61 protein-coding genes and 1 tRNA gene (2 of these 62 running past the window's edge) are annotated in these 53787 nt (G+C 66.3%); 21 read left to right on the top strand and 41 right to left on the bottom strand.

The window, feature by feature from the left end; genetic code table 11:
- Positions 1 to 65 carry the final stretch of a hypothetical protein gene (locus AC1KAT_RS00830; RefSeq protein WP_480321800.1) on the top strand. It extends 157 nt beyond the left edge of the window, so the window shows 65 of its 222 coding nt (coding positions 158–222); its start codon lies off the left edge, out of view; its stop codon occupies positions 63 to 65.
- Between the two features lie 11 nt (positions 66 to 76).
- Here AC1KAT_RS00830 and AC1KAT_RS00825 read toward each other — a convergent pair whose 3' ends face one another.
- From AC1KAT_RS00825 to AC1KAT_RS00715, 23 genes are all read right to left on the bottom strand, one after another.
- Entirely contained in the window at positions 77 to 1987 is a 1911-nt protein-coding gene (locus AC1KAT_RS00825; protein ID WP_480321798.1) for a PAS domain-containing hybrid sensor histidine kinase/response regulator, read from the bottom strand.
- A gap of 414 nt (positions 1988 to 2401) precedes the next feature.
- Positions 2402 to 2788, bottom strand: a complete 387-nt coding sequence (locus tag AC1KAT_RS00820; RefSeq protein ID WP_480321797.1) for an HK97 gp10 family phage protein — start codon at positions 2786 to 2788, stop codon at positions 2402 to 2404.
- Between the two features lie 23 nt (positions 2789 to 2811).
- Complete coding sequence (locus AC1KAT_RS00815; RefSeq protein ID WP_480321795.1) at positions 2812 to 3105, bottom strand: hypothetical protein; 294 nt, start codon at positions 3103 to 3105, stop codon at positions 2812 to 2814.
- A gap of 5 nt (positions 3106 to 3110) precedes the next feature.
- Positions 3111 to 3305 (bottom strand): hypothetical protein, encoded by a 195-nt coding sequence (locus tag AC1KAT_RS00810; RefSeq protein ID WP_480321793.1) that lies wholly within the window; start codon positions 3303 to 3305, stop codon positions 3111 to 3113.
- On the bottom strand, positions 3299 to 3541 hold the full coding sequence (locus AC1KAT_RS00805; protein ID WP_480321791.1) for a hypothetical protein: 243 nt from the start codon (positions 3539 to 3541) through the stop codon (positions 3299 to 3301). The genes AC1KAT_RS00810 and AC1KAT_RS00805 overlap by 7 nt, the downstream gene beginning before the upstream one ends.
- Positions 3523 to 3720 (bottom strand): hypothetical protein, encoded by a 198-nt coding sequence (locus tag AC1KAT_RS00800; protein WP_480321789.1) that lies wholly within the window; start codon positions 3718 to 3720, stop codon positions 3523 to 3525. Before AC1KAT_RS00800 ends, AC1KAT_RS00805 begins: the two co-directional genes overlap by 19 nt.
- 108 nt (positions 3721 to 3828) lie before the next feature.
- On the bottom strand, positions 3829 to 6201 hold the full coding sequence (locus tag AC1KAT_RS00795; protein ID WP_480321787.1) for a phage tail length tape measure family protein: 2373 nt from the start codon (positions 6199 to 6201) through the stop codon (positions 3829 to 3831).
- A gap of 13 nt (positions 6202 to 6214) precedes the next feature.
- Positions 6215 to 6535, bottom strand: a complete 321-nt coding sequence (locus tag AC1KAT_RS00790; RefSeq protein ID WP_480321785.1) for a phage tail assembly chaperone — start codon at positions 6533 to 6535, stop codon at positions 6215 to 6217.
- A 15-nt stretch (positions 6536 to 6550) separates the two neighbouring features.
- Positions 6551 to 7333, bottom strand: coding sequence for a hypothetical protein (locus AC1KAT_RS00785; protein WP_480321784.1), 783 nt, complete (start codon positions 7331 to 7333; stop codon positions 6551 to 6553).
- 11 nt (positions 7334 to 7344) lie between these two features.
- A complete protein-coding gene (locus AC1KAT_RS00780; RefSeq protein ID WP_480321782.1) occupies positions 7345 to 8016 on the bottom strand; it encodes a hypothetical protein in 672 nt (223 codons plus the stop codon).
- Positions 8013 to 9077: an AAA family ATPase gene (locus tag AC1KAT_RS00775; protein WP_480321780.1), complete on the bottom strand. Its 1065-nt coding sequence runs from the start codon at positions 9075 to 9077 to the stop codon at positions 8013 to 8015. The genes AC1KAT_RS00780 and AC1KAT_RS00775 overlap by 4 nt, the downstream gene beginning before the upstream one ends.
- 9 nt (positions 9078 to 9086) lie before the next feature.
- A complete protein-coding gene (locus AC1KAT_RS00770; RefSeq protein ID WP_480321778.1) occupies positions 9087 to 9296 on the bottom strand; it encodes a hypothetical protein in 210 nt (69 codons plus the stop codon).
- A complete protein-coding gene (locus AC1KAT_RS00765; protein WP_480321776.1) occupies positions 9293 to 9577 on the bottom strand; it encodes a hypothetical protein in 285 nt (94 codons plus the stop codon). Before AC1KAT_RS00765 ends, AC1KAT_RS00770 begins: the two co-directional genes overlap by 4 nt.
- The gene (locus AC1KAT_RS00760; protein WP_480321774.1) at positions 9577 to 9795 is read right to left on the bottom strand and encodes a helix-turn-helix transcriptional regulator; all 219 of its coding nucleotides are present in this window, start codon (positions 9793 to 9795) and stop codon (positions 9577 to 9579) included. Before AC1KAT_RS00760 ends, AC1KAT_RS00765 begins: the two co-directional genes overlap by 1 nt.
- Positions 9796 to 9911: 116 nt before the next feature.
- Positions 9912 to 10754, bottom strand: a complete 843-nt coding sequence (locus AC1KAT_RS00755) for a hypothetical protein (RefSeq protein WP_480321772.1) — start codon at positions 10752 to 10754, stop codon at positions 9912 to 9914.
- Complete coding sequence (locus AC1KAT_RS00750) at positions 10751 to 11392, bottom strand: hypothetical protein (protein ID WP_480321770.1); 642 nt, start codon at positions 11390 to 11392, stop codon at positions 10751 to 10753. The genes AC1KAT_RS00755 and AC1KAT_RS00750 overlap by 4 nt, the downstream gene beginning before the upstream one ends.
- A 166-nt stretch (positions 11393 to 11558) precedes the next feature.
- Positions 11559 to 11750, bottom strand: a complete 192-nt coding sequence (locus tag AC1KAT_RS00745; protein ID WP_480321768.1) for a hypothetical protein — start codon at positions 11748 to 11750, stop codon at positions 11559 to 11561.
- A 347-nt stretch (positions 11751 to 12097) separates the two neighbouring features.
- A complete protein-coding gene (locus AC1KAT_RS00740; RefSeq protein WP_480321766.1) occupies positions 12098 to 12361 on the bottom strand; it encodes a hypothetical protein in 264 nt (87 codons plus the stop codon).
- Positions 12361 to 13587 carry a tyrosine-type recombinase/integrase gene (locus AC1KAT_RS00735; protein WP_480321764.1) on the bottom strand — a complete coding sequence of 409 codons (1227 nt, stop codon included), beginning with the start codon at positions 13585 to 13587 and terminating at the stop codon, positions 12361 to 12363. The genes AC1KAT_RS00740 and AC1KAT_RS00735 overlap by 1 nt, the downstream gene beginning before the upstream one ends.
- A 176-nt stretch (positions 13588 to 13763) precedes the next feature.
- Positions 13764 to 13854: transfer RNA gene (locus AC1KAT_RS00730), tRNA-Ser, on the bottom strand.
- A gap of 14 nt (positions 13855 to 13868) precedes the next feature.
- Positions 13869 to 14237: a DUF2237 domain-containing protein gene (locus AC1KAT_RS00725; protein ID WP_480321762.1), complete on the bottom strand. Its 369-nt coding sequence runs from the start codon at positions 14235 to 14237 to the stop codon at positions 13869 to 13871.
- A 2-nt stretch (positions 14238 to 14239) separates the two neighbouring features.
- Positions 14240 to 15151 (bottom strand): SPFH domain-containing protein, encoded by a 912-nt coding sequence (locus AC1KAT_RS00720; RefSeq protein WP_480321760.1) that lies wholly within the window; start codon positions 15149 to 15151, stop codon positions 14240 to 14242.
- Positions 15152 to 15204: 53 nt separating this feature from the next.
- A complete protein-coding gene (locus AC1KAT_RS00715) occupies positions 15205 to 15648 on the bottom strand; it encodes an NfeD family protein (protein ID WP_480321758.1) in 444 nt (147 codons plus the stop codon).
- 94 nt (positions 15649 to 15742) lie between these two features.
- On the opposite strand from AC1KAT_RS00715, the gene AC1KAT_RS00710 reads away from it, so the two are divergent.
- On the top strand, positions 15743 to 18007 hold the full coding sequence (locus AC1KAT_RS00710) for an Orn/Lys/Arg family decarboxylase (RefSeq protein ID WP_480321756.1): 2265 nt from the start codon (positions 15743 to 15745) through the stop codon (positions 18005 to 18007).
- Positions 18008 to 18021: 14 nt separating this feature from the next.
- Positions 18022 to 18996: a glucokinase gene (gene glk / locus AC1KAT_RS00705; protein ID WP_480321754.1), complete on the top strand. Its 975-nt coding sequence runs from the start codon at positions 18022 to 18024 to the stop codon at positions 18994 to 18996.
- Positions 18997 to 19065: 69 nt separating this feature from the next.
- On the opposite strand, the gene fabI is transcribed toward glk, so the two are convergent.
- Positions 19066 to 19860 carry an enoyl-ACP reductase FabI gene (gene fabI, locus AC1KAT_RS00700; RefSeq protein ID WP_480321752.1) on the bottom strand — a complete coding sequence of 265 codons (795 nt, stop codon included), beginning with the start codon at positions 19858 to 19860 and terminating at the stop codon, positions 19066 to 19068.
- Positions 19861 to 20136: 276 nt separating this feature from the next.
- Between fabI and rimP the strand changes: the two genes are divergently transcribed.
- From rimP to AC1KAT_RS00665, 7 genes are all read left to right on the top strand, one after another.
- Positions 20137 to 20679 carry a ribosome maturation factor RimP gene (gene rimP / locus AC1KAT_RS00695; RefSeq protein WP_480321750.1) on the top strand — a complete coding sequence of 181 codons (543 nt, stop codon included), beginning with the start codon at positions 20137 to 20139 and terminating at the stop codon, positions 20677 to 20679.
- Positions 20676 to 22154 (top strand): transcription termination factor NusA, encoded by a 1479-nt coding sequence (gene nusA / locus AC1KAT_RS00690; protein WP_480321748.1) that lies wholly within the window; start codon positions 20676 to 20678, stop codon positions 22152 to 22154. The genes rimP and nusA overlap by 4 nt, the downstream gene beginning before the upstream one ends.
- A gap of 70 nt (positions 22155 to 22224) precedes the next feature.
- On the top strand, positions 22225 to 25077 hold the full coding sequence (gene infB / locus AC1KAT_RS00685) for a translation initiation factor IF-2 (protein ID WP_480321747.1): 2853 nt from the start codon (positions 22225 to 22227) through the stop codon (positions 25075 to 25077).
- An 88-nt stretch (positions 25078 to 25165) separates the two neighbouring features.
- Positions 25166 to 25531 carry a 30S ribosome-binding factor RbfA gene (rbfA, locus tag AC1KAT_RS00680; RefSeq protein WP_480321745.1) on the top strand — a complete coding sequence of 122 codons (366 nt, stop codon included), beginning with the start codon at positions 25166 to 25168 and terminating at the stop codon, positions 25529 to 25531.
- A 118-nt stretch (positions 25532 to 25649) separates the two neighbouring features.
- Positions 25650 to 26627: a tRNA pseudouridine(55) synthase TruB gene (truB, locus tag AC1KAT_RS00675; RefSeq protein WP_480321743.1), complete on the top strand. Its 978-nt coding sequence runs from the start codon at positions 25650 to 25652 to the stop codon at positions 26625 to 26627.
- Positions 26624 to 28453, top strand: a complete 1830-nt coding sequence (gene typA, locus AC1KAT_RS00670; RefSeq protein ID WP_480321741.1) for a translational GTPase TypA — start codon at positions 26624 to 26626, stop codon at positions 28451 to 28453. Before truB ends, typA begins: the two co-directional genes overlap by 4 nt.
- Before the next feature lie 329 nt (positions 28454 to 28782).
- Entirely contained in the window at positions 28783 to 31161 is a 2379-nt protein-coding gene (locus AC1KAT_RS00665; RefSeq protein WP_480321739.1) for an ATP-binding protein, read from the top strand.
- A gap of 104 nt (positions 31162 to 31265) precedes the next feature.
- Here the strand turns inward: AC1KAT_RS00665 and AC1KAT_RS00660 are convergent, their stop codons facing one another.
- From AC1KAT_RS00660 to AC1KAT_RS00650, 3 genes are all read right to left on the bottom strand, one after another.
- Positions 31266 to 33359 carry a carboxylesterase/lipase family protein gene (locus AC1KAT_RS00660; protein WP_480321737.1) on the bottom strand — a complete coding sequence of 698 codons (2094 nt, stop codon included), beginning with the start codon at positions 33357 to 33359 and terminating at the stop codon, positions 31266 to 31268.
- A 35-nt stretch (positions 33360 to 33394) separates the two neighbouring features.
- Positions 33395 to 35362: a carboxylesterase/lipase family protein gene (locus AC1KAT_RS00655; RefSeq protein ID WP_480321735.1), complete on the bottom strand. Its 1968-nt coding sequence runs from the start codon at positions 35360 to 35362 to the stop codon at positions 33395 to 33397.
- Between the two features lie 246 nt (positions 35363 to 35608).
- Positions 35609 to 37045, bottom strand: coding sequence for an alpha/beta hydrolase domain-containing protein (locus AC1KAT_RS00650; protein ID WP_480321733.1), 1437 nt, complete (start codon positions 37043 to 37045; stop codon positions 35609 to 35611).
- Between the two features lie 365 nt (positions 37046 to 37410).
- Here AC1KAT_RS00650 and AC1KAT_RS00645 point away from each other — a divergent pair, with 365 nt between their 5' ends.
- The 3 genes from AC1KAT_RS00645 to AC1KAT_RS00635 all read left to right on the top strand — a co-directional run bounded on the left by AC1KAT_RS00645 (position 37411) and on the right by AC1KAT_RS00635 (position 39866).
- Positions 37411 to 38325, top strand: a complete 915-nt coding sequence (locus AC1KAT_RS00645) for a DMT family transporter (protein ID WP_480321731.1) — start codon at positions 37411 to 37413, stop codon at positions 38323 to 38325.
- Between the two features lie 95 nt (positions 38326 to 38420).
- Positions 38421 to 38660, top strand: a complete 240-nt coding sequence (locus AC1KAT_RS00640) for a hypothetical protein (RefSeq protein WP_480321729.1) — start codon at positions 38421 to 38423, stop codon at positions 38658 to 38660.
- A gap of 369 nt (positions 38661 to 39029) precedes the next feature.
- Positions 39030 to 39866: an esterase/lipase family protein gene (locus AC1KAT_RS00635; protein ID WP_480321727.1), complete on the top strand. Its 837-nt coding sequence runs from the start codon at positions 39030 to 39032 to the stop codon at positions 39864 to 39866.
- Between the two features lie 230 nt (positions 39867 to 40096).
- On the opposite strand, the gene AC1KAT_RS00630 is transcribed toward AC1KAT_RS00635, so the two are convergent.
- The 13 genes from AC1KAT_RS00630 to AC1KAT_RS00570 form a co-directional block, all read right to left on the bottom strand.
- Positions 40097 to 40369 carry a hypothetical protein gene (locus AC1KAT_RS00630; RefSeq protein WP_480321725.1) on the bottom strand — a complete coding sequence of 91 codons (273 nt, stop codon included), beginning with the start codon at positions 40367 to 40369 and terminating at the stop codon, positions 40097 to 40099.
- Complete coding sequence (locus tag AC1KAT_RS00625; RefSeq protein WP_480321723.1) at positions 40359 to 40820, bottom strand: hypothetical protein; 462 nt, start codon at positions 40818 to 40820, stop codon at positions 40359 to 40361. The genes AC1KAT_RS00630 and AC1KAT_RS00625 overlap by 11 nt, the downstream gene beginning before the upstream one ends.
- A complete protein-coding gene (locus AC1KAT_RS00620; RefSeq protein ID WP_480321721.1) occupies positions 40817 to 41131 on the bottom strand; it encodes a hypothetical protein in 315 nt (104 codons plus the stop codon). Before AC1KAT_RS00620 ends, AC1KAT_RS00625 begins: the two co-directional genes overlap by 4 nt.
- Entirely contained in the window at positions 41128 to 43011 is a 1884-nt protein-coding gene (locus AC1KAT_RS00615) for a ParB/RepB/Spo0J family partition protein (protein ID WP_480321719.1), read from the bottom strand. Before AC1KAT_RS00615 ends, AC1KAT_RS00620 begins: the two co-directional genes overlap by 4 nt.
- A gap of 23 nt (positions 43012 to 43034) precedes the next feature.
- Positions 43035 to 43304: a hypothetical protein gene (locus AC1KAT_RS00610; protein WP_480321717.1), complete on the bottom strand. Its 270-nt coding sequence runs from the start codon at positions 43302 to 43304 to the stop codon at positions 43035 to 43037.
- On the bottom strand, positions 43301 to 43903 hold the full coding sequence (locus AC1KAT_RS00605; RefSeq protein WP_480321715.1) for a YfbR-like 5'-deoxynucleotidase: 603 nt from the start codon (positions 43901 to 43903) through the stop codon (positions 43301 to 43303). The genes AC1KAT_RS00610 and AC1KAT_RS00605 overlap by 4 nt, the downstream gene beginning before the upstream one ends.
- Positions 43900 to 44238 (bottom strand): hypothetical protein, encoded by a 339-nt coding sequence (locus tag AC1KAT_RS00600; RefSeq protein ID WP_480321713.1) that lies wholly within the window; start codon positions 44236 to 44238, stop codon positions 43900 to 43902. The genes AC1KAT_RS00605 and AC1KAT_RS00600 overlap by 4 nt, the downstream gene beginning before the upstream one ends.
- Positions 44235 to 44612: a hypothetical protein gene (locus AC1KAT_RS00595; RefSeq protein ID WP_480321711.1), complete on the bottom strand. Its 378-nt coding sequence runs from the start codon at positions 44610 to 44612 to the stop codon at positions 44235 to 44237. The genes AC1KAT_RS00600 and AC1KAT_RS00595 overlap by 4 nt, the downstream gene beginning before the upstream one ends.
- A complete protein-coding gene (locus tag AC1KAT_RS00590) occupies positions 44609 to 44902 on the bottom strand; it encodes a hypothetical protein (RefSeq protein ID WP_480321709.1) in 294 nt (97 codons plus the stop codon). The genes AC1KAT_RS00595 and AC1KAT_RS00590 overlap by 4 nt, the downstream gene beginning before the upstream one ends.
- A complete protein-coding gene (locus tag AC1KAT_RS00585) occupies positions 44892 to 45119 on the bottom strand; it encodes a hypothetical protein (RefSeq protein ID WP_480321707.1) in 228 nt (75 codons plus the stop codon). Before AC1KAT_RS00585 ends, AC1KAT_RS00590 begins: the two co-directional genes overlap by 11 nt.
- Position 45120: 1 nt before the next feature.
- A complete protein-coding gene (locus AC1KAT_RS00580; RefSeq protein WP_480321705.1) occupies positions 45121 to 45663 on the bottom strand; it encodes a hypothetical protein in 543 nt (180 codons plus the stop codon).
- A complete protein-coding gene (locus tag AC1KAT_RS00575; protein WP_480321703.1) occupies positions 45660 to 45965 on the bottom strand; it encodes a hypothetical protein in 306 nt (101 codons plus the stop codon). The genes AC1KAT_RS00580 and AC1KAT_RS00575 overlap by 4 nt, the downstream gene beginning before the upstream one ends.
- A gap of 465 nt (positions 45966 to 46430) precedes the next feature.
- Positions 46431 to 46979, bottom strand: a complete 549-nt coding sequence (locus tag AC1KAT_RS00570; protein ID WP_480321701.1) for a hypothetical protein — start codon at positions 46977 to 46979, stop codon at positions 46431 to 46433.
- A 75-nt stretch (positions 46980 to 47054) separates the two neighbouring features.
- Here AC1KAT_RS00570 and AC1KAT_RS00565 point away from each other — a divergent pair, with 75 nt between their 5' ends.
- Positions 47055 to 47291, top strand: coding sequence for a hypothetical protein (locus AC1KAT_RS00565; protein WP_480321699.1), 237 nt, complete (start codon positions 47055 to 47057; stop codon positions 47289 to 47291).
- A gap of 93 nt (positions 47292 to 47384) precedes the next feature.
- Positions 47385 to 47861 carry a phage regulatory CII family protein gene (locus tag AC1KAT_RS00560; protein WP_480321697.1) on the top strand — a complete coding sequence of 159 codons (477 nt, stop codon included), beginning with the start codon at positions 47385 to 47387 and terminating at the stop codon, positions 47859 to 47861.
- 10 nt (positions 47862 to 47871) lie between these two features.
- Here the strand turns inward: AC1KAT_RS00560 and AC1KAT_RS00555 are convergent, their stop codons facing one another.
- Complete coding sequence (locus AC1KAT_RS00555) at positions 47872 to 48102, bottom strand: hypothetical protein (RefSeq protein WP_480321695.1); 231 nt, start codon at positions 48100 to 48102, stop codon at positions 47872 to 47874.
- 266 nt (positions 48103 to 48368) lie between these two features.
- On the opposite strand from AC1KAT_RS00555, the gene AC1KAT_RS00550 reads away from it, so the two are divergent.
- The 6 genes from AC1KAT_RS00550 to AC1KAT_RS00525 form a co-directional block, all read left to right on the top strand.
- Positions 48369 to 48659, top strand: a complete 291-nt coding sequence (locus AC1KAT_RS00550) for a hypothetical protein (protein WP_480321693.1) — start codon at positions 48369 to 48371, stop codon at positions 48657 to 48659.
- A gap of 73 nt (positions 48660 to 48732) precedes the next feature.
- Positions 48733 to 51342: a VapE domain-containing protein gene (locus AC1KAT_RS00545; RefSeq protein ID WP_480321691.1), complete on the top strand. Its 2610-nt coding sequence runs from the start codon at positions 48733 to 48735 to the stop codon at positions 51340 to 51342.
- Positions 51343 to 51741: 399 nt separating this feature from the next.
- Positions 51742 to 52047, top strand: coding sequence for a hypothetical protein (locus AC1KAT_RS00540; RefSeq protein WP_480321689.1), 306 nt, complete (start codon positions 51742 to 51744; stop codon positions 52045 to 52047).
- Positions 52034 to 52423, top strand: a complete 390-nt coding sequence (locus AC1KAT_RS00535) for a hypothetical protein (protein WP_480321687.1) — start codon at positions 52034 to 52036, stop codon at positions 52421 to 52423. Before AC1KAT_RS00540 ends, AC1KAT_RS00535 begins: the two co-directional genes overlap by 14 nt.
- A gap of 140 nt (positions 52424 to 52563) precedes the next feature.
- Positions 52564 to 53226, top strand: a complete 663-nt coding sequence (locus tag AC1KAT_RS00530; protein WP_480321685.1) for a hypothetical protein — start codon at positions 52564 to 52566, stop codon at positions 53224 to 53226.
- Between the two features lie 134 nt (positions 53227 to 53360).
- Positions 53361 to 53787, top strand: the 5' portion of a protein-coding gene (locus tag AC1KAT_RS00525; protein ID WP_480321683.1) for a hypothetical protein. Its footprint extends 155 nt past the window's final position; the window shows 427 of its 582 coding nt (coding positions 1–427); it begins with the start codon at positions 53361 to 53363; its stop codon lies off the right edge, out of view.

Genomic DNA, 53787 nt, shown 5'->3' with positions numbered 1-53787 from the left:
CCGCACCCGAAGCCGTGCAGCACGCCCGCAAGGTGGGCGAGCGCTGGGTGGACGAGAACGGCTGAAGCCGGGTGCGTCAGTCGGGCGATGACTGCGACAGGGTCGCTTGCAATTGCGCCACGCCCACGGGCTTGGTCAAGTGGGCGTCGAAGCCCGATTCAAGCGTGCTGCGCTGGTCGCCCTGGCGGGCGTAACCGGTCATCGCCACCACCCGAAGCGCCGTACCAAAGCGCGCTCGCAGCTGCTTCATCACCGAGAAGCCGTCCAGCCCGGGCATGTTGAGGTCCAGCAGCACCACGTCGGGTTGGAAGACCTGGGCTGCTGCCAAGCCGTCCTCTCCATTGAATGCCGAGTGCGCCACGTGGCCCAGCAGGCTCAGCATCGTCACGGTGGACTGCGCTGCGTCCTCGTTGTCGTCGATCACCAGCACCCGCCGGCCGCTGACCATCGTCACGCCCTTGTCGGCGTTCGGCTGGGGCGGCATGGCGTCGCGCATCAAGGGCAACAGCATCGAGAAGGTGCTGCCCTGGTCGGGCCCGGGGCTCTCGGCCGTGAGCGTGCCGCCGTGCAACTCGGCCACCCTGCGCGCGAGGCTCAGGCCGATGCCCAGGCCGCTGTCGTTGGGGTGGCGCTCGACCTTTTCTTGCGCGAAGAGGCCGAAGATGCGTTCGAGCGCGTCGGGCGCGATGCCGATGCCCGAGTCTTTCACCGTGAGCAGCGCGGCCGCGCCCTGCACGCCGAGGCTCACGCAGATGTCGCCGCCTGCCGGCGTGTAGCGGGAGGCATTGCTCAGCAGGTTGTGGATGGCCTGCGCGAGCCGGGTCGCATCGCCGCTGGTCGTGACCGGGTTGTCGGGCAGGTCGAGTTGCAGCGCCTGGCCCTTGGCCACGAAAGGCGCGCGGGCGCTGTCCACGCTGGCGCGCACCACCTCTCGCAGGTCGAGCGGCTCGTGCAGCAGCGAGATCTTGCCGGTGGTGATGCGCGCCACGTCGAGCAGGTCGTCCACCAGGCGGGTGAGGTGCCCGACCTGCCGGTCCATCATCGGGCGAATGGCGTCCATGTAAGGCGGCAGGTCGCCTTTCATGGACATGATCTCGACCGCGTTGCGCAGCGGGGCGAGGGGGTTGCGCAGCTCGTGCGCAAGCATCGCGAGGAACTCTTCCATGCGGCGGCTCGATCTCTCGAGCTCCAGCATGCGGCGCTGCTCGGACAGGTCGCGCGTGACCTTGGCGAAGCCTCGCAAATGGCCGGCGCCGTCGAGCACCGGGGTGATGACCGCGCTCGACCAGAACACCTCGCCGCCCTTGCGCACACGCCAGCCCTCGGCTTCGGCGCGGCCACGCGTTCGTGCGACCTGCAACTCGCGCGCCGGTGCGCCGGCGGCCACATCCTCGGCGCAGAAAAACATCGAGAAATGCCGCCCTTGAACCTCTGCGGTGGTGTAGCCGGTGATGCGCTCGGAGCCGGCGTTCCACGTCAGCACGTGGCCGTCGGGGTCGAGCATGAAAAGCGCGTGGTCCTTCACCGCGCCCACGAGCAGGCGCAATTGCTCTTCGCTCTGGCGCAGCGCTTCTTCGTGGGCCCGCCGCTCGGTCAGGTCGCGCGTGACCTTGGCGAAACCGTCGAGCCGCCCGCTCGAATCGCGCAGCGCGGTGATCACCACGCTGGCCCAGAAGCGAGTGCCGTCCTTGCGCAGCCGCCAGCCTTCGTCTTCGACGCGCCCGGTGGCCGTGGCCCGGCGCAGCTCTTCGCGCGGCCAGCCGCTGGCAATGGCCTCGTCTGAGTAGAAAGTCTCGAACGAGCGGCCGATGATCTCGTGCGCCGCGTAGCCCTTCAGCCGCTGCGCGCCAGCGTTCCAGCTCTGCACGATGCCGTTCGCATCGAGCATGAAGATGGCGTAGTCCTGCACGCTTTCGACCAGCAGGCGGAAGCGTTCTTCAGACGCATGCGGATGGGCGGGCTCGGGGCTGTGTGAGGGGCGTGTCATCGCAGGGGCGCGGCCGCGCAAGGCATCGAGGGGGCGCGGCAGTCAGGCATGCGGCAAGTCTACGGGGGGGCGCGTGCCGGTGTCGGCCAGGGGCCTCCGACACGGCCGATGGTCACCGGCGTCCACCCGAAGGCCCGGCACCAACGAAAAACGGGCCGCAAGGGCCCGTCGTTCTTTGGTCTTCGATGATCTGGCGGAGAGGGCGTCGGCGAGATGATCGGCTGCAACCCGCATGAATGCTTGCTGTTGAGGCAGTTTCTCGGTAGCGAGTCCCCCTTCGATTCCCCCAGGCCCTTTCCGCTGCCTCGTTGAGCGCGTCGGGGCGCCAGTTGCCCCGCGCGAGGCGTTGCTGGCTGTCCACAGCGCAGGCGCAAAAAAGCCGCCCGGAGGCGGCTGCGCAGTGTGCGGCGTGCCCTACTTGTCGAGCGTCGCGGTCGCTGCCTGGATGAACGTCTGAAAGCGTTGAACGGTCAGGCGCACCATGCCCTGCGGGGCTTGCTTCGACCATCCGTATTCGAGGCGCTGGCCGTAGACCATGCCGTTCATGATCACGACGCGCTCGCCGGCCTTGACCCGCTCCACGGCGGTGACGGCTGCTGCGATGGCCCTGGCCCCGGTCTTGTCGAGCGCGGCGATCGGTGCGCGGTGAATGATCGGCCCGCTGGTGATCACTTCCCAGTTGCTGCGGAAGCGGCCGGTGTCGACGGGAGAGCGAAGCACCACGCTGCGGAAAACGTCGATCGCCACCTTGCGCAGCACCGTGTCGGCGTTGGCTTCGGCCTTCTTGATGAAGTCGCCCACGGCGAGCGAGAAACGGGCTTGGCTCATGGTCGTGCGTACTCCGCCATGAACACGCGGTAATCGGGGTGCAGCATGCGAACGCGTGCTTCGAGGGCGTCGCACGTTTCAGACGCCTCGCGTGCAACACGTACCGCGGGGCCGGCAGCGCACGAGCCGCTGTTGAACGCGACGAGTTCGCGCGGCGTGCCGTCTTCGGCCGGTTGATCGGGGTCACAGTGCCCGGCATCCATGACGACGATGAAGAGCGTTGGAACAACCTCTTGAACGAGGGTGGCTTCGAGCCCATGCAGGCGGGTGATCAGTGCTTTGGTCGGCATGCTGCTCACTCCCTGCCAGGAACGCACGCGTCGGCGAAGGCCTCGAACGTCAGCACCTCATGCCCAAGCGAGCGCAGGTGCTCGGCTTCCGGCCCGTGCTCTTCGCCTTCCGCCACGATGTGGGGCAGTTCACCAGCTTGTGCCGTCCGCTCCGTAGCGCCAATTTCCGCAAGGCGGCGCTTCCATGCTTCCTTCACCATCTGGCGATCTCCTTCGAGTTGTGGTCGTACAGGACGCCGCTGCCGTCGGGCCTGAGGATGCCCAGCAAGCCGAAGTCCACGCTCTGCGGCAAAACAAGGTACAGGCCGGGCGCTGATGCTGCGGCCACCACCTCGGCGGGCGTCTGGCCGTCTTCGAGATCGAGCACGCCGTGGAATCGGCCGGTGCCGGCTGTCTCCAGTTCTGCAATGCGGCGCTTCAATGCTGCGTTGACCATGGTCGTTTCTCCTTGGGGTTCGACTGCGCGGCTTCGATCGCCGCCAGCCGCTTCTCGAACTCGGCGCCCTCAATGAGCCGCCCGAGAATGGACAGCACGTTGGCGAGCTTCGAGACGTCGTTCACGTCACGACGGCCGGCCTTTCCCTCGCGGTAGAGCTTGGCCATCTCGTTGCGCACGTCGTCGACTGTGTTCAACGGGCAGCGCAGCCGGGGGGGAGGGGTCGCATCTTCCTCAGGCGGGGCGCGCCCTCGCGCGGGTTTTGTGGTGCCTTTTCCTGCCACTTATCACCCCCTGAAGCTGCGCAGCGCCTGCTGCACGTAGGCCTTGTTCGATAGGTCCATTTGTTGAAGGACCGACATGAGTTCGCTGCGCGTGACACCAGCCGCCACGTTGTTGACGATCGACACGCCGCCGCCGAGGCGGTTGTTCGGGGTGACGCTGCCCCCCTGCGCGCCGGTCATCAGGTAGTCTTTGCCGCCGCTGGTCAGCATCTCGGGCCCGCGTTCGTTCACCCGGTAGAGCCGGCCAGCACCGACGGGGCCGCCCATCTCGCGCTTGCCGCCGAAGAGGCCCGCAAGGGCGCCGATCCACCCGCTGGCGGGCGTGCCCGAGCTGGGGCCCGGCGAGCCGACGCCGGTGATCACCTTGAGGATGTCGACGGCCTGCGCCTGGATCTGCATGCGGATGAGGTCTTCGATCACCGAGCGGGCGAAGTCTCCAAACTTCGTCTTCCCGTTGATCGCGAAGTCGGCTAGCCCACCACCGATGCGCGAGAACGTCGCGTCCCAGGTTTGATTCACGCGCTGCGCGTCCTCTTCTGCGGCCTCGGCCTGGTCGCGTCTACCCAGTAGGCCCTGGCGCTCCCGCAGCAGTTCAATCTGGCGTTCCAGCGCGCGTGCCTGCACTGCGGCGGCTTCGCTGCTGCCGAGCGCCGCGAGTTCCTCTTCCTTGAGGGCGATCGCGCCCGAGATGCGGGCTTGAATGATCGCCGTGCGGGCAGACCCTTCTTTGCCGATCAAGTCGATCTCGTCGCGCAGGTAGCCGTTCAAATCTTCCAGGCGAAGCGTTTCCTCGGTGCTCGCTCGGGCCAGGTCAAGCCGGGTGCGGGCCATGAGTTGGCCGGCGCGCTCCTGCTCGCGTAGGGCTTCGGCGTTCGCCTTCGACACGTCGACTTCTTCGGCGGCTGCCAGGATGGCCGTGCGCAGTTGCGGGGTCAGGGTGCCGAGCCGGCCCTTCTGGATGTCGCGCAGGGCCTGCTCGGACGCACTCAGCTGGTCGATGCGCTCGCGCTGCTGCTCCAGGCTTTCGAGGTAGCGGCGGCCCTCGGCCACCGGGTCGGTTTTGGCTCCTGGCTTCTCGGCGAACTTGTCGCGGATCGAAGCGAGCACCGGCGCGCGCTCGTCCGAGGACAGGCCGGCGCGGTCGGCGAGGGCGTTTGCGGCGGCCAATTCCTTGGCCAGCTTCTGCTGGCGCGTGAGGCTGGCTTCGCGCAGCTTGTCGAACTGGATGCGGGCCTGCTGCCCGGCGAGTTGCTTGCTTTGCGCGGCGGCCGACTCTTCCTCGACCTTGCGCTGCGCCTGCAGGGTCTGCAGTTGCTGGCGGAGAAGCGCGGCCTGCGCGGTCGCCTGCGCGCCCATGCCGCGGCCGACACCGGGGTTCGCGGCGGCCATCCTCTCGGCCGCAACGATCTGCGCCTCCAGGGCCTTGATCTGGTCGTTGATGGTGCTGGGCCGGCCGATGCCCATTGCCGCGTCCCAGGCGTCGCTGGCGGCCCGGGTGACCCTTCGCCAGGCGGCTTCGAGAAGCCCGACCTCGTTGGCCGCAGTGCCCACGCGTTCCGAGAGCGCGCGCATGGTGACCACGATGGCCTCTTGCTCGCGGCCCTGTTCTTCGAGGGTGCGGATGTAGGCGAGCTGAGCAGCGGTCAGAAAGTTGTACTGGCGGTTTGTCTGCTCGGCCCACTTGGTGACGCCGTCGGACATGGCCAGGAAGCGCTGCGCCACTTCTTCCGACGCGGTGCCCGTGGCCTTCTGGAAGAGCTGCGCGGCACGTGCGGTTTCCTTGAGCGCGTCGCCGCCGAGCCGGCCGCTTTCGACGAGGGTCAGCAGCGTGGCGCGCGCCGAGGCGACCCCTGCGCCGGTCTCTTCCCCCAGCGTGCGCGCGAGGCCTTCCACCTGCCCGCGCGTCACGCCCGCGGCATTGCCGGTGAGCAGGATCGCCCGCGTCAGGCGAGCCGACTCCTGGTCGCCACGGATGGCAGCCAGCGCCAGCGCGCCGATGCCACCGGCCAGGCCACCGACGATCACGCGGGCGCCGCTGATGAGCGTGCCGAGCGCGCGCACCGAGTTTCCGACGCCGCCGAAAGTGCCCGACAACTGCGACCCCTGCTGCACCAGCGCAACGAACGGGTTCCCGCCGCTCAGCACCTGCACGCCGAAGTCGTTCAACTGGTAGGCGAGCTGCTGCGTTTGGTGTGCGGTCAGCTTTGTGGCCTGCGCCGCCGCCGTGGCGGCCACGCTGTTCCTGCGGAATGCTGCCTCGACGCGGCCGGCGGCCAGCTCGGTCTGCTTGGAACTGGTTGCCAGCTCCTTCAGCTCTTTGGAGGCAGCTCCGGCGTTCGACTCGATGTCGATGCGAAGTCTGGCGATGTCGGTCATGACGGTTGCCTCCTCATGCGCGCGCCGAGGCAGGGCGGCCCAGGTGCTCGTCGACGTAGGCATTCAGCAGCGCCTGCGTGGCTTGGTGGTACCCGTCGAGCAACTTCGCGAGGGCGTCCCGGCTGAAGGGCAGGTCAACGCCCGACCAGTCGGACACGACTTCCGCGAGGGCATCGAGGTCGCTGCGGTCCTTCATCGCCTTGGGATCGAAGAAGGCCTGCATCTCGGTCTTGGTCTTGCGAACGAAGGTAACGCTGATCGGCACGCTCGGGCCACCTGGGACAGGAATGGACACTTGCGCGGTGAAGGTCTTGGGAGGGGTCAGGGTGAGCATGTGCGGCACCTTCGGTTAGGCGCGCAGCTTTGTGCGCTTGAGGTCTTCGATCGTCTTGCGGGCAACTCCAAACAGCGCGTGTTTGCCGTGAGCGGCCTCCGTTGTCGAGGCGAGCAGGGATTCCGCCAGGCCGCGCTCGTCCATCTTCACGACGCGCTTGGTGAGCGCCGCCACGGTCGCGATGCCACGTCGCGCCCAAGCCACCTGTGCGCGGCCCGTCTCAATGGCGAAGGCCTTGCCCGGGTCGCTCAGCCTGGCCAACTGGTTCCACAGTTCGCGCATGAACCTGACCTCATGGTCGAGCTGGGGGATCGGCGAGCGCAGCAGGGCGACCATCAGGCGTTCGTTGCCCGGCTCGGCCTTCATGCGAGTAATGATCTTGCCGCGCTCTTCGACCGACTGCTGGCGCCACCAATCGCGAATCTCGCGGTCTTCGACTGCCGCGACAGTGTTGTTGGGCGCGATGCTCGGAACTTGCAGCAGCTCGACTTCCGCCTTGTCCCAGTGCCGCTCCTCAACATCGACGCTGGAGTCGGCGACCGCGATCCGCTCGACCAGTTGGCGACGCAGCGGCGCCAGCTTTTGCTCTTTGCCGAGCGCGCTGAGCGTCGCGTCCGACTCGATCGCGGCGATTGCGTCGGCAGTGCTTGCCAGGTTTTCCGTTGCGCCCGTAAACATGGTGACGGGAAGCGTTGCCATGTCGAAGCCGGCAGGCTGTGGGAGCTCGAAGATGCCGACGTGGTCGATTTGGTATCGCGTGACGCCAGTGGATGGGTCGACTTCAGTTCTCAGTGCCATGGTGTTCTTTCTCAGCGCAGGATTGACGAAGGGGTTGGTGTGCGGGTGCCCCATTGATCCATTGGCAGGGCCAAGGCGGGGAGTTCAAGCTCGTTCGCGACGCGTGCAAGCTGGCCGTGCAGTTGGTAAAGCTCGGCGTCGGTCATCCCGCTCGCATGCGGTTGAACGCCTGGGATGGGGGTGGTGATCTGGTGGCGGAGGGATGCGCCGTCCGCATTCACCGTGACGGTGACGCAGAAGCGATCGAGGACGATGGTGCGGCTGTCGCCGGGTGTTGCCATGGTGAAACCTTTTGGGAAATGCGCGGCTTTGCCGCTGGTCAGAGAAGCCCCGTTGGGGGCACCGAGTGGGGAACGGGCTGCGGAACTGCTGCCCGAGGTGATGCAGCGACGCGGGTTTGCGCGCCACATAGGAAAGGTGTGGGGGCGGATGACCGTCAGTGCGGTGCGTTGCCGGCCTGGCTTTGCCTTGAAAGCGGGGGCGTTTCGTTTCGCCCGTTTCACCGTTCCATCCATAGAGGATGGGTGGAACGTTTCAGGTGGGAATGCGGGTTGCGTTTCAATACGCGTTTCACTGAAACGCAAGGATTGGCGCGGGGTTGCGGCCATTTCCATGACAAGCGTTTCAGCGAGCGTTTCACTTTTCGCGTGCACCCGCGTTTCAGCCATCGTTTCAGCGTTCATAGCGCCTCGGCCTCCTTGCGGCCCTTGGGCGTGAGGCACCAGACATTCGCGCGCGTCTTCTCCGCGAGGCCCTGTGCTTTGAGCTTGTCCATCGTGCGAGACACGCGCGCCTTGTTGGGCGTGCCGGCGCCGTTGGCCCATCCGCATGCGAGCGATAGCTGCGCGAACGACTCCTTGGGCTTGCGCAGCATGGCGAGCAGAAGGCGGTTCTCGTCGTCGAGTGCCTTGGCCTCGATCTGCTCTGCTCGTTCGTCGGGCACGTGGCGTGCGGCCACGCTGCTGATGGGCCTGCCTCGGCAGTCGTCGTGGCCCAGCTCGTGGGATGCAAGCTCGAAGCGAATCGGATCGAAGCTCTGGCCGCGGATCTTCCCGGCCCAGTGCAGCGTGACGATTCCGCTCTCGTCGCGCCACACGGTGAGGTTGGCATCGACTTCGGCCAGGAAGGCACCGCCGCCGCGTGGCAGCAAGTTGTCTTTGGTCGCGCTCTTGGTCGGGTGGCACAGCACGAACACGGTGGGCTTACCGGGCAGCGTGGTGAGTTCGCGCAGGGCAGAGGCATGCCGGCGCATCGCGACGTTGTCGTTCTCGTCCTCGGCGGCGTAGAAGGCAGCGGAGGTGTCCACGAACACCGCGACCAGGTTTTCGCAAGCGTGGGCGGTTGCCGACTCCATCCAATCGATCTGGTCGAGAAGGTTGAAGGTGCCCGGCACCACCATCAGGTGCGTGTTGCTGCCCAGGCACGAAAGCTCCTGCACCGACGTGTTCGCCTCTTCGAGGTTCGCCATCAAGCGCATGGCGTAGTCGTCAGGGTTCTCGCCGGCCAGCACCAGCACCGAGCCCTTGGTGACCTCGCGGCCGGCGAAGGCTCGGCCCGTGCGCAATGCGATCTGCAGGGCCGCGCAGAGGGTGGTCTTCCCGCTGCCCGTCGCACCCGTGATCGACACCAGCCCACCACGTGGCACTGGCAGGCCATCGATGATCGATTCCAGCGGCTTGAAGTCGGCCAGGAACTTGCGAGCGGTCGCGAGTTGCGGCCTGGGGCGCTCGGGCAAAGCCAGCACCGCGGCCACTCAGGCAACCCCCACCTGTTCCAACACGCGCTCGACCTCCGCCGTGTCGGCCAGTGCGCGGACCATGCCCCAGCGGCCGAGGAAGTAGCGCACAGGGCCGTCGGCCGCGTCGGAGCGCCAGAGCTGCCAGCCACGGAGCGCGGCCTTGGCAACGAGCGTCGTCCAGGCCTTCGAATCGTGCTCGGTGGCCTCGGTGAGTTGGCACCTCATTGCGCACCCCCTGCGCGTTCCAGGCCTTCCTGCAGCGCGGTGCAAAAGCCGTGAATCAGCGCCTCGTCGCGCATCTGCATCACACCCAGCACAGCGATCGTCACGAGGTAGGGCGAGGCGCGGCCCGAGCGGGCGTCGGCGGCCACGGTGCAGCCGTACTCGCGGCCGAGGGTGTAGGTCTTCAGGGGCTGGCCGTCGTCGCCGCGCTCGAAGCGGTCGAGCGACTGGAACCCGTGCATGACCCGCGCCTGGTTGCGCGCGTTGTCGATGAAGTCGCTCATCAGGCGGCCACCTTCACGGCGCCGCGGCCCTTCGCCTCGATCCAGTCGCGCACGTCTTCGGCGCGCCACGCGACCATTCGCGTCCCGAGCTTCACGGGCTGGGGGAAGTTGCCCAACTTGACTTCGGTGTACAGCTTCGTGTTGCCGTAGCCGACGAGGGCGAGGACAGTGGGTTTCCGGATGAAACCCGTTGCCGGTAGGACGGGGACTTGATTCATACCTGACGCTCCTTTGCGTTCGTCGTGCATCGCGTGAATCGCGCTGCACATGGACGAATGCTCAAGGGGTCAGGTCATCTCATGTGGAAGTGAAAAGGCGTTTTCAGTTCCAGCGGCTAGAAGCCGAACTGCTTGCGCGTCCGAGCGGGGAGTTCAGAGGGGAAGAACAAGCGCAGCATCGCGCGCTTCTCTTCATGCGTCCAAGATTTGGCGGCAGTGGCTGTCGCGTCGCGCTCGATGGTGAACTCGTCTTCCCAGCCTGATACAGCCTCCAACAGCCCCTTGCGCCCAATCACAAGGCGTGTGAGCTGATGGGACGATCCGGGGACGAAGAGGTGACCGCCGTCGGGCAACCTGGTCAGCAGCTCTGAGAGAGCTTTGCACGCTTCGCCACGCGTGAGCCCAGCCCCTTCAAGCTTGAACACCATCAGGCAGATGGCGTGGTTGCGGCTCTGCATCGCGATCTCGTCTTGTGGCTGACGACGATTCCCTTTGCCTTGGCCCTGGGATGTCAAGCCGAAGGCTCCCCCCAGTTTCCAATCGTGCGCCTGTGCCCGAATTAGCCCGTCTTGGATCACCTCCAAGACCCACAAGGGCGGGTAGAGCTTTGCGTGCGTGGCATGCATAAACGCCTGCAACGCATAGATGCGGTTGCCGGTGTCGTTGTGGAGTACGGCCAGCACCTCAATCGCCCGCACGGCATCTGCATATTGAGGCTCGACACCCCAGGTAATGGGGGCCCATTCAGCCGTCGTTCCGTCCATCGATTCCTGCGTTCCGGCGGAAACCACAGGCGCGATGATGTGGTCGCCAAATGGCGGGTACGTCACGAAGAACATTGACTGGTGGCCCAGCCCTTCTTCGGTCGTGGAGGGGGAATCAGCGGGGGCATGCCCCGCTGTTGAGGGCGTCGACGGCGAAACCGGCTGAGGCTTCGCGTTGTTCTTCTGCTCGCTCACCCAGCATTCCTATCGCTGGTTCGCCTACGCTGACGACGGGCCCGCGGGATCGGCTGGTCAACGGCGCGCGCGAGGAATGACCGAAACGCTCGATCGGTGCGCAAGTCGTCGGCGTGCTGACACAGCTTCTCGTCGGCCTCATCGAGCAGCTGCAAATGCGCCCGGACTCGCTCGAGGCGAGGCGCTTCCTCGTCAATGTCTCGCAGGCCCATCAACTCGCGGCGCAGGCACACACGCAGGAAGTCGCGCTGCTGCGGGTTGAGCGAGAAGCATGCACGAGTGAACGCTTCGGCGTCGTCAGGCGTCGGAGTGGCTGATCCATGATCAGCCTGACGACTCCCTTTCGCCGCTCGCGAACGCGATTGGATGCGGGCGATGGCCTCGTGCGCATCCAGCTCGGAGATCGCTTCCAGGATAAGCCCGCGTGCGAGAGCTTCTTCCTTGTCGTCTTTGGTGACCATGGGCGAAGCGTTGTTCGAAGCCATGAGGTTCACCCGGAACTCTCGGCGGGCATCTGCTGCGAGGGTGCGTAGCTCATCGCCGGCTTTGCCCAGTTGGCCGACCCTCCCGTGCACGAGCAGTGAGCCGGCGAACAGGCGATCACGCCCGAGGAATGCGGAGCGCTCGAATTCAGCCATGGGACACCTCCCGTGCAACGAAGTCGCTGTAGTCGGGCGGGGCGTTGGGTACAGTGTTGGTAGCCATGGTGCACGTCATTTCAGGGTGGGTGCGTTGTGGTGAGGCCGTTCCTCGGGTTGCCGCCCTTGGTTCGGCCGCTTTGCCTCAGTGCGCTGAGGCGCCGTGTCACTCGTTCGGGTCAGGCTCCTTCGCCTTGTCGATGCGGTCACGCACCCATGCCGCGCCGCCGAGCCGCTGCATCTTGTCGCGCTGCTTGGGCTTCATCTTCAGCGTCACCGGGACCATCGCTTCGCCCTCGGGAAGGGGCTTGCGGCCTTGCCCGCGACCGGGCCCGCCTTGACCTGTTAGCTTCGTCATGGGTGATTATGGTATTCCTAAATTCAAGGATGTCAACACCTGCCACGTTGCCCCGCGGACTGCTGCTCTAAATCAAACACGCTGACGCGTTTTCGGCGGTGGCAGCGTGTGACCGCCGAGAAGAATCGTCCCGTGCGACTTTCCCAATTCGTGCGGTCACGACATCGGATCGCAGCATGCAATGCGACCGAATACAGGCCTCGGATTCGATCAAGATCGAGCGATCGAGGTTGATCGTGTGGCTGGTCTGCGCGTCCGACCAGCTAACCCCCAACTCATGGTGTGAGCAGGTAGCTGGTTCGATGGGCGAACTATCCCAGCGTGGCATTTCTCGCATGGAGCGCGAGCTACTTGCCGCCTTGAGAACCGGAACCAAGGAAGGTGTCCCGCAGGATCTGAAGTCCGTGAAGGCCGGCTTCCGCATGCCTACTGTCTTCCGCCAACAGGCTTGCGCTGACGCTCTCAAGTTCAAGGTGCAGCAGTTCACCCGCCTTGGCGCGGTCTGCCTCTGGCATCGCCTTGAACATGGCCCGAACGATGCCGAAAAGCCCTGCGAGTTGGGCCTCGTTGCGCCAAAGGCGATCCTCCAGCTCCCGCTCTTTGTCCGTCATCAAGCAGCCCTCAGTGGAACCACCTTCGCGCCTTGGCGCAGGGCGTCCAGGTGATCGGCATACCACTGCATCATCTTGCGGCGCTGGGGGACGTAGGTCGCGAAGTTGTAGGCCGCGCTTACGGCGTTGCGCTCCTGGTGCGCAAGCTGCAGTTCGATGTGCATGTGCTCGAAGCCCTGTTCGTGCAGGATGGTCGATGCGATGCCCCGAAAGCCGTGCCCCGTCATGCGGTGCTTGTAGCCCATGCGCTCGATGGCCTTCAGCATCGTGTTGTTCGACATCGGGCGTTCGTGGTCGCGCTCACCGGGGAACAACAAGCCGCTGAGACCGCGCAGTTCATGCAGGTTGCGCAGCACGTCGACGGCCTGGGTCGAGAGCGGCACGATGTGCGGCGTCCGCATCTTCATGCGCTCGGGCGGGATGCGCCATTCGGCAGCGTCGAGGTCGACTTCATCCCAGCGGGCGCCGATCAGCTCGCCGGTGCGAACGAAGGTGAGGGCGATCAGCTTCAGGGCAAACCGGGTGTAAGGCGAGCCGGCGTAACCCTCCATCTTGCGCAGCAGGTCGGGCAGTTCCTTCGCGTCGAGCCGCGCATAGTTCTCCTTGCGCCGCGGCTTGAGTGCATCGCTCGGGCGCACGTCCGCGGCCGGGTTGCGCTCGATGACCCCGTGGGCCACGGCGAAGCGGAAGATCTGGCCGCAGGTCTGCAGCGAGCGCTTGGCAATGTCGAGCGCGCCGCGCGCCTCCACCTTCTTCGCCATGGCCAGCAGTTGCGGCGCCGTGATCTCGGCGATCGGCCGGCGGCCTAGGTCGGGGAACACGTCGGCCTCAAGCCGGCGCATCACGTATTCGGCGTGCCGGTCGGTCTTCGTGCCCTTCCACTGCTCGAACCACTGCCGGGCGACGGCCTCGAACGTGTTGCCCAGCGCGATGCGCTTCGCGGCCTTGGCGTCGTGCTTGACCTGCATGGGGTCGGTGCCCTGCTGCAGCAGCAGACGCGCAGCATCACGGTCGCGCCTGGCCTGAGCGAGAGACACAGCCGGGTAGCTGCCTATCGCGAGTCGCCTTTCCTTCCCAGCGTAGCGGTACTTCCAGCGCCAGTGCTTCGAGCCGTTCGGTTGCACCTCAAGGTAGAGGCCGCCGCTGTCCGGATATCGGGAGCGGGGAAACTTCTGCGCGCTTGGGATGAACTTGGCGTTCCTGCACGCGGTGTCGGTGAGGGGCATGGCGGGGGACTTTCCGGCTTAAGTGGGGGCATCTTTCGCCCCGGTCCCCCAAATGTGCCCCCGGAAAAGTGCGGGTGTCAACGAACGCTAGCGAACGACACCAAACAAAAAGCCCCGGAAACACTGGGTTTGCGGGGCTTGCTGCGACCCTTGGCGGGCCTCTGCGAATGCATCACTGGCGGAGAGGGCGGGATTCGAACCCGCGGGGGGTTATTAGCCCCCACACGCTTTCCAGGCGTGCGACTTAAACCGCTCATCCACCTCTCCGGAAGCCGGCGAGTTTAGCGTACCCGCTGCAGGGCATGCGCACGCAGCACATCGAGCGTCACGAACTCGAGCGCGTTCACGTGGGTGGACTCGAGCACCACCGGTGGCGCGACACCGGCATCGAGCGCTTCTTTCCAGCGCAGTGCGCACAGGCACCAGCGCTCGCCGGGCTGCAGGCCGCGAAAGCGGTATTCGGGGCGTGGGGTGGACAGGTTGTTGCCGCGTGTGAGCGAGAACGCGAGAAAGTCGGCCGTGAGCTTCGCGCAGATCACATGCGTGCCCGGGTCGTCGTCGCCTGTGTGGCAACAGCCGTCGCGGTAGTAGCCGGTCAGCGGGTCGTAAGAGCAGGGCACAAGCTCGGTGCCGAGAACGTTGCGGGCCATGGTCAGGGCGTGGTGCGTGACTTGAGCAGGGTCATGGCGGTGCCGATGAGTGCCGACACCTCGGTCATGTTGCCCGGCACGATCATTGTGTTGTTGGTCTTGGCCAGTTGGGCGTAGGCATCGACGGCCTTCTCGGCCACCTTGAGGTTGACGGCTTCCATGCCGCCCGGCTGTCGAATCGCTTCGGCGATCTTGCGGATGGCGTCAGCCGTGGCGTCGGCCACCGCGACGATGGCTGAGGCCTCGCCCTGGGCCTGGTTGATCTCGGCCTGGCGCTGGCCTTCGGAGCGCGCGATGAAAGCCTCGCGCTCACCGGTGGCGATGTTGATCTGCTCTTGCTTGCGGCCTTCGCTGGCGGCGATGAGGGCACGCTTCTCGCGTTCGGCGGTGATCTGTGCCTGCATCGACCGCAAGATTTCGGCCGGTGGCGTCAGGTCCTTGATCTCGTAGCGCAGCACCTTCACGCCCCAGTTGCTGGCGGCTTCGTCGAGCGCGTTCACCACCGAGGCGTTGATCGCGTCGCGCTCTTCGAAGGTCTTGTCGAGTTCCATCTTGCCGATCACCGAGCGCAGCAGCGTTTGCGCGAGTTGCGTGATGGCGAACACGTAGTTGCTCGAACCATAGCTCGCGCGCATCGGGTCGGTGATCTGGAAGTAGATGATCCCGTCCACCTGCAGCTGCGTGTTGTCGCGGGTGATGCAGACCTGGCTCGGCACGTCGAGCGGCACCTCTTTCAGCGAGTGCTTGTAGGCCACGCGCTCGAAGAAAGGCACGATGAACTTGAGCCCCGGCGTGAGCGTGCGGTCGTACTTGCCCAGCCGCTCGACGACCCAGGCGTTTTGTTGCGGCACGATGTTGACGGCACGCGCGACGAAGATCGCGGCGATGACGAAAAGAATGAGGGCGATTTCCATGGCGGGTCGGCTCCTTCAGGGGGTGAGGGGTGGCGTTGAGAACGGCCGGTGATTCAGTCCAGCGGCGCGACGGGGGACAGCACCAGCCAGTTGCCTTCGACGGCTTGCACGCGGTGCTCGCCGGGCTGGGCGGGCGCCCCGGGCGACAGGCGTGCCGACCAAGTCGAGCCGCGGTACCTGACGCGCGCCGTGCGGGTGTCGTCCCAGGCGGTGACGACGATGCGCTCGCCGATGTCGAGGTTGGCGTCGCGGTTCTCGCGCACGGGGGCGGACCGCGGCTGGCGCATGCGGCGCCAGTGCCACAGGCCGGTGGCGCCGCCGCCCACGAGGGCGGCCACGGCGACCTGCACGGTGGGGCTCGCGCCCAGGTGCGCGGCGAGTGCGGCAGCGGCCATGCCCAGGGCAATCATCAAGAGATAGAAGGTGCCGGAGGCCAACTCGGCCGCGACGGCAACCCCGGCGGCCACCCACCAGAACGTCGCCAGAGATGGATCCATGGGCACTCCTTGCGAGACGGTGCGGGGCAGTGTACAGAGGGTCATTCGCTGGCCCTACACTCGCGCTTCCTTCGTTCAGCCCCTGCCGACGCCCATGCTGCGCTTTAGCTTTCCCATCGTCATCATCGACGAGGACTTCCGCTCCGAGAACACCTCTGGTCTGGGCATTCGCGCGCTTGCCGCGGCGATCGAAAAAGAGGGCTTCGAGGTGCTCGGTGCCACGAGCTACGGTGACCTGTCGCAGTTCGCTCAGCAGCAAAGCCGTGCGTCGGCGTTCATCTTGTCGATCGACGACGAAGAGTTCATCCAGGGGCCGGGGCTGTCGCCCGCCGTCGTGAACCTGCGCAAGTTCATCGACGAGATCCGCCGCAAGAACGCCGAGATCCCGATCTATCTTTACGGCGAGACGCGCACCTCGCAGCACTTGCCCAACGACATCCTGCGCGAGCTGCACGGCTTCATCCACATGTTCGAAGACACGCCCGAGTTCGTGGCGCGTCACATCATCCGCGAGGCCAAGTCGTACATGGACGGGCTGGCGCCGCCGTTCTTTCGCGCGCTGGTCGATTACGCGCACGACGGCTCGTACTCGTGGCACTGCCCGGGGCACTCGGGCGGCGTGGCCTTCTTGAAGAGCCCGGTGGGGCGCATGTTCCACCAGTTCTTCGGCGAAAACATGCTGCGTGCCGACGTGTGCAACAGCGTCGATGAACTCGGCCAGTTGCTCGACCACACCGGCCCCATCTACGAGAGCGAGCGCAACGCGGCGCGCATCTTCAACGCCGACCATTGCTTCTTTGTCACCAACGGCACCAGCACCAGCAACAAGATGGTGTGGCACCACGCCGTGGCGCCGGGCGATGTGGTCGTGGTCGACCGCAACTGCCACAAGTCGATCCTGCACGCGATCATCATGACCGGCGCGGTGCCGGTGTTCATGCGGCCGACGCGGAACCACTACGGGATCATCGGCCCGATCCCCGAGTCCGAGTTCTCGCCCGCGGCCATCCGCAAGAAGATCGCGGCCAACCCGCTGCTGTCGGGCGTCGATGCCAAGAAGGTCAAACCGCGCATCTTGACGCTCACGCAGAGCACCTACGACGGCGTGCTCTACAACACCGAGACCATCAAGCACTCGCTGGATGGCTACATCGACACGCTGCACTTCGACGAAGCCTGGCTGCCGCACGCGGCCTTCCACGACTTCTATGGCTACTACCACGCCATGGGGCGCAGCCGGCCGCGCCCGAAAGACCAGATCGTCTTCGCCACGCAATCGACGCACAAGCTGCTGGCCGGCCTGAGCCAGGCATCTCAAGTGCTGGTGCAGGACTCGCAGACCCGCAAGCTCGACCGCCACCTCTTCAACGAGGCCTACCTGATGCACTCGTCCACCAGCCCGCAGTACGCGATCATCGCCTCGTGCGACATCGCCGCGGCCATGATGGAAGCGCCCGGCGGCACGGCCCTGGTCGAAGAGAGCATCCTCGAATCGCTCGACTTCCGCCGCGCGATGCGCAAGGTCGCCAAAGAGTACGGCAAGGACTGGTGGTTCAAGGTCTGGGGGCCGGACAAGCTCTCGACCGACGGCATCGGCACGCGCGACGACTGGATGCTCAACGCCAACGAGAAGTGGCACGGCTTCGGCAATTTGGCCGAGGGCTTCAACCTGCTCGACCCGATCAAGAGCACCGTCATCACGCCGGGGCTCGACGTGGCGGGCAAGTTCGCCAAGACCGGCATTCCGGCGAGCATCGTCACCAAGTACCTGGCCGAGCACGGCGTGGTGGTCGAGAAGACGGGGCTGTACTCGTTCTTCATCATGTTCACCATCGGCATCACCAAGGGCCGCTGGAACACCCTCCTCACGGCCTTGCAGCAGTTCAAGGACGACTACGACAAGAACGCGCCGCTGTGGCGCATCCTCCCCGAGTTCGTGGCCTCGCACCCGCGCTACGAGCGCATGGGCCTGCGCGACCTGAGTCAGGCCATCCACGAGGCCTATGCCAAGGGCGACATCGCGCGGCTCACCACCGAGATGTACCTGTCGGACCTGCAGCCTGCCATGAAGCCGAGCGACGCCTTTGCCTGCATCGCCCACCGCGAGACCGAACGTGTCGCCATCGACGACCTCGAAGGCCGCATCACGACCTCGTTGCTGACGCCTTACCCGCCGGGCATCCCGCTGCTCATTCCGGGTGAGCGCTTCAACAAGAAGATCGTCGACTACCTGAAGTTCACGCGCGAATTCAACGCCAAGTTCCCGGGCTTCGACACCGACGTGCACGGTCTGGTCGAAGACGACGGCGACCGCGAGACCCACAGCTACTTCGTGGACTGCGTGCCGCTGGACCGCTGAGCCTGTTGCCGCCGATGAGCGAGGCATCCGCCCCCTGGCCCCGCTGGGTCGCCGACATCGGCGGCACCAACGCCCGCTTTGCCTGGGCCGCCGGCCCGGGCGAGCCGCTCAGCGACGACGCGACCTACCCCTGCGCCGACCACGCCTCGATCGAGGACGCGATGCGGCACTACCTGGCCGAGCACGGCAAGGCGGTGCCGCGCTGGTGCGCCATCGGCATCGCCACGCCGGTGATGGGTGACGCGGTGCGCATGACCAACCACCACTGGGCGTTTTCAGTCGAAGACGTGCGCCAGCGGCTGGGCCTGGAGCGCCTGGTGGTCATCAACGACTTCACGGCTTTGGCGCTTTCGCTGCCGACGCTCTCCGCGAACGAGCTGCGGCAGGTCGGCGGCAAGAGCCCCGCCGATGGCGCCGCGGTCGCTTTGCTGGGGCCGGGTACCGGCCTCGGTGTTTCCGGCCTGTTGCCCATGCCAGGTGGCAAGCGCTGGCTGCCCATCGCCGGCGAGGGCGGCCACGTCACGCTCGGCGGGGCCGATGCCTTCGAAGACCAGGTGATCGAGCGCCTGCGGGCGCGCTTCGGCCACGCCTCGGCCGAGCGCGCGCTGTCGGGCCCCGGCCTGCAGAACCTGCACCGAGCCATCTGCGAGCTGGAAGGCATCGACCCCGGTGAGCCCAGCGCCGCCGACATCGCCGGTCGCGGCGTGGCCGAGGCCGACAGCCCCTGCGGCCGCACGCTGGCGGTGTTCTTCAGCCTGCTCGGCACGGTGGCGGGCAACCTGGCGCTGTCGCTGGGCGCGCGCGGAGGCGTCTACCTGGGCGGTGGCATCGTGCCGCGCCTGGGGGCGGCGATCGACGCATCCCGCTTTCGTGAGCGCTTCGCCGACAAGGGGCGCTACCGCGAGTACCTCGGGCCGATCCCGGTGTGGGTCATCGAAGCGACAACTTCGCCGGCCCTGCGCGGCGCGCTGCGGGCGCTCGACCCGTAGCCCGCGCCAAAAAGCAAAACGGCCCGCCGAAGCGAGCCGTTTGCACAGGGGGCGAAGGTGCCGAGGCTGTCAGCCCGCAGCCGCCTCGGCGCCACCGGCCATGGCGTGGCTGAAGCCGCCGTCCACGTAGGTGATCTCCGACGTGACGCCGGCGGCGAGGTCCGACAGCAGGAAGGCCGCCACGTTGCCCACGTCGTCGATGGTGACGTTGCGGCGCAGCGGCGCGTTCTGCTCGACCACGTCGAGGATCTTGCCGAAGCCCTTGATGCCCGAGGCCGCCAGCGTCTTGATCGGCCCGGCCGAGATGCCGTTCACGCGGATGCCCTTGGCACCCAGGCTGCCGGCGAGGTAACGCACGCTGGCTTCGAGCGAGGCCTTGGCCAGGCCCATGGTGTTGTAGCTGGGCACGATGCGCATGGCGCCGAGGTAGGTCAGCGTCAACAGCGCGGCGTTGGGGCGCAGGTAGGGCAGGGCGGTCTTGGCCAGCGCCGGGAAGCTGTAGCTCGAGATGTCGTGTGCAATGCGGAACGACTCGCGCGACAGGCCATCGAGAAAATCACCGGCGATGGCTTCACGCGGAGCGAACCCGATCGAATGCACGAAGCCGTCGAACTGCGGCCAGACTTCGGCGAGTTGCGTGAACAGCGCGTTGATCTGCGCGTCGTCTCCCACGTCGCAATCGAACACCAGCTTCGAGCCGAACTCGGCGGCGAATTCGGAGACGCGGTCGCGGAAGCGCTCACCCACGTAGCTGAACGCCAGTTCGGCGCCTTCGCGGTGGCAGGCCCGGGCGATGCCGTAGGCGATGGATCGGTTGGACAGCACGCCCGTGATCAGCAGGCGTTTGCCGGCGAGGAAACCCATGTTCTTCTCTCCGAAATAGGAAACGGGGCGGGATTCTCGCACGCAGCTTCGGCCTTCTTTTTCTCTGCGGTAGCGGGGGGCGCACGGGGATGGGGCGAGTGGGGTCTTGGTGAGTCCCCGCGCACTTGACAGTTTTGGGACTTGTGACTAGCCCAACGCCCGGATACAATCCCGTCTTTCGCAAGAAAACTGCAATGGGCGGATTCTTCCAGCCCATTTTTTTTGCTTGATCGGCTTTCGGGCCGACTGAAACGAACAGGGCTGAATAACTTGGCGATGAGTTGGCAAAGTGCCGTTGAACGCACCGTGACCGGTCTGGGTTACGACTTGGTGGACTGCGAACGCAGCGCCAACGGCCTGCTGCGCGTCTACATCGACCGCCTGCCCAACGACCCCGCGGGCGAGTACATCGTGGTCGAAGACTGCGAGAAGGTCACCCGCCAGCTGCAGCACGTGCTTGAGGTCGAGGGTTGCGCCTATGAGCGGCTCGAAGTGTCGTCCCCCGGCCTCGACCGCCCGCTCAAGAAGGCGGCTGACTATGCGCGCTTTTCAGGCCAAGAGATCGAGTTGACCTTGAAGATGCCCTTCCAGGGCCGCAAGAAATACCGCGGCGTGCTCGAAGCCGTCGGTGAAGGCTGGCGCGTCGTGTTCAACGACGGCAAGGTCGATCAGGCCCTGGATTTTTCGCTCGAAGAAGTAAGAGAGGCCCGCTTGGTGCCCGTTTTGGATTTCAAAGGTCGGCGTTTCCAGCCTGCCGACGAGTCCACGGCAGGCACCGACACGACGGCCGAGGAAACTGACGGAGATCGTAAGCAATGAACCGCGAACTGTTGATGCTGGTGGACGCCATCTCGCGCGAGAAGAGCGTGGACCGTGAGGTCGTGTTCGCCGCCGTCGAATCGGCGCTGGCTTCGGCCAGCAAGAAGCTGCATGGCGGCGAGGTGGACATCCGCGTGACCATCGACCGCGAAAGCGGCGACTACGAAACCTTCCGTCGCTGGCACGTCGTGCCCAATGAAGCCGGTCTGCAACTGCCCGACTCGGAAATCCTGCTGTTCGAAGCGCAAGAGCAGATCTCCGACATCGAGGTCGATGATTACATCGAAGAGCCGGTCGAGTCCGTCACCATCGGGCGCATCGGTGCGCAGGCGGCCAAGCAGGTCATCCTGCAGAAGATCCGCGACGCCGAGCGCGAGCAGCTGCTGACCGACTTCTTGTCGCGCGGCGACAAGATCTTCGTCGGCACCGTCAAGCGCCTCGACAAGGGCGACGTCATCGTCGAGTCGGGCCGCGTTGAAGGCCGGCTGCGCCGCAACGAAATGATCCCGAAGGAAAACCTGCGCACCGGCGACCGCGTGCGTGCGTTCATCCTCGAAGTAGATACCACCCTGCGTGGCCCGCAGATCGTGCTGTCGCGCAGCGCACCGGGTTTCATGATCGAGCTCTTCGCGCAAGAAGTGCCCGAGATCGAACAAGGCCTGCTCGAAATCAAGAGCTGCGCCCGCGATGCGGGTTCGCGCGCCAAGATCGCCGTCGTCTCGCACGACAAGCGTGTCGATCCCATCGGCACCTGCGTCGGCGTTCGCGGTTCGCGTGTGAATGCGGTCACCAACGAGTTGGCCGGCGAGCGCGTGGACATCGTGCTGTGGTCCGAAGACCCGGCCCAGTTCGTGATCGGCGCGCTGGCCCCGGCCAACGTGCAATCGATCGTCGTCGATGAAGAGCGCCATGCGATGGACGTGGTGGTGGACGAGGAAAACCTCGCCATCGCCATCGGCCGCGGCGGCCAGAACGTGCGTCTCGCCTCCGAGATGACCGGCTGGCGCATCAACATCATGACGGCCGAAGAATCGCAGGCCAAGCAGACCGAAGAAACCGACGGGCTGCGCAAGCTGTTCGTCGAGAAGCTCGACGTCGATGTGGAAGTCGCCGACATCCTGATCGCCGAAGGCTTCGGCAGCCTGGAAGAAGTGGCTTACGTGCCGATGCAGGAAATGCTCGACATCGAAGGCTTCGACGAAGACACCGTCAACGAGCTGCGCACCCGTGCCAAGGACGCGCTGCTGACGATGGAAATCGCCCAGGAAGAAAAGGTCGAAGACGTGTCGCAGAACCTGCGCGACCTCGACGGCCTGAACACCGACCTGATTGCGAAGCTGGCCGACGCTGGCATCCACACCCGTGACGACCTTGCCGACCTCGCCGTCGATGAGCTGACCGAAATCGCGGGCGTGGACGACGAAAAGGCCAAGGCCTTGATCATGAAGGCACGTGAACATTGGTTCACGACCTGACCTCCCGCACCGCCTCGTTCACACACGCCGCACCGCACGTAGTACGTAGTAGCAAGCAAGGATATTCACAATGGCTGTGACCACCGTCGCCCAGTTGGCCGCCGAGCTGAACCGCTCTGCCGCGGCGCTGCTTGAGCAGCTCAAGTCGGCTGGCGTCGCCAAGGCATCGACCGACGACGCCCTGACCGATTCCGACAAGGAGCGGCTGCTCGACTACCTGCGCACGTCGCATGGCACGGCGGGGGGTGAACGCAAGAAGATCACGCTGACCCGCAAATCGACCAGCGAGATCAAGCAGGCCGATGCCAGCGGCAAGGCCCGCACCATCCAGGTCGAAGTGCGCAAGAAGCGCACCTTCATCAAGCGTGACGACGCGCCGGCGACGCCTGACGCACCGGCCGCTCCGGTGATCGACGAGGCCGAACTGCAGCGCCGCCAAGCCGAGGCCGATGCCCAGGCCGAACTTCTGCGCCGCCAGGAAGAAGAACTGGCCGAGAAGCGCCGCCAGCGCGAGGAGGCCGAACGCCTCGAACGCGAAGCCGCCGAAGCGCGCCAGCGCCAGGCCGCCGAAGAGGCCGCCCGTGCCGCCGCTGAAGCTGCAGCCGCCGCGGCCGAGGCCGCGAAGCAAAGCAAGCCGGCCGAAGCCACGGCAACTGCAGCCGCCGCACCCGCTGTCGCTGCGCCGGTTGCACCGGCCGAGCCGCCCAAGCCCGCCCTGCGCGTCATCAAGGCCGCCGATGTGGTCGATGAAGAGAAGCAGCGCGCCGCCGACCTGGCCAAGCGCCGCAAGGCCGCCGAGGACGAAGCCGCCGCCATCCGCGCGATGATGAACGCGCCGAAGAAGGTGCTGACGGCCAAGAAGCCCGAAGAAGCCCCGAAGCCCGACGCGGCCAAGGAAGGCATCAAAGGCACGATTCACAAGCCCGCCGGTGCGCCGGGTGCTGCCCCGGCTGCCGCTGGCGCGGCCAAGCCGGGTGACAAGAAGGCGCTCAAGTCCGAGAAGCTGTCTTCGAGCTGGGCCGACGATGCCGCCAAGAAGCGCGGCCTCAAGACCATCAATTCCGGGGGCGCGGCGCGACCCGGCTGGCGTGCCCCGCGCAGCGGTCGCCGCGGTGACCGCAACGACGGCCAGTCGTCGAACTTCGTCGCGCCGGTCGAACAGCAGGTGCAGGAAGTGCACGTGCCCGAAACCATCAGTGTGGCCGATCTCGCCCACAAGATGTCGGTGAAGGCCTCCGAGGTCATCAAGCAGTTGATGAAGCTGGGCCAGATGGTCACCATCAACCAGCAGCTCGACCAAGAGACGGCCATGATCCTCGTCGAGGAAATGGGCCACAAGGCGTTCGCGGCCAAGCTGGACGACCCGGAAGCCTTCCTCGAGGAAGCGCCGGACGCGGAAGGCTCGCACGAGCTGCTGCCGCGCGCACCGGTCGTCACAGTCATGGGTCACGTGGACCATGGCAAGACCTCGTTGCTCGACTACATCCGCCGGGCCCGTGTGGCGGCCGGTGAAGCGGGTGGCATCACGCAGCACATCGGCGCGTACCACGTCGACACGCCGCGCGGCATGATCACCTTCCTCGACACCCCGGGTCACGCGGCCTTCACGGCGATGCGCGCACGTGGTGCCAAGGCGACCGACATCGTCATCCTCGTGGTGGCGGCCGACGACGGCGTGATGCCGCAGACGAAGGAAGCCATCCACCATGCGAAGGCAGCGGGCGTGCCCATCGTCGTCGCGATGAACAAGGTGGACAAGCCCGAAGCCAACCTCGAGCGCCTGAAGAGCGAACTGGTGGCCGAGCAGGTCGTGCCGGAAGAATTCGGTGGCGATTCGCCGTTCGTGCCGGTGTCGGCCAAGACCGGCCTTGGGATCGATGACCTGCTTGAACAGGTGCTGTTGCAGGCCGAAGTGCTCGAACTGAAGGCCTCGGTCGATTCGATGGCCAAGGGCCTCGTGATCGAAGCGCAGCTCGACAAGGGCCGCGGCCCGGTGGCGACCGTGCTGGTGCAGTCGGGCACGCTCAAGCGTGGCGACGTGGTGCTGGCCGGTTCGAGCTATGGCCGTGTACGCGCCATGCTCGACGAAAACGGCAAGCCGACGACCGAAGCCGGCCCGTCGCTGCCGGTCGAGATCCAGGGCCTGACCGAAGTGCCCCAAGCCGGTGACGAGTTCATCGTGCTGTCGGACGAGCGCCGTGCCCGTGAAATCGCGACCTTCCGCCAAGGCAAGTACCGCGACGTGAAGCTGGCCAAGCAGCAGGCCGCCAAGCTCGAGAACATGTTCGAGAACATGGGCGAAGGCCAGGCGCAGACGCTGGGGCTCATCATCAAGGCCGACGTGCAGGGTTCGCAGGAAGCGCTGACGCAGTCGCTGCTGAAGCTCTCGACCAGCGAAGTCAAGGTGCAGGTCGTGCACGGCGCGGTCGGTGGCATCAGCGAGTCGGACGTCAACCTGGCGATCGCCTCGAAGGCCGTCATCATCGGCTTCAACACGCGGGCCGATGCCGGCGCGCGCAAGCTGGCCGAGAACAACGGCGTGGACATCCGCTACTACAACATCATCTACGACGCCGTCGATGACGTGAAGGCTGCGATGACCGGCATGCTGGCCCCCGAGCAGCGCGAAGAGGCGCTCGGCACGGCCGAGATCCGCACGGTGTTCGTCGCTTCGAAGATCGGCACGGTCGCCGGTTCGATGGTCACCTCGGGCCTGGTGCGCCGCGGTGCACGCTTCCGCCTGCTGCGAGAGAACGTGGTCATCTACACGGGCGAAGTCGAATCGGTGCGCCGCCTGAAAGACGACGTGCGCGAAGTCGCGGCCGGCTTCGAGTGCGGTATCAAACTGAAGAACTACAACGACATCGCCGAGGGCGATCAGTTGGAATTCTTCGAGGTGAAGGAAGTGGCTCGAACGCTGTAAGGCGGTACTTGATCCCTTCCGACCAAGCCCCGCCATCCAAAAGATGGCGGGGCTTGTCACTTGGAGGCCCACCCAGGAGTCCATCACCATGCGACACAAACGATCCATCCCCAACCGCAGCTACCGCGTGGCCGACCAGATCCAGCGCGATCTGGCCGACCTGATCCGTGAGCTGAAGGACCCGCGCATCGGCATGGTGACCATCAATGCCGTCGAGGTGACGCCCGACTACGCGCACGCGAAGGTGTTCTTCTCGCTGCTGGTGGGCGAGGTCGAGCCGACCACGGCCGCGCTGAACGAAGCGGCGGGTTTCATCCGCAACGGCCTCTTCAAGCGCTTGCAGATCCACACCGTGCCCACGCTGCACTTCGTGTTCGACCGGACCATCGAACGGGCGGCTGAACTGAGCGCGCTCATTCAGCAAGCCAACTCGACGCGAGCGAAGGACGAGTGATGGCTGCGTTGTGCCAAGAGATCTACCGCCAAGACGCCAAGGGCGCCAAGAACGCAAAGGAATACCTGGCTTTCTTGGCTACCTTGGCGCTCTTGGCGTCTTGGCGGTGAAAAGACCGATGCAAACCGCCGCTCGTCCCCGCATCCGCAAGCGCCCGGTCCATGGCGTGTTGTTGCTCGACAAGCCGCTGGGCCTGTCGAGCAACGACGCGTTGCAGAAGGCCAAGCGCCTGTACCGTGCCGAGAAGGCCGGGCACACGGGAACGCTGGACCCGCTGGCCACCGGGCTGCTGCCGCTGTGCTTCGGCGCGGCGACGAAGTTTTCTCAGGTCAGCCTGGACGCCGACAAGCGCTACACCGCGACGCTGAAACTGGGCGAGACCACCACCACGGCCGATGCCGAGGGCGAGGTGTCGCAACGCCGCGAGGTGAACGTGACACGCGAGCAGGTCGAAGCCGCCTGCGCGCGCTTCACCGGCGTCATTCACCAGGTGCCGCCGATGCATTCGGCGCTCAAGCGCGACGGCAAGGCGCTGTACGAATACGCCCGCCAAGGCGTCGAGGTCGAGCGCGAGGCGCGCACGGTGACGATTCACCGCATCGACATCATCGACTGGCAGCATGACCTGCTTGTGATCGACGTGCAGTGCAGCAAAGGCACCTATGTTCGCACCCTGGCCGAAGACATCGGCGAGGCGCTGGGCTGTGGCGCGCACCTGGCAGCGTTGCGCCGCACCGGCAGCGGCCCGCTGACGCTCGATGGTGCCGTGACGCTGGAGCAACTGGCTGCGCTCGACGAACCCGCGCGTGACGCGCTGCTGCAACCGACCGACACCTTGATCGTCGACTGCCCCGTGGTGCGTCTGAACGACGAGGATGCGGGCCGCTTCTTGAGCGGCATGCGCCGCCGCCTGCCGCCGGCCGACGTCGAGCGCATGCGCGGTGCCGAGCGCGTGCGCGTCTACGGACCCCAACCCCAAGCCTTCCTCGGCAGCGGCCACATCGCCGCCGGTGAATTGATTTCAACGCGGCTCCTGAGTCCGCTGGAGGTGCAGGGCCTCCTCAACCCCGCCCCTGTGCAAGAGAGCACCACATGACCCGACAGATCCGCAACATTGCCATCATTGCCCACGTTGACCATGGCAAGACCACCATGGTGGACCAGCTGCTGCGCCAGTCCGGCACCTTCGCCGACCACGAGAAGGTCGTCGACACGGTGATGGACAACAACGCCATCGAACGCGAGCGCGGCATCACCATCCTGGCCAAGAACTGCGCGGTCAGCTGGGAAGGCACGCACATCAACATCGTTGACACCCCGGGCCACGCGGACTTCGGCGGTGAAGTCGAGCGCGCGCTGTCGATGGTCGACGGCGTGGTGCTGCTGATCGACGCGCAGGAAGGCCCGATGCCGCAGACGCGCTTCGTGACCAAGAAGGCGCTGGCCCTGGGCCTGAAGCCCATCGTCGTCGTCAACAAGGTGGACAAGCCGGGCGCCAAGCCCGACGCCGTCATCAACGCCGCCTTCGACCTGTTCGACAAGCTCGGCGCGACCGACGAGCAGCTCGACTTCCCGGTGGTCTACGCCTCGGGCATCAACGGCTGGACCTCGCTCGAAGAGGGCAAGCCCGGTGAGCAATGGGGCCCCGACATGTCGGCCCTGTTCAACACCATCCTGAAGCACGTGCCGCCGAACAGCGGCGACCCGGCCGCCTCGCTGCAACTGCAGATCTCGGCGCTCGACTTCTCGACCTTCGTCGGCCGCATCGGCGTGGGCCGCATCAGCCAAGGCACGATCAAGCCGTCGATGGACGTGCTGGTGATGGAAGGGCCCGAGGGCAAGGCCATCAAGGGCCGCATCAACCAGGTGCTGACCTTCCAGGGCCTCGACCGCGTGCAGGTCACCGAAGCCGGCCCGGGCGACATCGTGTTGATCAACGGCATTGAAGACATCGGCATCGGCGTCACCGTGACCAGCCCCACCGCGCCGGCCCCGCTGCCGATGCTGAAGGTGGACGAGCCCACGCTGACGATGAACTTCTGCGTGAACACCAGCCCGCTGGCCGGCCGCGAAGGCAAGTACGTCACCAGCCGCCAGATCTGGGACCGCCTGCAGAAAGAGCTGCAACACAACGTCGCCCTGCGCGTCAAAGAGACCGACGAAGACGGCATCTTCGAAGTGTCGGGCCGTGGCGAACTGCACCTGACCATCCTCTTGGAAAACATGCGCCGCGAAGGCTACGAGCTGGCCGTGAGCAAGCCGCGCGTGGTGTTCCGCGAGATCAACGGCGAGAAGTGCGAGCCGATCGAACTCGTGACCGCCGACGTCGAAGAAACCCACCAGGGCGGCGTGATGCAGGCGCTGGGCGAGCGCAAGGGCGAAATGGTCAACATGGAGCCGGACGGCCGGGGCCGCGTGCGCCTTGAGTACCGCATTCCGGCGCGTGGCCTGATCGGCTTCAGCAATGAGTTCATGAACCTCACGCGCGGCTCGGGCCTCATCAGCAACATCTTCGACGGCTACGAGCCGCACAAGGGCGAGATCGGCGGCCGCAAGAACGGCGTGCTGATCTCGATGGACGACGGTGAAATCTTCACCTACGCCCTGGGCAAGCTCGACGACCGTGGCCGCATGTTCGTGAAGCCGAACGACCCGGTGTACGAAGGCATGATCGTCGGCATCCACAGCCGCGACAACGACCTCGTGGTCAACGCCACCCGCACCAAGCAGCTCACGAACTTCCGCGTCTCGGGCAAGGAAGACGCGATCAAGATCACGCCGCCGATCGACCTGACGCTCGAATACGGTGTCGAGTTCATCGACGACGACGAACTGGTCGAGATCACGCCGAAGTCGGTGCGCCTGCGCAAGCGCCACCTCAAAGAGCACGACCGCAAGCGCGCATCGCGCGAAGCGGCGTGATGGGCTGCGCCACCGGCGTTGCCACCACAGCGGCCTGAGGGCTGCGCCAAAGAACGGGGCCTGCGGGCCCCGTTTGCATTGGGGGCCTGCCTGGCTTGATGGGGATCATTCCGCGCGCAATTCCGGCCTTGATTGCTTCGGGGTTGGGGGTGCTTCCTGGGACCGCGGCTCCTAGAATTTCTCGCACTCGGTGGGGGTGGGCCGGGTCCACATGTGCCGGCCCATTGCGCCCTGGGCCCTCATGCCACGACAAGACCCATGGGCAGCGGGAGGCGGCTGTGTCCAGCGACTCGACTCGGCCTCGCGCGTCACTGGCCATGCGCGGCTTGATGCTGCTCAACGTATTGGTGGCTGCCTTGGCCGCGGCGATGCTGTGGCATTCGTGGACGCTGGCGGTGCGCGAGGCCGAGTTGCAGGCGGTGGCCTCGGCCCGCCTGCTCGAACGCACGCTCTCTCAGACCTTCGACAAGGTTGCCGTTTCGCTCGAAGGTGTCGCCGAGCAGCTCGAACCACAGCTGGCGGCTGGTGGCATCGTGCGCGAGCGGCTCTGGACGGTGGTGGACGGCGTCACCCGGCGCGTGCCCGAAATCCAGGCCATCGGCGTGTTCGACGCCCGGGGCGACCAGGTGTGCGGCCTGCCGGTGACCGACCGTTGCGGGGCGCTGACCGTGGTCGACCGCGACTACTTCCGCGAGGCGCGGGCATCGCCTTCGAGCGAACCTCGGTTGTACGGCCCGATGCAGAGCCGGCTCGACGGCGGCCCGATGTTGATGCTGGTGCGCCCGCTGCGCGGGGCGCGGGGCGATTTCCAGGGACTGCTGGGTGCCATCGTGCCGCTGGAACGTGTGCAGGCCCTCATCCGCAAGACCGGTGTCGGGGCCTCCAGCGTGGTCAGCGTGCGGCGCCTCGACCTCGGCCTGGTGGCGCGCGAGCCGGCGATGCCCACCGGAACGCGGCCGCCACGCCCCGCGCCCGAATTGGTCCAACAGCTGCGCAGCAAGCCCCTCGCGGGCCAGTTTCGTGCCGACGCGCCGGGCGACGGGCTCCACCGCGTCAACGCCTACCAACGCCTGCAGGGCTGGCCGCTGTATGTGATCGTGGGCAGCGCGCTGCACGATGTGCTGTCGCAGTGGCGCACCTACGCAGCCCTCACGCTGGTCTTCATGGCGGCGTTCGCCTCGGCGTCGTTCGCGTTGCTGAAAGCCTTGCGCCGCGAGCACGCCGAGCACGTGCGCGCGCAAACGCTCTACGAGACGGCGCCTTGCGGCTACCACGCGCTTGACGCGCAAGGGCGCTACCTCAACATCAACGCGACCGAGCTTGAATGGCTGGGCTGCACGCGCGAAGAAGTCATCGGCAAGCTCGGCCCGCGCGACTTTCTCACCAGCGGCGGCAAGGCCACGTTCGACGCCAGCTTTCCTCGGCCCGATCGCGAAGGGCTGCTCGACGGGCTGGAGTTCGACCTTGTGTCGCGCCAGGGCCAGATCCGGCGCGTGCTGGTGAATGCCCGTCCGGTCTTCGACGAGCAGGGGCACGAGGCCGGCTGCAGCGCGGTGATGCATGACATCACGCAGCTGCACGCCGCACGGCAAGAGAGCCGGCAACTCGCCGAAAGCCAGGCACTGATGCTCAACACCGAGCTGGTCGGCATCGCCAAGCTGAAGCGCCGCCGCATCGTGTGGGCCAACCGGGGCATGAGCCGCTTGCTCGGCTACCGCGTCCAGGAGTTCATCGACATGCCCACGCGGCAGCTCTACACCGACGACGAGACCCATCGCCGCATCGGCGACGAGAGCGCGCCGCTGCTGAAGTCGGGTCGGGCCTACCGCACCGAACTGCGCGTGCGTCGCAAGGACGGCTCGCACGTGTGGATGGATGTGGGCGCCGCCCCCCTGGCGGGCGACGCGGACGAGGTCTTGCTGATGCTGGCGGACATCTCGGAAAAGAAGAACGCCGAGGCGGCCCGCCTGCGCGAGGTCGAGCTGAAAGCGCAGAACGACCACCTGCGCGAAACCAACCGCGTCAAGGATGAGTTTCTGGCCAACATGTCGCACGAGCTGCGCACGCCGCTCAACGGCATCCTCGGGTTTGCCGACTTGCTGGTGATGTCCTTGGGCAGCGGCGACCCGGCCCAGCTGGCCCGCTACGCCGAGCAGATCACCAGCAGCGGCGAGCACCTGCTGGCCTTGATCCAGACGCAGCTGGACTTCGCGCAGGTCGAAGCCGGCAAGATGCGCTTCGAGCCGGCCGTGGTGGACGTGCCCGAGGCGCTGGCCGAGGTGGTGGCCCTGCTGCGGCCGCAGGCCGAGGCGTCCGAAGTGCTCGTCACGACCGAGTGCGCACCCGGACTGGGGCAGGTGCGGGTGGACCCGCTGCGCCTGCGCCAACTGCTCGTGCAACTGGTCGACAACGCGGTGAAGTTCTCGCGCCCCGGCGGACGGGTGGCCGTGCGCGCGCTCGCGCTGCCCGACACCCGCTGGGCGGTCGAGGTGGAAGACCACGGCATCGGCATCGCCGAGGGCGACCTCGAACGCATCTTCATGCCGTTTGTGCAGTTGAGCACTGGCCACACCAAGTCGTACAGCGGCACCGGCATGGGCCTGGGACTGGCCCGTCGCTTGGCGCAGGGCATGGGCGGCTCGCTCACGGTGCGCAGCGAGCCGGGGGTGGGGTCCACCTTCTGTCTGAACCTGCCCGTCGAGGCTTGAGACCTCAGGGCTTTCGCGCCCCTTGGGGCGGCGCCTCCCTCTAAGAAAAACGGGGCCCAGCCGGGCCCCGTTTTCTCTCGATGCGACAAGCGTCGCTTTCGCCCTTACTGCATGGCGGCGGCCACCCCCGTGCGCAGGGTCGTCGTCCCGGCCTGGTCGACTTCGAGGTAGGCGTCGTTGGCCGTGGTGTAGGGCGTCCAGGCTTGCCCGGTGAGGCTGGGGTTGCCGGTCTTGGCGAAGTTGGTCCACAGGGTCATGGTGGTGTCCACGGTGGCTACGTCGCCGGCGCCCCACTGCATCGAGGCGTAGACGTCGGCCATGTCGCCTTCGGACCCGGTGCGACCGTTCGCGTTGAGGTCGCCGATGACAGGCGGATTGCCGTTCGGCAGCAGCACGAGGTTGAAGGCGAAGTTGTTCGTCATGCCCATCGGAAAGTTGAACAGGTACGGCAACTCGCAACCGTGGCAGCTGCGCAGGCCCATGGCGTCCCAGCCCACGGGCACGCGGCTGAACTTGTAGACGAACTTGTTCGATGGGTAGGCCGGCGCGAACTGGGTCAGGAAGGTGGGCAGGGCGCTGCGCAGCGTGGTGTAGTCGCCGTTGGTCACACCCACCATCATCGGCACGTTGCTCGGCAGGCCATCGACCAGGTTCTCAGCGTAGGTCTTGGGCAGGTAGTAGTTGTCGGCGTTGGGCCGGTAGGTTTCGCGCGGGATGCTGTTGTTGAGGTCGGCCTGCACGAAGGCCGTCCACGGCAGGGCGCGGGCCTGGGCGAGCGTGGTCACGCCGGTGCGGGTGAAAACGGCCGTGCCGATGGCGTGCCCGGTGTTGAGCGAGGCCGTGCGCGCGGCGGCGCGGGCCTCGGGCGTGGTGGCGCTCAGGGGCACGGCCGCGCTGGCGCCGCTTTGCACGATGGCCTTGTGGAAGAGGCCTTGCGCCTGGGGCGAGTTCATCAGCGAGAAGGTCTTGCCGCCCCCGCCCGATTGGCCGAAGAGGGTGACGTTGCCCGGGTTGCCACCGAACTGCGCGATGTTGTCGCGCACCCATTTGAGCGCCATCACCAGGTCCATCTGCCCGTAGTTGCCCGAGCCGCGGTAGCGGCGTTCGGGGTCTGCTTCGGCCTCTGCCTCCTGGGTGAGCAGCGGGTGCGCCATGTAGCCGAAGATGCCCAGGCGGTGGTTGACGGTGACCAGCACCACGTCTTTGCCGGTCAGGCCGTTGGCGTTGTTGTACTGCTTGGAGTTGGCGGTGAGGATGGCGAACGACCCACCGTGGAACCACACCATCACGGGCAGGTTGCTGGCGTTCTTGGGTGCGGTGATGTTGAGGTAGAGCGAGTCTTCGCTCATGCCGCCTTCGCCGCTGGCCTCCATGCGGAAGTCTTGCGCCGACTGGTCTGACCACGCGACCGCATGGCGCACGCCGCTCCAGGGCTGCGGGGCCACCGGCGGGCGCCAGCGCAGGTCGCCCAGCGGCGGCCGGGCGTAGGGCACCCCCAGGAACTGCCAGGTGCTCGCATTGGCCTCGAAGCCGCTGAGCGCGCCGCCGGTGGTGGTGACCACGTGACGCGGGCTGGTCGAACGTGCGAAGTGTTCCAGCGCGGCGGTGGCGGTTTTCACTGCGCGCGCGCGCGGGTCGGTGTCGCTGAACACGTTTGCGGTGTTCAAGGCGGTCACCAGCGGCGTGAGGCTGGTGCGGAAGCTCGCTGTCGTCTGGTCGAAATTGACCGACGCGGCCTGCGCCGAGACGAGGTCGCGGATGGCCGGGGTGATCTGGATGCCGTTGTTCAGGTCGCCATCGGCGTCGAGCGTTTGCAGCAGGATCAGCTTGTTGTTGACGCGCTGGTCTGCGGCCGACGCTGCATTCGCCGTCACGCTCAGCGGCGTGAGCACCGCCGCGCCGGTGGACGAACCCAGCACCAGGCTGCCGATCGAGAAGGTGATCGTCTCGCCGACCGCGTAGTTGAACTGCCCGGCGGCATTGGTGGTGCTGGCGGCGGTGGTCGTGCCGACGTAGTCGAGCCCGGCGACGGGGCTGTCCACGAAGACGCCGGTCTGCATGGCCGAGACGGTGTCGTCGTCACCCGAGCCGCAGGCGGCCAGGGACAGGAGCGCCGCGAGCGCGGTGGCCAGCAGGCCGGGGCGGGCCCGCGCTTGTGACCGTTCGTGGGCCTGGGGTTTGTGCTTGTCGATGAACATGTTGAATCTCCTCGTTGTGTGCGTGGCGCGTCGCGTCAGGGAAACACCGCCGAAAGACCGGTCCGGATGACAGGGGTGGCGCCCAGTTCGACGTAGGCGTCGCCCGTGGGCGTGTAGGCCGGCCAAACGACCAGGCCGGCGACGCTCGGGTTGCCGGTCTTGGCGAAGTTCGTCCACGCCGTCATCGCCGTGTCGGCCACCGTCGTGTCGGTGGCGTCGAAGCCGGCCGAGGCGAACACGTCGGCCGTGTCGCCATCGGTGCCGCTGGTGCCGTTGGTGTTGAGGTCGCCGACGACCAGGGGCGCGTTGGTGGCGGGGTCGATCACCAGGCGCAGCTGAAAGTGCGAGATCACGCTGTCGAAGTAGTTGAAGACGTAGGTCAGCTCGCCGCCGTGGTAGGTCGTCACGCCCCGCGCGCGCCAGCCCGAAGGCATGTGGCTGAAGAGCGCGGCGTAGTGGTTGGCGCTGCTGTGCGTGGTCATCCACGGCAGCACGTTCTTCACGGTGTTGATCGGGTCCACCGTGTCGTTGGTGTTGACGGTGATGAGGAAGGGCACGTCGTTGTGTGCGCCGCTCTCGAAGCTGACCCGCTCGGTGGTGGGCAGGTAGTGGTTGTCCACGTTGGTGTAGGGTACCAGCGGGGCGGCGGCGGTGACGATCTCGGTCCAGCTGCGGTTGCGCATCTCGGCCAGCGAGGTGGCGCCCAGGCGCGTCTGCAAGGTGGTGCCGATGGCCTCGGCCGCGGCCAGGCTGCGGGTGTCGGGGATCAGCGTGCCGCTCTGGCTGATGGCCTTGTGGAAGAGCCCGCGCGCCTGCGGCGACGCCATCAGCGACAGCACTTTGCGGCCGCCGCCCGACTCGCCGAAGATCGTCACGTTGCCCGGGTCGCCGCCGAACTGGGCGATGTTGGCCTGCACCCACTGAAGCGCCGCGATCAGGTCCATCTGGCCGTAGTTGCCCGAGCCGGTGTAGCCGCGCCCATCGTCGCGGGCCTCTTGGCTGAGCTGCGGGTGTGCGATGTAGCCGAAGGGCCCCAGGCGGTGGTTCACCGACACCATCACCACACCCTTGGTCGTCAGCGAGCGTGGGTTGTTGAAGGGCTTGGTGTTGCTGGTGAGCGAAGTGAAGCCGCCGCCGTGAAACCACACCATCACCGGCAGGTTGGCCGCGTTCTTCGGTGTGGTGACGTTGAGGTACAGGCAATCTTCACTCATGCCGCCTTCGCCGAAGCGCTCGGCCGTGACGCTTTGCGCGGCCTGGTCGGACCAGGCCACGGCATGGCGCACACCCGTCCACGCCTCGGGCGCTTGCGGCGCACGCCAGCGCAGGTTGCCCAGGGGTGGCCGCGCGTAAGGGATGCCAAGAAACTGCCAGGTGTCGGCCGTGGCCTCGTAGCCGCTGAGCCGGCCGTGGGCCACCGTCACCTCGTGGCGCGGGCTGGTGGACCGGGCGAAATGTTCGAGCGCGGCCGCGACGCTCTTGGCCGTGCGGGGGCGCGGGTCGGTGTCGGTGAACACGCTGGCCCCGTTGAGTGCGGTGAGCAGCGGCGCGAGGCTGGTGCGGAACGCCGTCGTGGTCTGGTCGAAGTTGATGCTGGCGGCCTGGGCCGTGACCGCGGCGCGGATGGCCGCGGTGATCTGGATGCCGTTGTTCAGGTTGCCGTCGGCGTCGAGCGTCTGCAGCAGGATCAGCTTGTTGCTGACGCGCGGGTCGGCCGCCGAGGTGGCGCCGGACGTCACGCTCAGCGGCGTGATGACCGTGGCGCCGGTGGACGTGCCCAGCACCACGCTGCCGATCGAGAAGGTGAGGGTCTCACCCGCGACGTAGTTGAACTGACCGGCTGCGTTGGTGGTGCCGGCCGCCGTGCTGGTGCCCACGTAGTCGAGCCCGGCCACGGGGCTGTCCACGAAGGTGCCGGTGTGGGTGGTGGGCGAGATGTCGTCGTCGCCCGAACCGCAGGCCGAAAGCGTCAGCGCGGTGGCTGCCGCCAGCAAAAAGGCCATCGCGCTTTGGCAGCGGCGATGGCCTCGGGGATCTTGCAATCGCTGGGTCACATGCATCACGGGCGTCACGTGTGTCTCCTTGGTTTTTTTGGCAACAGCAATCCACCAGGGGCGCGCCGCACGGGTCGCGCTCTGCAGGGGGCTGGGTGGTGGGTGACGTGCTGGCGGGTCGGTCCGCGCACGACAGGCGGCATTACGCCTGCGCGGCGCGGGGTCGTGGGCAATGCCCACAACCCCGTGCATGCTTTAGCGCGGGATGGCCGCGTTGCGTGCTTGCTCGAGTGCCTTGGCGTGGTCGGCCGGCAGCAGGTAGCCGGCGGCCAGCGCCGCGTCGGCCGCCGTCTTGTACTTGTTGAAGTACGCGGTGCGGTCGGCATACAGCGAGCTCAGCTTGGTCGCGCTGAACATCTCGGTGCTGCCGCTGGTGATGCAGGCGAACAGGTCGAGGAACTCGGTCGAGCCCGTGGTCGAGTTGCTGATGCCGTAGGTGGCGAAGGGCACGTTGATCTCGGGCAGGCGCAGGCCGCCGAGTGCGTTGCCGTTGCTGTCACGCTGGATGCGGCGCAGCAGCGAGCTGCGCGTGATGCGCGGCGCGATGGGCGGCGGCGTGCCGGTCGTGGCCCAGCGCACCAGGTGGCTGTAGACGGCGTTCTGCACGCGATAGAACGGCATGCTGTTGGCCGGCTTCTCGCATGACGCCGGCGGGCGCGTGCTGACCGAGTAGATGCCCTCGAGCATGTACTTGTCCGAGTGCGACGAACCGGCCACTTCCCAGTAGCGGATCTTGTTCGTGTCGATGGCCTTCGAGGTTTCGGACTGCGAGTCCACGTCCATCTCGGACTGCAGCTGGAACACCGGCTCTTGCAGGTCGTTGCGGATCACCGTGCTCGATGGCACGTCGCGGATGTCGCTCGACGACAGCTTGATGCCGCTGTTGCCACGGCCGTGGATCACGAAGCCGTCGATCACGCGGTCGAGCGGGTGGATGGCGTTGACATACGTCGTCAGGCGCAGCGCCGATTGCGAGTGCCCGGTGGCGAACACCTTGCGCGGCACCAGCCCGCCGAGCAGCACGCCGCTCTGGTCGCGCACGGCCTTGGCCGCTTGCGAGAGGATGTCGTACGAGATGTTGTCGTTCGGCAGGTTGCCGGTCGCGTAGCGGCTGGGGTTTTTTTCCTTCAGGCCGTCCATGCCAACCTTCTGGTTGGTCAGGCCGACGTAGGCATAGCCCTGGCGCAGGAATTCTTCCTTGCTCATGGCCCAGTCCACGTCGAGGATGTAGCCCGAGCTGACGTTCAGCCACTCGACGATCACGATGCCGTTGAACTTGGCCGGGTCGGTGGGGCGGCGCACCAGCATCACGGTCTGGTAGGGCGTGTTGCTCGACGCCACGGTGGCGCTCCACTTGCCGTCCGAGCGCAGCGTGGTGGACGCGCGGTAGGTCTTGGCCAGGCCCGAAATCCAGAACTCGCGGTCGGTGTAACCGGCGGTGGCGATCTGGCTGGCGCGCGTCAGGAAGTGATCGCCCGCGGCGGCGGGCTGGATCGCGGCCTGCGACACGGCGGCCCAGGCGGCGACGCTGCCCAGCGCGAGCAGCACGGCCGTGGTGGCGGACTTCAGGTGATGTGCCCAGCGCGGCTGGCGTGCGCCGCTGCCGGTCGAGGAATGGGAAAGGGGGTTCATGTGGTCTCCATGCGTTTTTTTGGGGCCTGATGAAGCCTCGCGAGGCCGAGAAGCACCGAGCGGCGGCCGCGCGGGCTTCATCAGCAAGGGCTCTCGTGCGCGGCCGCAGCAGCTGCGTCTTCCCCGGTGAAGCGCAGGGATTTGCGCCATGGCCGCAGGCATCAGCAACTGAGTACAAAAGTCTAGGCCGGACCCAATCCTGTTTTTCGGCAGGAAGGGTTACTCGCTAGGCACTTGGTTCAAAGCCCGCCAGCCCCGCGAACCCCGTGCGAGCCGCGCGCGCGACGGCGCGACGCCGGGCATCGCCGCAGAATGGCGCCCTTTGTCTTGCGCGCAGCCGGGGGTCCCGCTGCGCGGCCTCATCCATGAAACATTCACAGGCCGTCGCGCTGATGGTTCTGGTGACGCTCTTGTGGAGCATCGCCGGCGTCATCACCCGCCACCTCGACGCGGCGCGCAGCTTCGAGGTCACCTTCTGGCGCAGTGCGTTCAATGCGCTCGCGCTGGTGATCGCCCTGAGCGCCATGCAGGGCCGCGCGCTGTGGCGCGGGCTCGCGCAGGCCTCGTGGCCGCTGTGGGTGTCGGGTCTGTGCTGGTCGGTGATGTTCACCGCCTTCATGGTGGCGATCACGCTCACGACGGTGGCCAATGTGCTGGTCACCATGGCCATCGGCCCGCTGGTGACGGCGCTGTTCTCGCGTCTCTTCTTGCGCCACCCGCTGCCTTTGCGCACCTGGCTGGCCATTGCCGTGGCAGGCGCCGGCATCGTGTGGATGTTCGGGCAAGAGGCCGGTCGCGGTGGCTCGCTTACCGGCACGCTCGTGGCCTTGGCGGTGCCGCTCGCCGCGGCCATCAACTGGACGGTGCTGCAGCACGCGTCGCACGGCGACCCGAATGACATGCCCGACATGTTGCCGGCCGTGATGATCGGCGCCGTGCTCTCGTCGTTGGCCACGCTGCCGCTGGCGTGGCCGTTCCAGGCCACGGCGCACGACCTCGGCTGGCTCGCCGTGCTGGGCGTGGTGCAACTGGCCATCCCCTGCCTGCTCGTCGTGCGGCTGAGCCGCGTGCTGCCGGCGCCCGAGATCGCCTTGCTGGGCTTGCTCGAAGTTGTCTTCGGAGTCGCTTGGGCCTGGCTCGGCGCGGGCGAGCAACCGCCGGGCAGTGCCTTGTTCGGTGGTGTGCTGGTGCTGGGGGCGCTGGTCGCCAATGAAGCCTGGGCGCTGCGCATGCGGCAGCGCAGCGCGGCGCCCAAGGCGGCCGGGTCTGGCGCGCCCTGAGGTCGCCCCGCCACGCGGGGCCGCATGCCCCTGTGGGTGACGCGCGGCTGCCGCTTTGGCAGACTGCAAGCCTGTCGAACGCAAGGAGGCCCGCCATGCAACAACCCGCGAAGTACCTGGTGTTGATCGAGTCGTCGGGGGCCAGCACCGCCTTGTTGTTCACCGCCGAGCGAGAGCAGGTGGCCGAGTTCGACGCTTCGTCCGAAGAGGTGGCCGTGATGACCCGTGGCCTGCAGCACCAGGGCGGCGCCCACCTGCCCGAATGGAACCGCGCGCTCGCCGGCAGCAGCCTCCAAGAGCGCAACGACGCGAGGGTCTACACGCTCGACGTGTGAGCGGCGAATGAACGGCCGGCGAGCGCGATGCACGTGCCTTCGTGCGACGCCCCGGCCGTGCGCCCCCGCAAGCACTGATCTGCATCAACGGGGGCGAGGCGGCCTCGTCGCAGACTGGGTCGAAGCGCAGTTGCGGGGCGCCGTTTCGTTGTGTCATGTCGCATGCGAGGCCCGGTCTTGCCGCAGGTCAAGTCATGCGCTGCGATCCGACAAATCACCAGGCAAACCGCGGGTTTGCGCAGGGCTTGCAATCGGCGGCAAGCGCTCAAGTTGGCAAGAGTCGCCTCCGATAAAGCGCGCACTCGGCTCGTTTTGAACGGCTGTCCGAAAGGCCCGACCGGGCTCCGAACCTCGAACGAAAGGCATGTCATGCAACCCGCGCAAGCTCACGACGAATCGCTGTCCTTCAACCACCTCAAGGCCCCCAGCGCCTTGCTGATGATGCTGGAGGGGCGGGCCCCGATGGAATACGCCGCCATGCTGGCGGCCATGCCCTTGTTGCGCCGCCTGCCGCGCGGCGACGGGCACCCGGTGCTGGTGTTTCCCGGCCTCGGCGCCAACGACTACACCACCGCGCCGCTGCGCCGCTTTCTCGATTCGCTCGGCTACGTCACGCACCCCTGGGGCCAGGGCTTCAACTTCGGCCCGCGTGTGGGCGTGCGTGAGCGGGCCAACGCCGATGTGCGAGCGCTCTTCAAGAGCCATTCGCGCCAGGTCAGCCTGATCGGCTGGAGCCTCGGCGGCATCTACGCCCGTGAGCTGGCCAAAGAGCTGCCTGACCACGTGCGCTGCGTCATCACGCTGGGCACGCCCTTCACCGGGCACCCGCGCGCGACCAACGCCTGGCGCTTCTTTGAATTGGTCAGCGGCCAGTCGTCGCACGACCACGACATGCTCGCGCAGGTGCGCGAGGCGCCGCCCGTGCCGACCACCTCGGTCTACTCGCGCACCGACGGTGTGGTGTCGTGGAAGTGCAGCGTCAACGCGCCCGGCCACGAGGTCGAAAACATCGAGATCGAAGGCAGCCACCTCGGCTTGGCGATGAACCCGCTTGCGCTCTACGTCATCGCCGACCGCCTGCGCCAGCGCCACGGCCACTGGAAGCCCTTCGAGCCCACCGGCGCGAAGCGGCTGCTGTTTCCGCAGTTCAACCCGCTGGTGCACCGGGCCGACGACGCGGTGCACGGCCACCCGGCCGCGCGCTGAAAGCGTCGAGCACGCGCTGAATGAGGATTCGGGCGCAGCCCTGCGCCCGGCGCGGCGGGGCGCTCGCAGTACAGTGCGGCCTCTCCCGCTTTCTTGACCGGTTCCGTCCGGCGCACCCGCGCCCTGCCGGGACCGCCGCGAACCCGTGCCCGACGTTTCGACCCCTGCTGTGCCTAGCCCCTGGCGACTGTCCGTTGCCCCCATGATGGATTGGAGCGAATGGTGAGCATTCATGCGGCTCTGCGCGGGTGCTGTAGCAGTGGCGTAGCACTGGCGCAGAGCGCGGCTGCCTCTTCGCGGCGCTGCTCGATGAGCTTGGCGACGTCGGTGACGTGAGCGAACAGGCCCCCGCCTTCGAGCTTGAATAGCGGCAGGCCCAGCTCCTTGGCGTAGTGCTTGTTTTCGACGGTGCGCTTGTTGAGGCACAGCAGATCGGCCAGCTTGTCGATGCTCATGATCGGGTTGCCCTCGGTGAGCATCAGCAGGTACAGCTCAGTTTTCATGGGTCACCCCTCGGCCTTGCTTGGCCATCAGATTCACTTGCGCTTCTGACCAGTCGGCGGCCGCGATTGCGGTGGCCTGGTCAACCTGCTCGGCAAGCAGGTCCATGACGATGGTTCCGGTCTTGGCGAGCTGGTACTCGGGGCCGGTGAAGAGGATGCGGCCGGTGCGGCCGTAGCGATCGATGAGCTTTGCGACCAGGTCTACCTGGGGCAGCATCTCTGCCTCGCCCACCTCAAGCAGCTGTGCGACGCGCAGCCAGGTGAGCACCCCGCCCATCACCTGCCAGAGCACTTCTTCGCTCGCATCGCCGCACGCGATGGTGTCGAGGTTGCTGATGTGCGCTAGGCCGAGACCGATCACCTGTTGCTTCGACAGCCCGGGGCAGCTGCGCAGCTGTATGCTGTGCGGCCGCTGCTCGCGTTGGCGTTGGTTGTTCTGGCGCGGGGTCATCGGGGGGCTCCCAGGGGCGATGCGTCGGGCTGGGGAGCGAGTGGAGCGGCTGCGCGGTGAATCGTGATGCCGTTGACCTCGCAGAACTTCGTGATGGCGCGTTGCATCCAGGTTTCGATTGCGCTGGTGGATCGGCAGCCACCACAGCAGTCCGACAGCTCCGCAGCCGTCAGCGCCCGCGCCCCCGCCACGCCAACCGATTGCGTGGCGTCCATGACCTTCAGCAGCGCGCTGCGGTACTGCCCCATCGCCTGGAAGCTCGCAGCGTAGGCGTCGTCTGCGATGAGGTCGCGCAATGTCGGGGCTGTCATGCGTCAGCGCTTTCCAGCAGCTCGGCCTGGCCAGCGCTCCCGCCGGCAGCGCCGGCGTCGTCCTTCTGCTCATTGCCGGCGGGAGCCGGCTTCGTCGGACTGGCCTTCTTCCCCTTCCCACCTTTGTTCGCGGCCGGCGCAGCGGGCGTCTCGGCTTTTTTGGCTTTGGGCTTTTTGCCAGCGTCAGCTTCCGCATGTTCTTCGCTACGCGCAGCGGTGGAAGGGGTGGAAGCGGCTACGGCTGTCAGGCTGCCATCAGGGTCGAGCGGGTCAACGCCGTACATCGCGGCCAGCTCAAGCTTCTCGGTGCGATGGTCCTTGTGGCTGCCGGTGGGCACCCGGCCGATGGCCAGCAGCGTGGCGAACTTCGCCAGGTCATCTGCGCACAGGGACGGCAGCTTCTCCCGAGCGAAGTGCTCTTCGTCTTCGAACTCCGACTCGCTGCCCTTGGCTTCTTCTGCGTCGATCTCTTCGCGCCAGCCCATGGCGTTGATCACTGCTTTAGAGAGGTCGTAGCTGCCTTCGAGCAGTGCCCGGCAGATCAGCAGCAAGTCGCCGGTGCTTCGCCGGGCTGTGGTCGCCTTCTCGTACACCACTGATTCGATGGTGCCCCAGTCGGTCTCGACCGCGCGCTCTTGCGGTGACATCGCGGCCAGGCTTTCTTCATACGCGGCGCGTTGACGCTCGAGATACGAATTGACGGTGGGGGGCGAACGCGGCTTCTCGACCCCCAGATCGACCAGCATCTTCTGGGCGGCCTCTTTCGGAAGGGCCTCGATGAGTTGCCCCGGGTTGTGCGGGTCCACGATGTACGCGGTTTTCGGCACTTCTTTGCCCTCGGCTGCCAGCTTGCGGCGGGCATCACCGAAGGTGACCTCTGAGCACTCATCGGCGTCGGCTGTCGTCGGCGGCGACTCGTCGGTGTAGGCGAGGAAGTTCAGAGGCGTGAAGCCAGTGGGGTGGCTGTGCTTGTTCGGCATGAGGGCCTTCGCTTCGTCGCCCTCAATGATCTCGGCCCCCGACTCGCGCAGCGCCTTGAGCTGGTTCGCCAGGTGGGCCGTCGCCTTCTGCTCGAAGCATTCGCGGTCGGTGCAGATCTGCGGGTCGAGCACGCCTTCGAGGTCGGGGTCGTTGCCGGCTCGCCGGTGGCAGTTGCTGCAGGCGCCTGCACGCTTGGCGAGCTGGGCGTCGGTGGGGTCGAACGGCGCGTCTTGCAGGTCGCAGTCGAACATGCCGCGCACCTTTGACTGCACCTGGCGCAGCGGCAGCCAGCCCACGGGTTTCCAGCCGCCATCTAGCCACTCTTGCGCGCGGCAGTCTTTAAGGGCCATGCGCTGAAGGTTGTGGTGCTGGTGGCGGGCGATTTCAAGCGCTCGCTCGGCACCCAGGCCTTCTTCGTCGAGCGCCTTGCGAACCTCGGGCGCGAGCTTGGCGAGCTTGAGCCGGCCGTAGACGTAGCTCTTGCTTTTGTTGATCTCGGCCGCGATCTCGTCGATGGACATCTTGTGCTCGCGGATGAGCCGCGAGTAGCTGTCGGCCTCTTCGAGCGGCGACACGTCTTCGCGCTTGCCGTTCTCGTGGATCTGCGCGACTGCTGCCTGCTGATCGGTCATCTCACGCACGATTGCGGGGATGTATTCCTTGCCGGCCAGGCGCGAGGCGCGCTCGCGGCGGTGGCCGAAGACGATCTCCCACTGCTGCACATGCGGGTCCATGTTGGCCAACCGGGCCACCGGCCGCACCACGATGGGTTGCATGACGCCTTGCGTCTTGATGCTCTCGGCGAGTTCGGCCAACGGGCCCTCGGGGTACGCCTTGCGCGGATTGAACGGGCTCTCGAACAGGTATTCGTTGAGCGGAATGATGGCGATGTTTTCCATGGTGCTGCCCTTGATGGATGGGCTCAGGCGCGGGCCTGGGCGGATTGCTTGAGCCGCAGCCAGGCCTGGCGCGGGGTGATGTCGTAGGCGACGCCGGTTTCGGCTTCGCGCTTGGTCATGGCGCGCTCGACGGCTTGGAGGGGCGCGCTCTTGATGGGGTAGCAGGTGAAGCGGCGGCGGTCGTCGGCGTACCAGGCGACGTCGATCACCTGGTGGCCCCGGCGCTTGTTGAGGCGCAGGCCGGACACGCCGCTGGTGTTGTTGGCGCGCAGCTCGTGGACGCGGGCGCTCATGAGGGCACCTCTTCGCTGGGTAGGGGGTGCGTCTCTTGCCGGGCGAACAGCAGTTCGCTGTAGCGCTCGACGAAGGTGAGGCCCCATTCGCGCGGGGTGACGGACTCGCGGGCGCTGAAGTCCCACTCGATGGGTGGGTGCGAGTCTTCGACCGGCCAACGCGGGCCGCCTACGGGCAGCAACTGCTGGCGCTCGGTGGTGAGCGCTGTCAGGTCGGCCCAGCGGATCACGTCGCGCGCTGCCGTGAACGCGGCGAAGCAGTTGAAGTGCCGCAGCACCGCGTGCTGGGCCTGGGCCTCGACGCGGTGCCACGCCTCACCCAGCACGTCCTTGAGCGGGCTGCTCACGTCGCCCACGTACGCTTCGTGCGCGTCGTGTAGCAGCCCGGCCATGAGGATGTGCGGGCTGACGACGCCGGCACGCTGCATGATCTCGACAACCAGCAGGCTGTGCTCTGCCACGCTGTACGGCCGCGAGCAGGCGCCGTTGAAGCGGTTGATGTGCGCGAGGTGGTGCGCCACGTCCATGACGTTGACGAAGCCGGGCAGCCAGAGCTTCAGGTCTACCGTTGTGCCGCCAGCGGTAAGCATCCAGCTCATGCCGGCACCTCGGCGCTGATGACATGGCCGACCTGGGCGATCTTGGCGAAGGCCTCGGCGGCGGTCTTGAACTTGAGGCGCAGCGTGTAGAAGACGTGGCCTGGCACGTCGCGCTCGGCGGTGGTGAGCAGTTCTGCGGCGAGCGTGGGCACGACGTGGCTCAAGTCGAAGGCGATGAGCACGTCGCCATCGACCCTGGTGGCGCGCTTGAAGAGGGCGGGGCGGCCATGCTCGAAGACGGGTTGCAGCGTGAGGCTGGTGCCGTCTTTGAACATGACCTCTTGGCGCTGGGCGCCGACCTTGAACTGTTGCTCGGGTGGCGGGTGCAGCGTCATGCGTTCTCCGACTTGGGGTTGAGGGTGGCCAGGTCAAATGGCCCGAAGGCGTGGCAGGTCACCATGCGCAGCACGCCGTGACCCCCGTGGTTGGCGAAGGTGATGCCGCGGCCAGACACGACGACGCCGTCGCCGATGGCGAGGCGGTGGGCAAGGCCCGTGTACAGGTCGCGCTGGTCGGCCGGCACGTGGAAGATGGCGAGAAAAGGCACCGCGTCGCGCGGTTGCAGCACCAGCAGGTGGATGTGCACGCTGCCGTCTGTGCTGGTTCGGACTTCGGCCAGCCGCTGCAACTGGCCGGCGACCGCCACGAACATGTCTGAGGCCAGCCTCGCGGAAGGGGCGACCGGCTCGCGGTCGAGCACGGCGCTCACAGCGCCCGCCCCAGGTGAAACGCGGCGTACACCACGAGCATGCCGAGCGGCGCGCCCATGGCCATGCCCCACAAGGCACCCCGGCGAACGCCGCCGCGCCACGCGGCCATGCGCGCTGCGCGCAGTGCGGCCGCATGGCGCCGGTGCAAGTCGTCGGCGCGGTCGGGTGTCGAGGGCCGCACCACGCAGTGCAGCGGGCGCGGCGGTGGCGGCATGACCGGGTCAAGCACTCGATCAACGAGGCTCAACTCGGTGTCGGCAAAGGGGGTGGGCGCGGGACTAGGACGCATGGTCATCGGCTCCTGCTGTGTCGTCGGTGGGTTGCTCGGGGTTGACTTGCTCAGTGCAGGCGCCTGCACAGTCGAGGCTGGTGTCGGGTGGGGCGATCCACCCGCTCAAGCCGAAGGCGAAGAACAGCGCGGCGTAAACCAGCGGCCAGCGCACGCGCGGGTTGCGGTTCGCCCAGCGTTCGAGAGGGAAGGGGTGGAGAGGCGGGGGCTGCTTCACGTCACAGCTCCGTCTCGAGGGCCAGGTGCACGCCGGCAGACGTGCTGGCGTGATGCAGCGCCGGCAGCAGGGCCACGCGCAGCGCGACGCCGGCCGCAAGAGGCACGCGGGCGCTCGGCGTGACCAGCGGCACCAGGCGCCCGCCGTAGCCCGTGACCGCGCCCACCGTCAGCGCCAGGCGCTGGTCTGGCGTTTGCCACGTCCAGCCCGCGTAGACGCTGCTGCGGCCCAGGCTGTTGCGGTAACCGCCCAGCGTCAGGCCTGCCAGCGCCCCGTGCGACCAGCGCAGGTACGCGCCAGGTGTGCTGCTGCGATAGGCGCGCTGCTCGTGGGTGGTGTAGCTACTGCTGCGGCAGCTGGTGCCGTGCGGCAGCTCTTTGCCGCCTGAGTCGGTGCAGGTCGAAAGCGGCCGGACGGTGCTTTCGCTGTGCGTGCCGAAGTGGGCTGTGGTGAGGTGCAGTCCAAGGGTCGCGGCATCGCAAAACGTGGTGGCGGCCGCCATGACGACCAGCACGACGGCCAGCATGAAGTGGCGCAAGTTCATGCGCCGACCTCTGCTTGACTGACTGCGGCGTTCTTCTTGGCCTTCTCTTCTTCGGCTCTCAGCCGGTCGGACTCTGCGGCGAGCGCGAGATATTGGGCTTCGCTGATCAGCTCGCCGTTGACGACTTTAAGTTCGGCGTAGCTGGCGCCGTGGGTGGCTTCGTAGTGCACCTCCCGCCATTTCGGCAACGACACGTACTGGTGGTTGACCGGCTTTGCGCGTTCGAGGATCGCCAAAAGTTGTTCGGCATCGGCTAGCGATGCCAGGGCGTAGTTCGTGCCCCCAAGGTTCGCAATGATCAAGATTCGCTCCCATCAGCCCGGAATGAGCTGGCGGGGCGACTCTAATCCCGAAAACGGGATTGTGCAATCCCGTTAGTGGGATGATGCGGGGCGCATGTCCGCTCCCGGGTGGAGGGCTGGGGCGGGTGCTTGCGCGCATGCTGTCAACCCCAAGAAGGGCGAGGCTGCTGCGCTTGTAGTGAGTGTTCGCAATCCCCTGTCTATGGGGTCGGGGAGCGATACCTGTAAAGGCTTACATGTCGGCAGGGGCGACGTATGTGTGCCAATCGCGGGCCGCAAGCGGCACAGACCGCGACAGGGCGAGCAGGGAGTGCTTCGAGTTATCTGGGGAACGTGTGAGGAATGAGATGAGCCGGCCGGAGGTGGGGGCCGATGCAGTTGACTGCCGTCATGGCGGCGTGGTCACTCAAAGTGCCATGGTCATGGCTGATATTGAGTTGGCGCTTCTTTCATTGACTGAGCGCGCTACCGCCCGCGCGACCCTGCTGCGAGTGCTGGGCGTCGCGTCTTTTGAGCGGATTTCGCCGGCACAGGCGGCGATTGCAATGCTTTGGCTGGAGGGCTTTCGGGCGCTTGAGCGTACTTCGAGAGCTTTGCCGCGAACTTTGTGATGGCGCGCCTGGCGGCCTCTCTCTTTCCGGGGTGAAGAGCGTCGAACGCGGTCTCGAGTTGGATGAGCTTCGCGGGGGGGATGCGCCCTTCGTCGTCCACTACGAGTGCCAGCAGGAAGTTCTCAAGAGCTTCTGCATCGACGCCACTCGGCTGACTCCTTGATGATGCAACGTCTTCGCCGAGATTTGGTGCAATGAGTCGCCATGCGTCGAGGCCGAATGCTTGCCCTAGCAGGTCGAGTTGATCGATCCCGCACGCACTTTCGGCGCGACGAATCCGATCAAGTGTGCCGTTCGTCGGTCCCCCGGCGGCGGTGATCTTTGGGAACTTGTCCCTGTCCGGGCGGCGGCCCATCAGGTCCTTGAGGTTCGCCGCCAGTACGTCTTTGCTTGGGCTGTCCATGGCTGAACTCTGCCCAAGGTCAAATCCCGAATGTGGGACTTGAGCAATCCCGAAAACGGGATTACAGTCCCGCTCATGGAAGACATCCTCATTCAGCTTAAGCGCCGCCTGCGCAACGCAGGGGCTGCTCGGTGGGAAGCCATTGCGAGTGCCACCGGCGTCGCAAAAACGCTCCCTCGAAAGATCGTCTATGGGGATCGAGAGAACCCTCGCGTTCAAACGATCCAGCCGCTGATTTCCTACTTTGACGCAGTTGACCGGGGCGAGCGCAGCCTGCCCGCTGTGGCGAGCGAAGCCCACGCCGACGCGTGAGGGCCATTTGGGGGGCAGGGTTTCCATTGGGCGAATCCTCTCCGATCCGGTACTTGTCAGTCCATCACAACCCGCACCCACTTTTGTGACGCCATGAATGTTCTAAGCGCTCTGTACGACACGGTGCATGACTACGGGGCAGAAGCCATTGCCTCGCTCTTCTCCCCTCGCAAGTCGCTGGTCCAGCTTTGCCACGAGTTGCGGCCACCGAAGGACAACCGGGCCAAGGCTGGCTTGCTCGACGCCGTGAAGATCATGGAGTGGACGGGCGACCACCGCTGTTTGCACGCGATCAACCAGCGGCTGGGCTACGTCGCGTTTCGCATGCCTCAGCTTGACGAAACGGCCCACGGCGACACGTTGGCACAACTGGCCGTGTTGACGAAGGAGTTCAGCGACGTGCTGGGCGAGGTGGCCACAGGCGCCGCCGACCGGGTCATCAACGACAACGAGTTGCGGGCTCTTGAGCGCCAGTGGCAGGAAGTGGTGCAAGCCTTTGCGGTGTTGCACGCAACCTGGGTTGCGAAGAACAAGGCTTGTCAGTCATCGGGAGGGCGCGATGCCGCGTGATGTGCGCCCTTCAAACGCGCCGCAGAACTTCTCCGGTGGCGACAACCACAAGCGTCCCGTCCGTATTGACGTTGACGTTGCCGCCGTTGGCCAACTTGTGGGAGCGCATTCCTTCTTCCCAATGGGGCGGACCAGCAAGCGTGGTCGTTTCGAAGAACTCCGTGAACACAAACACCGTGTTTTGCTGGCCTTGACTGTTGACTGCTTGGTAGCTGCCGGTTTGGCGCGTGATTGTCCGCATGGGGGTTCCTCGTGATTGAAGCTCTGAAGGGACTCGCTGCGGCCAACGCGGCTGCAACTCTCGCAATGATCGCGGGTTCTGCCTTGTGTGTAGATACCCGAGGTGCACCCGGCGTGCCGAGCGGAGCGCTGCAACCGGCCGAGGTGGAGGTGCGCGATGCAGCCTGAACCGAGCAAAGCTGTTCGCGCGTTCGCGTACTCAACTCCGCCAATGCCGGTGACATGCAACGACTTGTCTATGGTGACCATTTGGGTAGAGGTGGGGCCATGAGACCGCGCGGCGAGATTCGCCAGGCGCTGGCAAGCGCAGCCGAGGCGCTGTATGCGCAGCAGTTGCGGGGCGTCCACGTCAATCAGATCGTGCAACACGCGCAGGTCGGGCGGAAGGTCGGCGAGGCCACGGTGAAGAACATGGTGAAAGCCGGTGAGTTGCAGCGCTGCGGCTCGCTCGCGGTGCCGACCTCGCGGCGCCCACTGGCGCTGTATGCCCCGCGCTCGTGGGTAGGCGGAAGCCTCACGAATCTGGATCACGCGCTGCGCAGCTGGTCGCGCGGCTGAACGAACCGGGCAGCCCACCCGAATGGCTGCTACCAGAAGAAGAATCATATGACTCGATGGAGAAGGGGGTCGCGTGGCGGGTGAGCGCGATCTGATCGATTTCGACGCCCTTGCGGCCAAGCTGCTTGACCGCGCACCCGAACTGCTGCCGGCCTGGCTTGATGGCGGCCACCGGGTGGGCAAAGAGTTCGTCTGCGGCAGCTTGAGCGGCGGGGCTGGCTCGAGCTTCAGCTTCAACCTCAAGAACGGCATCTGGAAAGACTTCCAGAGCGGCGAGGCGGGGCAGGGGATGATTCGCCTGTACGCGGCAATTCACGGCCTCGGCCAGGTTGAGGCGGCGCGCGAGTTGCTCCAGTCGGAAGGGGGGGCCGCAACGACGCCTGCTCGCCAGCCACCGGCTCGCCCGCAGTCGAAGCCAGAGCCGCCCGACGAGGGCTGGACGACACAACGGCCGGTGCCGGCGCACGCGCCAAAGCCGACGTATAGGCACCCGCACCGAAAGCCCGAAGACATCGAGCACATTGCGGAATACCGCGTCGGCGATGCGGTTGCCGGGTACGTGGTGCGCTTTCGCACCAGCACGGGTGGCAAGGACACGCTGCCGTACACCTGGTGCGTGAGCGCACGTGATGGCGCGGCACGCTGGGTGTGGCGGCAGTTCGATGAACTGCGGCCGTTGTACTTCCCAGGTCACCGGTTGCCTGACGGGCGCACGGTGGTGGTGGTCGAGGGTGAGAAGAAGGCCGATGTCCTTCAGGTTCTGCTCGACTCTTGCGCGCCTGGCGTCTATTGCGTCGTGAGCTGGGTCGGTGGCTGCAAGGTGTGGGGCAAGTGCGATTGGTCGCCGCTTGCCAACCACACGGTCATCCTGTGGCCCGACTGCGATGCCAAGCACGTTCCCTTGACGCCCGCAGAGCGCAAGGCCAACCCCGACAAGTTGGCTCAGCAGGTGCTGCTGCAAACGAAGCCGCTCCTGGATGCGGTGAAGCAGCCGGGCCTGCAGGCGATGCTGGGAGTGGGCTCGAAGCTGCGTGAGGCGCACGGCTGCACGGTGCAGCTGCTGCCGATACCCGAGCCGGGCAGGGTGATCGATGGGTGGGACTGCGCCAACGCGATCAACGATGACGGCTGGGACTTTGACCGAGTGCTCGGCTTCTTTTCGCAGGCGACTGCACTGCCGGAATGGGCCGCTGCGGGCAAGCCGCCGGCCAGGTCGTCGGAGCCGCCGCCGCCGCCCACCGGCGGCGATTCCACCGCTGCCGCTTCGGAGGGTGACGACGAAGACGACGCGTTCGCTGAACACATCGAATACGTCTGCGAAACGCTGAAATGCAAGCCCTGGGACTTGGGCGTGAACCGCAAGTTGCTGATTGCGGGGCTCAGGAAGGCGCCCGATCTGAAGGGCTGCCTGGGCTTCAACGAGTTGACGAACGCACCTGGCACGGTGAAGGCATGGCCGTGGCGCAAGCAGGCCGGGCCGCTGGCCGAGACCGACGCGCTGCGTTTGGGCGACTGGCTCAGCCAGCAATACAAGCTGAAGGCGGCGAGCAAGGCCGCGTTGGTCGAGGCGATGGACACGGTGGCGGACATGAACCGCTATCACCCCATCAGGGACTGGCTGCATTCGGTCGAATGGGATGGCAAGCCACGGCTCGAGAAGTGGCTCATGCACGTGCTGGGGATGAAGCCCGAAGAACAGTCGCCTCGGCGGCGGCGCTACTTCGAGCTGGTGTCCACCTTCTTGCTGATGGGGCTGGTGGCGCGCGTGATGGAGCCTGGCATCAAGTTCGACTATTCGCCGGTGCTCGAGGGCAAGGGCGGTATCGGCAAGTCCACGTTCGTGGCTGAGCTGGTCGGGAAGGACTACTTCTCGGACACGCACTTCGACATTGGCAACGGCAAGGACGGCATGGAGCAGCTCGAAGGCCTGTGGGCCTATGAGTTGAGCGAAATGACGGCCTTCAAGCGCGCGGACAGCGAGCAGATCAAGCAGTTCTTCAGTTCGACGGTGGACCGCTTTCGTGGGGCCTACGGCCAGTACGTGCAGGCCCACCCACGTCAGTGCGTCATCTTCTGCACGACGAACAAGCGGCAGTACCTGTACGACCTGACGGGCAACAGGCGGTTTTGGCCGATGTGGATCGGCGGGCGCATCAACATCGAATGGCTGCGGAAATGGCGCGCTCAACTCTTTGCCGAGGCGTTTGATGCCTACAAGCGCGGTCAGCGGTTCATTCCGACGCGCGAAGAGGAAGAGCGCTACTTCGTGCCAGAGCAAGAGCTTCGGCTCGTTGAGACGACGGTGCAGAGCAAGTTGTATGAGCTGCTCACGCGAGAGGGGGCGCTTTCGACCGAGGGGCGGTCGACCTCGGGGCTGAACCAGCACACGACGTTTGTCACGCTGCACGAGCTGGTGCATGCGCTGGGCGCGGACGCGGCGAAGTCCACCGGGCTGCTCGAACAGCAGATTCGCGGGTGGTTGGACGCGCAGGGCTGGATGCACATGCGGGAGTCCACAGGGGCGCGCCGTCGAGGCTATGCCAAGCCGGACGTCTGGCCACCGGAATTGCCGGCTGAAACGGATGTAGCGGTGGGCGCGGCGCCCACCGATCAGCAAGAGGGAGGCGAGCGGTCCGCGCGGGTCGCATCGCCTCATGGGATCAGCGATGACGAGCCGTTTTGACCAGCGAGCGCAGCGCGCAGCTGCGGAAAAGGTCAGGGCTCTCGATACGCGACAGCGAGCAACGGGTGCGGGAGGCGCGATTCGCGGCCCTCGTTGCGGCGCTGTGGCGGGTAGGTCGCTGCACGCACCTATGACGTAGACGAAGCCATCACGAGGCGGCTCGGCCGCGTGGACTCGCCGTCCACGCGTCCAGGCTACCCATGGAGCACACGGCACGGCTGCCATTCCGAAAAGGGGCAGTTGAAGCCGCTGCATTGCCCTCGCCCCCTTTGAACCAGCGCCTGAATGCGGGCGCGGGCATCTGGGGGCGCGTGTGCACACGCGCGCGGGCGAGCTTGTGTGTGTGTCATGAGATCAGTAAGAAAGGGTGGACGTATGGACCGGGCAGCAGGTCGGCAGATGGACCGGACGGAAATCGAGGCGGTGGTGCAAGTGATCAAGACCCACATGCCACAGACCTACGCGTCGATTCACGCGAAGGCAAAGCAGATCGGCCGCGAGGCCTACAGCGCAGTGCGCAAGGCCATCGCAGGGGAGCCGAACATGTTCTATGCGGTCGAGGCCGGGCGCGTAGTGGGCACGCCGTTCTCGGTGCGCAACTTCACCGACGAGGTCGCGGGGTGCATGGTGCAGTTCAACTGCAAGTCAGTGGTGCTGTGGGGTGCCGACCAGGCGATCAAGGGAGGGGCCGATGGCGCGCATTGAATGGATCAGGGCGAAGCTCGAGAACTGGGCGCGTTGGGCGTCTGAGCGGGAGTGCGGGGCGACGGGTTTTCCGAGGCAGTCGCCGTTCGCGCGATGGGCAGCGGTCGAAGGGCCGTCCGAGGGGCCCAAGGTGCCGACCGATTCAATTGACGCATCGCGCACGCATGAGGCGGTCGAGTCGATGCGTGTGGTCCGCAGCGACTTGTGGTTGGTCATCCAGTGTCACTACCTCGGTGACCCGCAGGCACGGCAATCGAGGCGCCGGCCGATGTCCACCGAAGAGATCGCGCTTCGCATGGTGATTGGTCGGCGTGCCGTGCAGGTGAGGCTTGAGGCCGCAGACGCAGTGCTGGCGGGGCTGCTGGGGAGGCAGTAGGGCAGGGCGAGGGAGTTTTACTCTTTTCGCCGAATAGGTACATTTCAGGCACGCTGAGCGATTGCTGTGTTCACCCACAGTTGATCGTTCTTACAGCCCCGCTGCGGTCACCCCGGCGGGGCTTTTCATTTGGGGCTTCCGTGTTCGATTCGCACAGCAACATCGGCGATGTGATCAAGGACGCTGACCGGATGCACCCGCAGTTCCAGTTCGCGTGTGCCAAGGCGTTGACGATGACCATGCGACTGGTGCAGAAGGCGATGCCCAGCGAGGTCGAGTCGGTGCTTGATCGGCCCACCTCGTTCACCAAGGCGGGCTTCTACATGACGCCTGCTCGCAAAACCGACCTGTCGGCTTCGGTCGGTGTGAAAGACAAGCAGGCTGAATACCTGGGCTATCAGGTGCATGGTGGGGTGCGGGCACCGAAGCGCGTTGCCCTGCGGCTTCCTGCGGTGGTCGAGCTGAATGAATCGGGCAATCTGCCGGCGGGCGCGATCCGCCGGATGGTTGAGAAGGCGAGGGCAGGAAAGAAGCTGACGAAGGCCCAAGGCCGCCGCTTCGGTGTGAGCAGCAAGGCAGAACTCTTCTACGGCGAGCCGGGGGATGGTCGGCCCGCCGGCATCTACAAGCGTGTGACGGCCGCAGGCCAGCAGCGCCTGGTGCCAGTGGTGTTGTTCCCCCGAACGAACGCCACCTATCAGCGGCGCTTCGACTTCTATGGCATCGCACGTCGGCTGACCGAACGGGAGTTCGAGGGCAACCTCGACCGGGCGTGGGCAGAGGCCATCGCCTCGGCACGGTGACCGAACTGAACGGGTCCCCCCCAGGGGGCCTCGCCACGAGGGTCATTCGCGGCACGTTTTGCGTGTGGTCTGTGGGTTCCAAGTTATAGGGACAGCGGGACACAGGGACAGGGACACGGGACAAGGGCGAGGCGGTGACGAAGAAGCTGAGCATTCGAGCGATGGCACTCGCGCTCGGCGTCTCGAAGAGTCAGGTTGACCGCGACGCCCAGGCCGGCATGCCGATGACGGATGCCGGTGCGGCTCGCGCCTGGCGCTTGGCGAACCTGGACATGGCGCGCGTCAAAGGTGGGCGTATCGACCGTCCGCTGCAGGCGCCTGCAGCAGAGACGGGGCTCGTCGGCGACGAGCCACCTGAGGCAGAGGCGGACCCGAGCGCCGACGAGCACAACGCTGCGTACCGCGAGCATCGCGCGACCCGCGAGCGCATCAACGCGGAGCGAGCGCAACTCGAACTGGATCAACTGCGGGGCCAGCTGGTGGATCGTGATGAGGTGGCGCGCATGCGCTTCACCGAGTTCCGGGCACTGCGGGACTCGCTCGGCAACGTGGGTGCACGGA

Source organism: Piscinibacter sp. PDB5-1, from assembly GCF_056676035.1.
This window is presented reverse-complemented; position numbering and strand designations above follow the sequence as displayed.

Bases quoted from the DNA above. Each gene is read 5' to 3' on its own strand.
- AC1KAT_RS00555 (WP_480321695.1), bottom strand. From the start codon at position 48,102: ATGCGGACAATCACGCGCCAAACCGGCAGCTACCAAGCAGTCAACAGT.
- AC1KAT_RS00560 (WP_480321697.1), top strand. From the start codon at position 47,385: ATGAATGTTCTAAGCGCTCTGTACGACACGGTGCATGACTACGGGGCA.
- AC1KAT_RS00615 (WP_480321719.1), bottom strand. From the start codon at position 43,011: ATGGAAAACATCGCCATCATTCCGCTCAACGAATACCTGTTCGAGAGC.
- AC1KAT_RS00805 (WP_480321791.1), bottom strand. From the start codon at position 3,541: ATGGTCAACGCAGCATTGAAGCGCCGCATTGCAGAACTGGAGACAGCC.
- AC1KAT_RS00720 (WP_480321760.1), bottom strand. From the start codon at position 15,151: ATGGAAATCGCCCTCATTCTTTTCGTCATCGCCGCGATCTTCGTCGCG.
- AC1KAT_RS00640 (WP_480321729.1), top strand. From the start codon at position 38,421: ATGCAACAACCCGCGAAGTACCTGGTGTTGATCGAGTCGTCGGGGGCC.
- AC1KAT_RS00725 (WP_480321762.1), bottom strand. From the start codon at position 14,237: ATGGCCCGCAACGTTCTCGGCACCGAGCTTGTGCCCTGCTCTTACGAC.
- nusA (WP_480321748.1), top strand. From the start codon at position 20,676: ATGAACCGCGAACTGTTGATGCTGGTGGACGCCATCTCGCGCGAGAAG.
- AC1KAT_RS00565 (WP_480321699.1), top strand. From the start codon at position 47,055: ATGGAAGACATCCTCATTCAGCTTAAGCGCCGCCTGCGCAACGCAGGG.
- AC1KAT_RS00605 (WP_480321715.1), bottom strand. From the start codon at position 43,903: ATGAGCTGGATGCTTACCGCTGGCGGCACAACGGTAGACCTGAAGCTC.
- AC1KAT_RS00600 (WP_480321713.1), bottom strand. From the start codon at position 44,238: ATGACGCTGCACCCGCCACCCGAGCAACAGTTCAAGGTCGGCGCCCAG.
- AC1KAT_RS00550 (WP_480321693.1), top strand. From the start codon at position 48,369: ATGAGACCGCGCGGCGAGATTCGCCAGGCGCTGGCAAGCGCAGCCGAG.
- AC1KAT_RS00715 (WP_480321758.1), bottom strand. From the start codon at position 15,648: ATGGATCCATCTCTGGCGACGTTCTGGTGGGTGGCCGCCGGGGTTGCC.
- truB (WP_480321743.1), top strand. From the start codon at position 25,650: ATGCAAACCGCCGCTCGTCCCCGCATCCGCAAGCGCCCGGTCCATGGC.
- AC1KAT_RS00790 (WP_480321785.1), bottom strand. From the start codon at position 6,535: ATGCTCACCCTGACCCCTCCCAAGACCTTCACCGCGCAAGTGTCCATT.
- AC1KAT_RS00625 (WP_480321723.1), bottom strand. From the start codon at position 40,820: ATGACCCCGCGCCAGAACAACCAACGCCAACGCGAGCAGCGGCCGCAC.
- AC1KAT_RS00630 (WP_480321725.1), bottom strand. From the start codon at position 40,369: ATGAAAACTGAGCTGTACCTGCTGATGCTCACCGAGGGCAACCCGATC.
- AC1KAT_RS00785 (WP_480321784.1), bottom strand. From the start codon at position 7,333: ATGGCACTGAGAACTGAAGTCGACCCATCCACTGGCGTCACGCGATAC.
- AC1KAT_RS00760 (WP_480321774.1), bottom strand. From the start codon at position 9,795: ATGAATCAAGTCCCCGTCCTACCGGCAACGGGTTTCATCCGGAAACCC.
- AC1KAT_RS00710 (WP_480321756.1), top strand. From the start codon at position 15,743: ATGCTGCGCTTTAGCTTTCCCATCGTCATCATCGACGAGGACTTCCGC.
- AC1KAT_RS00810 (WP_480321793.1), bottom strand. From the start codon at position 3,305: ATGGTGAAGGAAGCATGGAAGCGCCGCCTTGCGGAAATTGGCGCTACG.
- AC1KAT_RS00815 (WP_480321795.1), bottom strand. From the start codon at position 3,105: ATGCCGACCAAAGCACTGATCACCCGCCTGCATGGGCTCGAAGCCACC.
- AC1KAT_RS00765 (WP_480321776.1), bottom strand. From the start codon at position 9,577: ATGAGCGACTTCATCGACAACGCGCGCAACCAGGCGCGGGTCATGCAC.
- AC1KAT_RS00590 (WP_480321709.1), bottom strand. From the start codon at position 44,902: ATGCGTCCTAGTCCCGCGCCCACCCCCTTTGCCGACACCGAGTTGAGC.
- AC1KAT_RS00750 (WP_480321770.1), bottom strand. From the start codon at position 11,392: ATGGCTGAATTCGAGCGCTCCGCATTCCTCGGGCGTGATCGCCTGTTC.
- AC1KAT_RS00620 (WP_480321721.1), bottom strand. From the start codon at position 41,131: ATGACAGCCCCGACATTGCGCGACCTCATCGCAGACGACGCCTACGCT.
- AC1KAT_RS00535 (WP_480321687.1), top strand. From the start codon at position 52,034: ATGGCGCGCATTGAATGGATCAGGGCGAAGCTCGAGAACTGGGCGCGT.
- AC1KAT_RS00665 (WP_480321739.1), top strand. From the start codon at position 28,783: ATGCTGCTCAACGTATTGGTGGCTGCCTTGGCCGCGGCGATGCTGTGG.
- AC1KAT_RS00650 (WP_480321733.1), bottom strand. From the start codon at position 37,045: ATGAACCCCCTTTCCCATTCCTCGACCGGCAGCGGCGCACGCCAGCCG.
- AC1KAT_RS00825 (WP_480321798.1), bottom strand. From the start codon at position 1,987: ATGACACGCCCCTCACACAGCCCCGAGCCCGCCCATCCGCATGCGTCT.
- AC1KAT_RS00610 (WP_480321717.1), bottom strand. From the start codon at position 43,304: ATGAGCGCCCGCGTCCACGAGCTGCGCGCCAACAACACCAGCGGCGTG.
- AC1KAT_RS00770 (WP_480321778.1), bottom strand. From the start codon at position 9,296: ATGAGGTGCCAACTCACCGAGGCCACCGAGCACGATTCGAAGGCCTGG.
- AC1KAT_RS00580 (WP_480321705.1), bottom strand. From the start codon at position 45,663: ATGAACTTGCGCCACTTCATGCTGGCCGTCGTGCTGGTCGTCATGGCG.
- AC1KAT_RS00570 (WP_480321701.1), bottom strand. From the start codon at position 46,979: ATGGACAGCCCAAGCAAAGACGTACTGGCGGCGAACCTCAAGGACCTG.
- AC1KAT_RS00645 (WP_480321731.1), top strand. From the start codon at position 37,411: ATGAAACATTCACAGGCCGTCGCGCTGATGGTTCTGGTGACGCTCTTG.
- AC1KAT_RS00780 (WP_480321782.1), bottom strand. From the start codon at position 8,016: ATGAACGCTGAAACGATGGCTGAAACGCGGGTGCACGCGAAAAGTGAA.
- AC1KAT_RS00660 (WP_480321737.1), bottom strand. From the start codon at position 33,359: ATGTTCATCGACAAGCACAAACCCCAGGCCCACGAACGGTCACAAGCG.
- glk (WP_480321754.1), top strand. From the start codon at position 18,022: ATGAGCGAGGCATCCGCCCCCTGGCCCCGCTGGGTCGCCGACATCGGC.
- infB (WP_480321747.1), top strand. From the start codon at position 22,225: ATGGCTGTGACCACCGTCGCCCAGTTGGCCGCCGAGCTGAACCGCTCT.
- fabI (WP_480321752.1), bottom strand. From the start codon at position 19,860: ATGGGTTTCCTCGCCGGCAAACGCCTGCTGATCACGGGCGTGCTGTCC.
- rbfA (WP_480321745.1), top strand. From the start codon at position 25,166: ATGCGACACAAACGATCCATCCCCAACCGCAGCTACCGCGTGGCCGAC.
- AC1KAT_RS00795 (WP_480321787.1), bottom strand. From the start codon at position 6,201: ATGACCGACATCGCCAGACTTCGCATCGACATCGAGTCGAACGCCGGA.
- AC1KAT_RS00540 (WP_480321689.1), top strand. From the start codon at position 51,742: ATGGACCGGACGGAAATCGAGGCGGTGGTGCAAGTGATCAAGACCCAC.
- rimP (WP_480321750.1), top strand. From the start codon at position 20,137: ATGAGTTGGCAAAGTGCCGTTGAACGCACCGTGACCGGTCTGGGTTAC.
- typA (WP_480321741.1), top strand. From the start codon at position 26,624: ATGACCCGACAGATCCGCAACATTGCCATCATTGCCCACGTTGACCAT.
- AC1KAT_RS00655 (WP_480321735.1), bottom strand. From the start codon at position 35,362: ATGGCCTTTTTGCTGGCGGCAGCCACCGCGCTGACGCTTTCGGCCTGC.
- AC1KAT_RS00635 (WP_480321727.1), top strand. From the start codon at position 39,030: ATGCAACCCGCGCAAGCTCACGACGAATCGCTGTCCTTCAACCACCTC.
- AC1KAT_RS00745 (WP_480321768.1), bottom strand. From the start codon at position 11,750: ATGACGAAGCTAACAGGTCAAGGCGGGCCCGGTCGCGGGCAAGGCCGC.
- AC1KAT_RS00740 (WP_480321766.1), bottom strand. From the start codon at position 12,361: ATGACGGACAAAGAGCGGGAGCTGGAGGATCGCCTTTGGCGCAACGAG.
- AC1KAT_RS00735 (WP_480321764.1), bottom strand. From the start codon at position 13,587: ATGCCCCTCACCGACACCGCGTGCAGGAACGCCAAGTTCATCCCAAGC.